Raw genomic sequence first — 51,393 nt, 5'->3', positions numbered from 1 at the left:
CGAACACAGAAGTTAAGCTCCTTAGCGCCGATGGTAGTTGGATTTACGTTCCGCTAGAGTAGGACGTTGCCAGGCAAACAAATCGTATGGATGCGATGAGCCGATATTGAGACCGAAGGGTCTCTTTTTTTATGTCTAAATTTAGCATCAAAGCCGAAGGCAAAAAGAAAGTAAAATAAAAGAAAAAACGGTACAAACTTCGGAGAGAACACGTTAGCGTCTATTTAGCTTTGCGAAGAGAAAGCGATTGAAGCTGATGAATTGAGAAGATGAATTGAGAAAAAGAGAGCAGCGAGTTTAGTTGAGCTAAATGAGCCAATGAAAGACGAAAATGAAGAGAGATGCGACCGCTTACCTCAAAGCAAAGGAAGCTCCATAGCGCCGATGGTAGCAGATTACGTTCCGCTAGAATGATAGATTCAATTGAAGAGGTTAAGCATTACTTTGTTGCTTAACCTTCTTTTTTGTTTTAAATAAATTAACTCCACATTAAATCATGCTAATGAAAAAACCAATGATTTGATTTCCTATTTTTAAAATGTAAAAAGCCTCAATAAATCTATATTTGAAAAAGAACTATCACATTTATATCCCTCTTATATATAAAAATACCCAAAGCTAAAGGTGAAAATGTTGAATATCAAAGAACAATTGAAGACAAAATGAACGATAATGCAAGATATACATTTTAACAGTTTATTAACTATTTAAAGTTATAGTATAATATTTTTAAATAAATATAAATTTATATTGAAATCTTTTTATACAAATAGTATCCTATTGAATGACGATGCAAAGAAATAGAGAAGGTCATCTCCGAAAACAATTAAGGAGTAGAGAACTGTTATGGAAAGAAATAACAAGAAGGGATGGAATTTTCTATCAAATACACAAAACAAGTATTCTATTAGAAAATTCTCTGTAGGCATTTCATCAATTTTAATAGGATCTTTCATTATTTTTGGAGTCGATAATGAAGCACATGCCGCAGAACCAAATGATGCACAAAATATTTCTACAAATAATGACAAAAGTCATAATGAAACACAAATCACTCCAGACCAATCTGCGAATAAGCAAGAAGATACAAATTTGAAATCATCTTCTCAAGCAGAACCTATAGAGGAAAAGAGCGTTAATAGTGCTAAAGACGAAACGTCAACTCCTCAGGAAAATAATAGTGAGAGTAACTCACAAAATAATGCTGAAACTACACAACCTAAAGTTTCAGATTCAGCACCTACTACAAGCACTAGAAATAGTAAGGATGACCAACCATCAGACAATGCAACGTCTAACCAAGTTGACGCAGGTCAACCAACTAGTGAAGATAGTGCTTTAAAACCAAGAAGACGTGTTAGACGAGACGTTGATGATAGCAATGTTCAAGTAGTAGGCAAGCTAGCGTTTAGTGGTACTGATGATACTGAAAAATATTATACATTACCTCCAGATATTACAAATAACCGCCGTGAAATGAATCATAAATTTTCATTTACAAGTTCAGGACCCAGTATTTTCAATAACGGGAAATTAATTTACGAAGTACCAAGACGTTTTATTATTGCACCACCTGCATTTTCTAAATCAGAATATGTAACTAAGAAAACAGACTTATCAGACGATACTACATGGCGCTACCAATTTGATTTAAGACCTATAGCGGGAGCCGCTGCTGGAGAAATCGATATTTCACAAATTGTGGGTGGTATGATTTGGTCGGGGCCAGGTGATGGAGACGTTATCACTTCTACTATGAAAATATATCAAGGTGATACGTTACTTGATACACAAGAAACTCATGCCACATTTGAAAACGTGAAGTGTGGTCTTTATGCAGATCGTGGGCAAGCTAAACCGACATCGATATGGCAAATTCCAGGTAATAAAAAAACAACGGCTAATTCAGAACCGACAATTGGAGTTCTCGAGGCAGATGGTACAGTTTCTGATATATCGGATAGCTATGACTATAAAGTGCCATTTCCAAGTGATCATAATTTTTTAGAAAATGATAATAGGACTACTACCTCAAGAGATTACAGCCGATATACAGATTTTACTTATAGTATCCTAAATATTCCTAGTTGGCTTGAACTAGATCCTAACCCTTACATTACAAATAATAGATTATGGACTCAAGATGAAACTGGAATTCATTTACACTTAAGTGAAGGTCAAGATTTAACTAACACAGCGTATGAACCGTCTTTAAAATTAAAAAAATCTGCACTCACTCCTGAGATTTTACAAAAATTTAAAGACGACGGATTTATTGTCGCCAACCTAATATGGCAAACGGTAGGGCGTTTACCGAATGGGCAAGATTACGTACAAAGTTTACCAGCAGATGAAGGTATTAAATTTAAAATGATAGATAAGCATGGTAAACCTACTGGCCATGTAGCGCTTCGATCATTACGTATTCTTGATCCTTCACGATTATTTTCTAAAGCAGATCATCAACACGAAACATTTAGAGTATTAAAATATTTGACTGATCGAAACCAATCTAACAGCTATGCCCCAACGTATATGCATTCTATTCAAATTCCTAAAGGGCAAGATGGAGATTATTTTACAAAATTTGAGTTCAATCCTAGTTATATAAAATACTTCCAAGGCAAATGGGATAAATATGCAGGTAATAGTATTACTTTAAAAGAACCGTTTATTCTGTATGGAGTTAATAGTGATGGTTCGACAACAAAATTAGCTGAATGGAAAGAAATAAATAAAACGAATAAAGCATATGAGTTTGGTGATAAACGCTATAATCATTTAGTGCTTCAAACGCCTATTATACGTGACACTGTTACGCCAGAAGGTGCAACGGAAACAGATATTTTTGAATGGGGTACAGAAGTTACTTATGCAGTAGATGAGAAAAGATGGCAAGATGCTGCGAAAGATGATAACGTATCACAAATGCAAAATACGCTCATTCTAGATCAAGTTCCGGAAAATACGGTTGAGGCAGCAAGTGCTGTACCGACACGTGGTTTAACTGATGAATTGTCTAGTTCAAAAACTTCTTATATCCATACTAAAGACTTATTTACGCATACACTGGCTAAACCTGTATTTAAAAATACAAATGGTTTCCAAGGCAATATATTAAATTACAATGATAAAGCTAATGTAATAGTGAAAGCTAATGATAGTGATTACTTAAAGTATTTAAGTACAGACGTGACAGATTATAGACCAGACATAGATAATAATCGCTTAGATAATATAAAAAATGTGTATTTATCACTTAACGCTCCAGATGGGACTGTGCTAGGTAATGTGAGAATATGGACTAATAAAGAATTAATACGCAATGCGAATGGTGCTGACTTCTATTATTTTGAAAATTCATCTACGCTTCAAGATAGACCTGTAGTTGATCCTATCAAAGTTATTCCTAATTACAAAAATAGTGGTCGTACTCTATATCTTTACAAAGTCCGGATGGCTATGATTGGAATAAAACGCCTAAAGACAAACGTAAACTTTTCTTTATAGAAGACACGCCTGAAATGACATTTGATATCTTTAATAGAGGTACTTTACCAAGTGGTTCTTATTCTATTCGTTACGCTACAATTTGGGATAAAGACTCTGAATTGGTACGTCCTATTCTAGACCAAACGCTAAGTCGCAACCACATTGATTTATCGGAAGTTATTACTGATGATTTAAGCCCATTAACGAATGACAACAGAGTATCAGTTATCAACGTGCCATTTAACATTTCACTTGCAAAAGAATTTGCGTCTTCATTAACAATTGGTAAAGATGCGACAGACAGTTTTGACAAGTCACGGACAGATGTCGGTTTGGGAGAAAGCGTCAACTTACAAACGACTACAATTAACTTCACCAATAGTGTCGGTATATTAAAAGAAATTATTGTAACCATTCCTAAAGATAATGTTCAAACTACATTAACTGAAACAGTACCTAATACAGATAAATATCACGTCGTTTATACAACAGATAGTGATGTGACAAATGGCACATATACCACCACACCGACTGATTTATCTAAAGTCACTGCTATTAAATATATTTTTGACACGCCACTTATAGTCAACAAAGACCAAATATTTAAAACTAATGTCAAAGTCACTGTACCAGAGGATGCCCCAATTTTAACAAAAGCACATTCACAAATCTTTACGCTAGGTATGGATAATGTATGGCTAGCAGGCAACAAGGTTACATTAGAAACAGAAGATAACCGTGGCGTTTTATTGGTAAGATACACAGATGAAGCAGATAAATATATTCGAAAAAACACAACGTCTAAAGGTACCAAAAATACAGAATATAATGTAGATGTCCCACCAGTGATTAATAACCAGGGTCATCACTACAAATTCTTAAAAGTGGATGATCATTTAGATCCAATAAAAGGTCATTATGAGAAACGACAAACTAAAGTGGTTCATCTCATTTATAAAGAAGTGTTTGAAGGAAGTGTCTTTGCCGACTTTAAAACAACAACTGGCGAGGTATTAAGTCCACAAATTACAGTTCTAGACCATCAACTTGAAGGTACACATTATACGACAACAGCACCTACTTTTGCCGATAAAGTGGTTTATGAGAATAATAAAAACGGTCATATTAAGAAAACAATCCATTACCGTTTAGTAGCAATACCGAAAAATCAAAACGGTGAAGTCATTGGAAATCAAGATATCATGGTGCATTATGTTTATGAACCTGTAACAACATATGAACTCGTTCCAAACAATCCACCACAAGTAGATAAACCGCAATTAAAAGTGACACGTTATATTGATAGACATGGTAGAGATATTATTAAACCGAAAAAAGGTAAACATAAACCTTATCCTAATATTCCAGGCGGTTGGACATATACAGGTATTGTTGAAGCACATGATGGTATTACTACTTACATTTATGAAAAAGTTAAACATCATCCAACACCTAAATGTAAAAAAGTGACTCCACCAGTTAAACACCATGAAGCACCACCTATGAAACAACATGTTAAGGTGAGCTCACCTATCAAAAAAGAACATGTATCAAAAGAGAAACCATATAGTACTCATCATACAGTGGAATTACCAGAAACAGGTAAGTCTGAAGGTAACACACCACTATTTGCGAGTCTCTTATTAGCATTAGGCACAATCTTTATGTTTAGAAAAAAAGATCGAACATCTAAAACAAAATAATTAAATGATTTTAGAGGGTTAAGACAATAAAGTATAAAGTGTCTTAGCCTTCTATCTATAAAATAGGCCAGAAATTTGGAAACTTAAAAGGAAGAATTATATTATATTGCGTTAAATAACTTTAATAATATAGATAAAAGAGAGAATTCATAGGCATATATTTTGATATAATATCAACTAAACTAAGTTATAATATAATATTTTTAATTAAATATAAAATTATATTGAAAAATTAGCATACAAATAGCATTCTATTGAAGACGATGCAAAAAAATAGACAAGGTCATCTCTGAATAAATTAAGGAGTAAAAACAGCTATGAGAAATAACAACAAAAAGGGAGTTGATTTTTTGTCGAATAAACAAAATAAATATTCGATTAGAAAATTTTCTGTAGGCATTTCATCGATTTTAATCGGGTCATTTATTATTTTTGGGGTAAATAATGAAGCGCATGCTGCCAAACAAGAAAACAATTCAACTATTTCTACAAATAATGATACTAATCATCAAGCTTCTCAAGATGTTTCAAACAACACAACAGATAACCAAGAAGATACTAATGTAAAACCATCTTCTCAAGATGCTCAAGTAACGCCAAAAGAGAACAATGATACAACTACAGATAAAAAAGAGAACGGCACTTCTCAAGAAGCAAATAAGGATACTACTGCACAAACGAATGCTGAAAGTAACCAACCTAAAGAAACAGATGCTACGGCTACTACGAGTCAAAATAACGATAATAGCGAACAACCTACAGAAAATCCAACATCTAATCAAGTTGACGCACATCAACCAACAAGTGAAACAAGTTCTACAACACCCAAACGACGTGTAAGAAGAGATGTTGATGACGATGATGACGATGCGAACGTCGAAGTTACAAGTAGGCTAGTATTTAGTGATACACATACCAATAATAAACATTTTAATTTAACATCAGATGTAAACAATCACCGTCGTGTAATGAGCACTACATATTCATTTGCGAGTTCAGGGCATAATAGTTTAGATAATGGGAAACTTGTCTATGAAGCGCCAAAGAGATTTATTGTAGAACCACCAGCATTTTCTAAATCGGAATATGTAATTAAAAAAACAGATTTATCCGATGCAGACACATGGCGCTATCAGTTTGATCTTAGACCTATAGCAGGTGCAGCGGCTGGTGAAATAGAAATTTCACAAGTTATTGGTGGAATGATCTGGAGTGGCCCTAGTGATGGCGATACAGTCACTACATCTATGAAAGTATATGAAGGCGATAATTTGCTTGATTCTCAAGAAACTCAAGCTACATTCGATAACGTCAAAGGGGGACTGTATGCCGATTATGGCCAAACGAAACCAACGTCGATATGGCAAGTTCCAGGTACTCCTAAAAAAGCAGCGAGTGCTGAACCAACTATCGGTATTATCTCGAAAGATGGCACGGTCTCCGATAAATCTGATAACTATCGCTATAATGTGCCATTGCCAAGTGATAACTGGTTCTTAGAAAATCGTGACGACGCGACTACATCAAAAGATTATGGACGTTACACTGACTTCACGTATAGCGTGTTAAATATACCAAGTTGGCTTGAGTTAGATCCAGAGGCTTCTGGTAATCAATATTGGACGCAAGATGATAAAGGTATCCATATGCATTTAACTGATGGGCAAAAATTACCTTTTGTAGCTTATAAACCGTCATTAAGATTAAAAAAATCTGCACTTACATCTGAAGATATACAAAAATTTAAAAAAGATGGATATATCAACGTCAATTTATTATGGCAAACGGTCGGACGCTTACCAAACGGTCAAGATTATGTCCAAAGTTTACCTGCTGATGAAGGCATTAAATTTAAAATGATTAGCGAAGCGGGTTCGGAAGCTGGTGATGTATACTTCCAAGCACTTAGACATCATGACCCTTCACGCTTATTATCAAAAGCTGATCATTTACACGAAACATTTAGAGTTATTAAATCTATTAATAACCGAGATCAATCTAATAAGTACGCTTCAACTTATATGCATTCTATTCAACTTCCGAAAGGACAAGAAGGAGATTATTTTACAACATTTAGCTTAATGCCTTTTGGAGTAAAATATTTTAATGGTTCGTCAGTAAAAACATCTGAAAATGATACCTATGAGTTTAAAACACCATTTGTACTCTATGGGGTAAATAGTGACGGTTCGACAACTAAACTTAATGAATGGACAACGTTAAATAAAGACAATTCCACGTATAAAATTAATAATAGTCATTATGATCATTTAGTTCTTCAAACACCCGTGCTTCGTGACACGATTTCAACAGCTGATGAAGCACAAAAAGATGTGTTTGAATGGATGGCAGATGTTACGTATGCAGTTGATGAAAAAAGATGGCAAGATGCGGCTAAAGATGATAGCGTTACACAAATGCAGAATAGTATCATTATCGATCAAGTAAAACAAAATACGGTTGAAGCAGCAAGTGCTGTGCCAACACGTGGATTATCTGGCAGTTTATTCCATCGAAACTATTCTTATATTCATACAAAAGAAGCGTTTCCGCATAAATTGGCGACACCTGTGTTAAAAAATACAAATGGATTTACAGGAAATACATTAAATTACAATGATAAGGCCAATATAATAATTAAAGCCGACACAAAAGACTATTTAAGATATCTAAGTAAAGATGTGCTAGATGATACTTCAGACATTGATAATACTAAATTAGATGATATAAAAAATGTTTATTTAACACTTAGTGCGCCAGATGGAACTGCACTTGGAAATGTTCGTGCGTGGACGAATAATGAACTCATCCGTACTTCTTTCTGGTGGGATGATGCTTCATTGGAAAATACATCGAAATCTGTGCTTAAAGATAGACCAGTGATAGACCCAATTAAGGTAATCCCAAATTATAAAAACAGTGGTAGAACATTATATGTTTATAAAGCACCTGAGGGGTATAACTGGAATCAAACTAGTAAAACGACGGGCGCGTATCGCAGTTCGTTAACACAGAATACTCCAGAAATTACATTCGACATCTATAGTAGAGGGACATTACCAATTGGTTCTTACTCAATTCGTTATGCGGCAATTTGGGATAAGGATTCCGAGCTTGTACGTCCTAGTGACGACCAAACATTAAGTAGTAATCATCTACTGTTATCGGATGTTATTACTGATGATTTAAGTGCGAGTACAAATGAAAAACGAGTTTCAGTTATTGATGTACCATTCAAAATTGCACTTGCCAAAGAATTTGCGTCTTCGTTAACGATTGGTAAAGATGCGACTAATAGTTTTGATAAATCACGTGTAGACATCAATCTAGGAGAAACTGTCAACTTACAAACTACGACAATCAACTACACTGATAGCCCTGGTATCTTAAAAGAAATCATTGTCACTATTCCTAAGGACCATGTTCAAACGACATTAGCTGAAAAGATTCCTGATACAAGTAAATATCGTGTGGTTTATACAACAGATAGCGATGTGAAGAATGGTACATATACCTCAAATCCAACTGACCTATCTAAAGTCACTGCAGTTAAATATGTATTTGATACACCACTTGTAGTGAACAAAGGAGAATCTTTTAGTACTAACGTAAAAGTAACTGTGCCAAAAGATGCGCCAATTTTAACAAAAGCACATTCACAAATCTTTACTCTTGGTACGGATGATCTTTGGTTAGCTGGTAATAAGGTAACACTTGAAACAGAAGACAACCGAGGCGATTTAGAAGTTAGATATACGGATGAAGAAGGAAACACTATCCAAAATAACACAACTTCTAAAGGTGTAAAAAATACTGAATATAACGTTGATATACCACAAATTATTAATAACAATAGTCGTCACTATAAATTTGTAAAAGTAGACGATGAACTCGACCCAATTAAAGGTCATTATGAGAAAAAACAAACAAAAGTTGTTCACTTAATTTATAAAGAAATTTTTGAAGGAAGTGTATATGCGGACTTTAAAACTACTGATGGTGAAGTGATAAGTCCACAAGTGACAATTTTAGACCATCAAGTGGAAGGTACGCACTATACAACAACTGCACCAACGATTGAAGATAAAGTCACTTATGAAGATAATGAAAACGGTCGTGTTAAAAAGATGGTTCATTATCATTTAACAGCAGTACCAGAAAATCAAAGTGGTGAAGTAGTTGGCAATCAAGATATTACAGTGCATTATGTGTATGAACCAATTACAACTTATGAACAAGTCCCAGATAATCCGCCACAATATGATTTACCAGAATTAAAAGTGACACGTTATGTCGATACAGATGGTAATGAGGTCCAAGACGCAGAAGAAGGTACACAACAGCCACCAGATGTTATTGGAGATAAATGGCAATATACATCACAAATGACTGAAGAAGATGGCATCACAACGTATGTATATGAAAAAATCAAAACAGAAGTGCCAAACGAAGCGCCACAATACGACTTACCAGAACTAAAAGTGACACGTTATGTTGATACTGAGGGTAATGAAGTTCAAGATGCGGTAGAAGGCACACAACAGCCACCAGATGTTATTGGAGACAAATGGCAATATACATCACAAATGACTGAAGAAGATGGCATCACAACATATGTGTATGAAAAAATTAAAACAGAACTACCAAATGAAGCACCACAATACGACTTACCAGAATTAAAAGTGACACGCTATGTCGATACAGATGGTAATGAATTGAAAGCTCCAGAAGAAGGATTACAAACACCACCAAGCGTTATTGGAGATAAATGGCAATATACGTCACAAATGACTGAAGAAGACGGTATTACAACATATGTGTATGACAGAATTCAAACAGGCGTACCAAATGAAGCACCACACTATGACTTACCACAATTACAAGTTACGTGTTATGTAGATAAGCACGGTAACCCAATTATGAGTGCAAGAAAAGGTAAGCAAAATCCATATGCTGATATTCCAAGTGGATGGAGATACACTGGTATTGTTAAGGAACAAGATGGTATTACAACAACTTATGTATATGAAAAGGTTAAAGAACAACCGATTCCTACGCCTAAATGTAAAAAAGTGGTTGCTCCAATTAAACCTGATGAAAAATTATGCCCACCACAAAATATTAAGGTGACTGTACCAGTGGAAAAAGAACATCCACATAAAGCACCACAACATAGTACATCTCATAAAGTGGGATTACCAGAAACAGGTAAAACAGAAGGTAATACATCAATCTTTGCGAGTCTACTATTAGCTCTAGGTACACTGTTCATGTTTAGAAAAAAAGATAGAGACACTAAAACAAAATAACTAAATTACTTTAGAATCACATTCTAAAGTGACTAAACTCTCTCCAAAGTAAAAATTAAAACTTTTGGAGGGAGTTTTTTAGTTTAAAATTCATTAGTAATTATACTTTAAATACTTTTACCAATATTTTTGAGACTGTGATATATATTCATGAAACCTAAAATGATAGCATTAACATAGTAAATTATTTTATTTATTATAGTTATTGGAAGATCTAATTTGATATTGGAGGATTTTATTATTGGAAGTTTTAATGTTACTTATAAGTACTATTATACTTACGATAGTTATGATATTGGACTTTTTTGGGTTAGTTGATATAGATGTTCCGATATTACACATTTCAATTTATTGGATTTCAAGTATTTTAGCATTATCAATTTCTTTAATAATAAGAAACTTTTATAGAAATAAGTATAAGAAAGAATTAATGGATAGCGAAGATAGTCCCGTTTTAAAAGAAAATGAACTTTTTTATCAATCACCTATTTATATAGTTGATGATATTCATATTAAAATTCACGGTATGAATGATACAAGTTGGCAACCTTATTTTAATAATTCAGTGCAAAAGTGGCTGAGTATTCTTAATTTTATGTCAGCATTTGGGATAAGTGTTATATCTCCTAAACATAAAGTAATTGTTAAGAGAGTTAAATTATGGTCCTTACGTCCTCATTACCATGTTTATGTTGAGGGATATAAAGTTGGAGACTTTAAGATGCGAAGGATTATAAATGGAGGGATTAAGCAACAAACTCCTTATATTTTTCTAGATTATAAGAATCATTATTATTTTAATAATCCTTACTTTTCAACTAAAACCACTATACAAGAAGGTAGTAATGATATATTACTCGCACATCGCTCTCTTTTTGATTTAGGTAAAAATTTAATAACTCAACGTAGAGGTGAAAAACATTATATAACTGTTCTTGATAACTATGATTATCCACAAGAATTGTGGTTAGCATTATATATTCAAGTAATGTTAAATAAACAAAAGGAATAGTGGCATATAAATAATCAGTACAGTTAGAATATACATAACCAACGTATATTTAATTCCAAAACCACAAGAAAGTGTGACTAACTTGAAGTATTCTCATCTTCCTATTACGATACAACTAAATAAATTAATAGATAAGCATGCGATTTCTTTACATGTGCCAGGGCATAAAAACATGACGATAGGGCATCTCAAACAATTAAAAAGAGAAATGGATATGACTGAAATTACGGGTTTAGATGATTTGCATCACCCTGAATCAATCATTTTGGATAGTATGACAGAGATTGATAAACACCCAGATTATGATGCTTATTTTCTTGTAAATGGGACGACTTCAGGCATTTTAGCGGTCATTCAGGCGTTTTCAAATAGAGACGGCAACTATTTATTAAGTAGAAATGTGCATAAATCCGTGTTTCATGGAGTAGATTTGACACGTCAAAATGCAGAATTAATGCCTATGATTAAAAGTCAGACAAGCCAACATTATCTTCAACCAGATTTTGAACATATATCTTATAACGAACAGAAACTAGCCGTGATAACTTACCCTAACTATTACGGTGAATGTTTCGATATCAACAATAGCGTGCAGTCTTTACATCAACACCATATTCCTGTGCTTGTAGATGAAGCACATGGTGCGCATTTTGGGTTGCCTCATTTTCCAAAATCAGCGTTAGAAGCGGGTGCAGATTATGTCGTGCAGTCTTATCATAAAACGTTGCCAGCACTCACAATGGGGTCAGTCTTATTTATTCATAAAGACGCGCCTCTCAAAGAAGAAGTCGTGCGTTATTTAGCGTATTTCCAAACCTCAAGTCCATCCTATTTGGTAATGGCAAGCATTGAATTAGCCTATCAATTTTACAAAGGTTATGAGAGCAGTACATTTTTTGAAAAAAGGGCACGATTCATCGATGTCTTAACTCAAACGGGATTTGAGGTTAAACACGTAGATGATCCATTAAAATTATTAATTCGTTACCCAGGTTATTCGGGATATGAAGTACAAACATGGTTTGAAGCGTGTGAGATTTATACAGAATTAGTAGATACACATCAAACTTTGTTGATATTGCCACTTTGGCATGAAGGTGATAGCTATCCTTTTCAAGAATTATTACATAAGATAGCAACAATGAAGTTACCTCTCAAAAAAGACAAAGCATTAAAATCGTTACCTTTAGTATTAGAAGAAGGATTCTATTCTTCAGAATCGCTTGAACACACGAAATGGATTGATATAGAATTAGCTGAAAATAAAATCTTAGCTAAACATTTAATTCCTTATCCGCCAGGGATACCTGTTTTCTTAAAAGGAGAGAAAATCTCACGAAATATGATAAAATTAATGCAATATTATCTTGAAGGTGAAGGCAGAGTTGAAGGTCTAAACCATAACAAAATATTAGTTAAGGATGAATAGAATGTCAGCATTTATAACATTTGAAGGCCCAGAAGGTTCTGGTAAAACGACGGTTTTACGTAAGGTATTTGAACAGTTAAGTCATGACTATGAAGTGATTGCGACTAGAGAACCTGGAGGCGTACGTACTGGTGAAGCAATTCGGGAAATTGTATTAGAAGGCGATAACATGGATATTCGCACAGAAGCGATGTTGTTTGCGGCTTCACGACGAGAACACTTGGTAGAGAAGATATTACCTGCATTAGACGAGAATAAAATAGTCTTATGTGATAGATATATTGATAGTTCTCTTGCATATCAAGGCTTTGCACGGGGTATAGGTATTTCAGAAGTGAAACAGTTAAATGAATTTGCGATTAATGGTCGATATCCTGATTTAACAATATATTTGGATATTACTGCGGAAGTAGGTCGAGACAGAATTTTAAAAAATCAACGAGATCAGAATCGACTTGATAAAGAAGATTTAGCTTTCCATGAAAAAGTAATCGAAGGATATCAACATATCATTCAAGAAACACCTAATCGTTTTTCGGTAGTGGATGCAACACGAAATGTTGATGAAGTAGTGACTGAAACTTATAAGATAATCTTAAATTTTTTTAAAAAATTATGATATAATATCAAGAAGAGGTGTTTTAAGATGAAAATGATTATAGCGATCGTTCAAGATCAAGATAGTCAAGAACTTTCAGACCAACTCGTAAAAAATAACTTTAGAGCTACAAAATTAGCAACTACTGGTGGATTCTTAAGAGCTGGTAATACAACATTCCTATGTGGTGTTGATGATGACTGGGTTGATGACATTTTAACAGTAATTGATAATACTTGTGGTAATAGAGAACAACTCGTTTCTCCAATGACACCAATGGGCGGTAGTGCAGATTCATACATACCTTACCCAGTTGAAGTTGAAGTGGGTGGCGCTACGGTATTCGTAATGCCAGTTGATTCATTCCACCGCTTTTAATCTTTAAAATGATGAGTAATGTAGAAATTAGAAAACAAAGACACCTTAGATAACGATGCAATATTCGAGGTTGGGACATTAAAAGTTTGTGCTCTAAGACACCGACACACGGTAGTCTAAAGCAGGTTTTTGTAGGATACATAATGATTCAACAAAATTTGAAATACAATTTTGTTTAGCGTTAGATTCTACTTAAATCCGAAAGCTTTTGTCCTGGCCTTTTTTTATATAAGAAGATGAATAAGGAGTATGCAAACATGGATGAACAACAAAAATTGGCTAACGCTTATCATTCAAATAAGCTATCGCATGCGTATTTATTTGAGGGTGATGATGCACAATCAATGCAACATGTAGCGATGGAATTTGCAAAACTTATTCTTTGTAATGGGGACCAACAATGTGAATTAAAAGTAGATAACTATAATCAACCAGATTTTATCTATGTAGCTTCTGAAGAAAATACCATCAAGAAAGAACAAATCGAACAACTTGTACACCGTATGAATCAGCTACCTATAGAAGGGACACACAAGGTCTATATTATTGAAGACTTTGAAAAGTTGACTGTGCAAGGTGAAAATAGTATTTTAAAATTTTTAGAAGAGCCTCCTGAGAACACCATCGCGATTTTAATGTCTACGAAACCAGAACAAATATTAGATACCATACATTCACGTTGTCAGCACGTTTATTTTAAACCAAGTGATAAACAACATTTTATAGATAGATTAGTAGAGCAAGATATAAATAGGGCTGTCGCTGAAATGTTGAGCACATATACAACGCAGTTAGACACAGCTAAAGATTTAAACGAAGAACACGATTTAGTCACGCTTAGGAAGTCTATCGTACATTGGTGTGAACTATTATTAACCAATAAACCTATGGCGCTTATAGCGATTATTGATTTGTTAAAGAACGCCAAAAATCGTAAATTACAGTCGCTTACGTTAGCAGCGGTTAATGCTTTTTTCGAAGATATTATGCATGCTAAGGTAGGTACTGAGAACGACTATATTTATCCGGACTTAAAAGCAGAAGTTGAAAAGTACGCAAGCCAATTAACATTTAATCAAATTATATTAATGTATGATCAAATTACGGAAGCGCATAAAAAGTTAATGCAAAATGTTAACCCAACGCTCGTATTTGAACAAATTGTAATCAAAGGTGTGAGATAAAATGCCAATTATCGTAGGTGTACAATTTCAAAAGGCAGGGAAATTGGAATATTACGCGCCTAATGATTTAGACGTCGATACTGACGACTGGGTAGTGGTCGAGTCTAAACGAGGCATTGAAATTGGGAAAGTAAAATTTTCACCAAAGAGTGTGGAAAATGGAGATGTGACACTACCTTTAAAAGAAGTGATACGTGTTGCAACTGAACAAGATATTGAAAGATATCATCAAAATGAAGAAGACGCTAGTAACGCATTAGCATTATGTAAAGAATTAGTGAAAGAACAACAACTAGATATGCGCTTAGTCAATTGTGAATATACACTAGATAAGTCTAAAGTTATCTTTAATTTTACAGCAGACGATCGTATCGATTTCCGTAAACTAGTAAAGAATTTAGCACAGAATTTAAAAACACGTATCGAACTTAGACAGATTGGTGTACGTGATGAAGCCAAACTACTAGGTGGTATTGGACCTTGTGGACGTTCACTGTGTTGTGCTACGTTTTTAGGTGATTTTGAACCTGTATCTATAAAAATGGCTAAAGATCAAAACTTATCATTAAATCCTACGAAGATTTCAGGTGCTTGTGGACGCTTGATGTGTTGTTTAAAATATGAAAATGATTTATACGAAGAAGCTAGAGCACAATTGCCAGATGTAGGCGATAAAGTAGATACCCCTGAAGGTAAAGGCCAAGTAGTTGGTTTGAATATATTAGATATTTCTATGCAAGTTAAGGTCGAAGGTTTAGAGCAACCTATGGAATATAAAATGGAAGAATTAGAAGCTTTAAATTAAGGAGGGTTTAGTACTCTTGAACCGTAATGACTTATTTGAAAAAGTTATACAACTTGAAAGCAATGTAAAGCAATTAAATCAAGATATGAGCGAACTCAAATCGTTGGCCATCCAACTTATTGAAGAGAATGTTACATTACAAGTTGAAAATGATAATTTAAAAACATTAATGGCTAAAAGTGAACAAGATGTTGAAGTAGCCAAAGTTTCTAATACTGTTAACGATGATAAGAAAAAGACTGACAATGCTAATGACACGAAACGATCAATTAAAAACGTTAAAAAACCTTTACCAAGTAAAGATAATTTAGCGGTACTTTATAGTGAAGGTTTCCATATTTGTAATGGCGAATTATTTGGGAAACACCGCTATGGCGAAGATTGTCTATTATGTATGAATGTGCTAAATAGCTAAGGATTCTTTTTATCGTAAAATATTACAATCACGGTTTACCAATAACATAAAAGGTAGAAACTGATAATATATAGTTTGATAACAAGGGATGGATTTCAACACGCATGATTACTAGTTTGTGTTGTAAAGACATCCCTTTTTTAGGAGTAAAAAGATGTTAAAAAATAATGAACGCTTTGACTACTTAATTAAAGAAAATTTAAAAATTATTCAAAATGATGATGTGTTTTCATTCTCTACAGACGCTTTATTATTAGGCCATTTTACAGAAGTCAGAAAGAACGACAAAATTTTAGATTTATGTGCTGGAAACGGGGTTATTTCCCTCTTATTATCTGCAAAAGGTCAACAAGCAATTGAGAGTATCGAAATTCAAGAGCAACTTGTGGACATGGCAAGACGTAGTTATGAATATAATCATCTCACTGACCGATTACATATGCATCACATGGATTTAAAAGAGGTGTATCGAACGTTTAAACCGTCCCAATATACATTAGTTACGTGCAATCCGCCTTATTTTAAAACAAATCAACTCAACCAACATCAAAAGGAAGCGCATAAAATTGCACGACATGAGGTCATGTGCTCGCTAGAAGATTGCATGTTAGCTGCTCGTCATTTATTAAAACAAGGTGGCCGGCTCATGATGGTTCATCGCGCGGATAGATTGATGGATGTCTTAACAGAGATGCGACGTGCGAACATCGAACCTAAGCGTGTGATTATGATTTATAGTAAAATAAATAAATCAGCTGTAACGGTAGTGGTTGAGGGGCGTAAAAATGGGAAACAAGGTTTAGACATTGCCCCGCCATTCTATATTTACAACAGTGACGGACAATATAGTGATGAGATGAGAGATGTGTATTATGGATAAACACTATGTGTATATAGTAAAATGTAGCGATAATAGTTTATATACTGGTTACGCTAAAGATGTAGAAGCTCGAGTGGCGAAACATAATGCTGGAAAAGGCGCTAAATATACTAAAATAAGACGTCCGGTAGTGTTAGTTTATCAAGAATTATATACTTCTAAGTCTGAGGCATTGCGCAGAGAATATGAAATTAAAACGTTCACTAGACAACGAAAATTAAAAATGATTGAGGAGAATTGAGATGGCGACACTATATTTAGTTGGCACGCCTATAGGTAATTTAGGCGATATCACCTTTAGAGCAATCGAAACGTTGAAAAATGTAGATTTTATAGCATGTGAAGATACGCGAGTAACGAAAAAGTTGTGCCATCACTATGATATACAGACCCTTTTGAAATCGTATCATGAACATAATAAAGCGCAACAGACTGACTATTTAATTAGCTTGCTAACTGAAGGACATGACGTAGCGCTAGTTTCAGATGCTGGATTGCCTTTAATCAGTGACCCTGGCTATGAACTCGTAGTGGAAGCACATCAATATGATATTCAGGTTGAAACAGTACCGGGACCTAATGCTGGTTTAACAGCATTAATGGCAAGTGGGTTACCTTCATATACGTATACATTTTTAGGCTTTTTACCACGAAAAGATAAAGATAAAGTAGATGTTTTGCAGGAAAGAATGTATCAAGATAGCACTTTGATTATCTATGAATCACCGTTTAGAGTGGTTGAAACGTTAAAAGCGATTATCAAAGTAGATTCCAACAGACGCATAGCTATTGGACGTGAATTGACTAAGAAATTTGAACAAATCGTTATGCGTGAGGCGACCACGCTATTGGATGCTTTGCAAGATGGCGATATACCTCAAAAGGGTGAATTTGTTATCCTTATTGAAGGCGCACAACCATTGGAAACTGAACAATGGTTTGAAAGCTTATCAATTATTGAACATGTGAATCATTATATTTCGGAACAAGACTTAAAGCCTAAAAAAGCGATTAAGTTAGTAGCCGAAGAGCGTCATATGAAGACGGGCGAGGTTTATGATATTTATCACGAAGTTAATTAATCTTATTTTTGAAAATGAAGACCCCTGGTTAAATCATTTTCAAAAAATAAAATGACAAGATAAGACGACTCCCATAAGACAATAAAATTATGGTAATGTAAATAAGATACGATACTAAACTTTCTATATAAGTTATAATTAAAAAGTAACGTAAAAATATGAGATTAAGTCATTATATTTGGCTTAAAAAATGTTAAACAATACTAAAATGAATTATTATTTGATGGAAACGAAGAGGAGGACCAGTGATGGTGAAAGAAACATTTTATATTACAACCCCTATTTACTATCCAAGTGGTAACTTACACATTGGCCACGCATATTCAACGGTTGCAGGTGACGTGATTGCACGTTATAAACGCATGCAAGGATATGATGTTCGTTACTTAACAGGTACGGATGAACATGGTCAAAAAATTCAGGAAAAAGCGCAAAAAGCAGGTAAAACTGAATTACAATACTTAGACGAAATGATTAGTGGCATTAAAAGCCTTTGGAATAAACTTGAAATCTCGAATGATGACTTTATTAGAACAACTGAAGAGCGCCACAAACAAGTTGTTGAAAAAGTCTTCGAACGTTTATTAAAACAAGGCGACATCTATCTAGGTGAATATGAAGGTTGGTATTCAGTGCCGGATGAAACATATTACACTGAATCTCAATTAGTAGATCCTGTATATGAAAATGGCAAAATCGTAGGTGGTAAAAGTCCAGATTCGGGCCACGAAGTTGAGTTAGTTAAAGAAGAAAGTTATTTCTTTAATATCAATAAATATACAGACAGATTATTAGAATTCTATGATGCTAATCCTGACTTCATTCAACCGCCATCAAGAAAAAATGAAATGATTAACAACTTCATTAAACCAGGTTTAGAAGATTTAGCAGTATCACGTACGTCATTCGACTGGGGTGTCCGTGTACCATCTAATCCTAAACACGTGGTATATGTATGGATTGATGCATTAGTCAACTACATTTCAGCACTTGACTATTTATCAGATGATGATGAATTATTCCAAAAATATTGGCCAGCCGATGTACATTTAATGGCTAAAGAAATCGTACGTTTCCATTCTATTATTTGGCCAATCTTATTAATGGCTTTAGACTTACCACTTCCTAAAAAAGTGTTTGCGCACGGTTGGATTTTAATGAAAGACGGCAAAATGAGTAAATCTAAAGGTAACGTCGTAGATCCTAACGTATTAATTGACCGTTATGGCTTAGATGCGACACGTTACTACTTAATGCGTGAATTACCATTTGGTTCAGATGGTGTATTTACACCCGAAGCTTTCGTAGAGCGTACAAATTATGATTTAGCGAACGATTTAGGTAACTTAGTTAATCGTACAATCTCTATGATTAATAAATACTTCCACGGTGAATTACCGGCTTATGAAGGGCCAAAACACGAATTAGATGAAGACATGGAAGCTCTTGCGCTTGAAACAGTGAAAAGCTTCAACGACAGTATGGAAAGTTTCCAATTCTCTGTAGCACTTTCTACAGTATGGAAATTTATTAGTCGTACGAACAAATATATCGATGAAACAACACCATGGGTATTAGCTAAAGATGAAAGTCAAAAAGAGATGCTTGGTAATGTGATGGCACACTTAGTTGAAAATATTCGCTTTGCGACAGTATTATTGCGCCCATTCTTAACACATGCGCCAAGAGAAATTTTCAATCAATTAAATATTAATGAGACAGAGTTATTTGAATTAGCAAGTCTTGAACACTATGGTGCGCTTAAAGAACCTGTAATGGTCACTGAAAAACCAACACCAATCTTCCCAAGATTAGATACAGAAGCGGAAATTGCTTATATTAAAGAATCTATGCAATCGCCTAAATCTGAAGAAGTTGAAGAAGAAGTGCCAAGTAAACCTCAAATCGATATTAAAGACTTTGATAAAGTAGAAATCAAAGCTGCAACGATTACTGACGCTGAAAATGTTAAAAAATCGGACAAATTATTAAAAATCCAAGTCGATTTAGGCACTGAACAACGTCAGATCGTTTCTGGTATCGCTAAATTTTACCGTCCGGAAGACATTATTGGTAAAAAAGTAGCAGTGGTTAGTAACTTGAAACCAGCTAAACTTATGGGTCAAAAATCAGAAGGTATGATTTTATCTGCTGAGAAAGATGGCGTTTTAACATTAGTTAGCTTGCCAAACGCTATTGCAAATGGTGCAATTATTAAATAATTCACAAATTGAACGATAGGAGAGATAAAATGTTAATCGATACACACGTTCACTTAAACGATGAACAATATGATGAGGATTTAAATGAAGTCATTACACGCGCTAGAGAAGCAGGCGTGGACCGTATGTTTGTAGTAGGATTTGATACACCTACAATTGAACGTACAATGGAATTAATCGATAAGTACGACTTTGTTTACGGTATCATCGGTTGGCACCCAGTTGATGCAATTGATTTTACTGAAGAACGCTTAGAGTGGATAGAGCAACTAGCGAAACATCCTAAAATTATTGGCATCGGTGAAATGGGTCTAGATTATCATTGGGATAAATCACCTGCCGATGTTCAAAAAGAAGTATTTAGAAAACAAATTGCCTTAGCTAAAAAAGTGAACTTACCAATTGTGATTCATAATCGTGAAGCGACACAAGATTGTATTGATATCTTGATGGAAGAACATGCGGAAGAAGTCGGCGGTATTATGCATAGCTTTAGTGCTTCTCCAGAAATCGCTGACGTTGTGATTAATAAATTGAATTTCTATGTGTCTTTAGGCGGACCTGTGACATTTAAAAATGCAAAACAACCTAAAGAAGTGGCTAAGCATGTGCCAATGGATAGATTGTTAGTAGAAACAGATGCGCCATATCTATCTCCTCACCCATATAGAGGAAAGCGTAATGAGCCTGAGAGAGTAACATTAGTTGCGCAACAAATCGCTGAATTACGTGATATGACATATGAAGAAGTTTGCCAACAAACAACTGAAAATGCTGAAAGATTATTTAAATTAAATCAATAATAGTGATGTGAGAAAGATGTTGAATAGGACTGTCGTAGTCTCGTTTTATAATAAATGGCGACATGACTTCATCTTTCTCATTTTTTCTATTTGTAGATAGTCTAAATATAATCATTCAATAGGATATTTGTCTTCATTTTCCCAAAAAGTGTGCATAATATGAGATAAAGGAAAGGTGATGGTACGGCAATATGAAGATTAATGAGTTTATCGTGGTAGAAGGCAGGGATGATACAGAGCGTGTTAAATCTGCCGTGGAATGCGACACGATTGAAACAAATGGGAGCGCCATAAATAAAGAAACATTAGCTGTGATACAAAATGCGCAAGAAACAAGAGGCGTTATCGTATTAACAGATCCTGATTTCCCGGGTGATAAGATTCGTAATACGATTACTGAACACGTTGCCGGCGTGAAACATGCTTACATTGATCGTGAAAAAGCAAAAAATAGACGTGGTAAGATAGGGATTGAACACGCGCATCCAAGTGATATTAGAGAAGCACTCATGCATGTGAGTTCTCCGTTCGAAGAAGCTGAAGAATCGATAGATAAAAATGTATTGATAGATTTAGGCTTAATTATAGGAAAAGATGCACGTTGTAAAAGAGAAATATTAGGTCAGAAATTACACATTGGACATTCAAATGGGAAACAATTACTGAAGAAGCTAAACGCATTTGGTTATACTGAAGCGGATGTACGTGAAGCTTTATCAATGGATAAGGAGAGTGACGCATAGGTGGAAAGAAAAGATATTGCTACGCCTTCGCGAACGCGAGAGTTATTAAATCAATTTGGTTTTAATTTTAAGAAAAGTTTAGGTCAAAACTTCTTAATCGATGTGAATATTATTCATAAGATTATCGATGCAAGTCAAATTGACAAATCTACAGGTGTGATTGAAGTAGGGCCGGGCATGGGCTCTTTAACTGAACAATTGGCTAAACGCGCTAAAAAAGTTATGTCATTTGAGATTGATCAACGCTTAATTCCTGTACTAAGAGAAACGCTCGCACCTTACGATAACGTGACAATTATTAATGAAGATATTTTAAAAGCGGATATAGCAAAGGCGGTAGAAACTCATTTAAGTGATTGTGATCATATCATGGTGGTAGCTAACTTGCCATATTATATTACAACGCCAATATTGCTTAACTTAATGCAACAAGATATTCCAATTGATGGCTATGTAGTGATGATGCAAAAAGAAGTGGGAGAACGCCTCAATGCACAAGTAGGAACAAAAGCCTACGGGTCATTATCTATCGTAACGCAATACTATACAGAGACGAGTAAAGTACTCACCGTACCTAAATCAGTATTTATGCCACCACCGAATGTTGACTCTATTGTAGTTAAATTGATGCAACGAGACACATCGTTAGTCGAAGTGGATAATGAAGATGCATTCTTCAAGCTTGCTAAAGCAGCATTTGCGCAAAGACGTAAAACCATCAATAATAACTATCAAAATTTCTTTAAAGACGGTAAAAGTCATAAAGAAAGTATATTAAAGTGGTTGGAACAAGCTGAGATAGATCCAAAAAGACGTGGAGAAACACTTTCAATACAAGATTTTGCACGATTGTATGCAGAAAAGAAAAATTTCCCAGAATTAGAAATTTAAATTGTTGACAAAGTGCTATTATCTTGATAAAATTTAAATTTTATTTGACGAAACACCTCGAAATATGGTATTATGTAACTTGTAGCGAGGTGGAGCAATATGCCAAAATCAATTTTGGACATCAAAAATTCTATTGATTGTCACTTAGGAAATCGTATTGTACTAAAAGCCAACGGTGGTCGTAAAAAAACGATTGAACGTTGTGGTGTGTTAAAAGAAACATATCCTTCAGTTTTTGTTGTTGAATTAGACCAAGATAAGCATAATTTTGAAAGAGTTTCGTATACATATACGGATGTTCTTACAGAGAACGTACAAGTTTCATTTGAAGAAGATAATCATCAAGAAGTAGTTGCACACTAATTTGAACATATAAACATAGAGTTGCTTAGTGTAATTCGTACTCTATAATAAAAAATGTGGGTGTTGGGCTTATATAAGTTCAACACTCTTTTTTGATATAATGAAAATTTCTATTAAAGCGTTTTTTTACAAATTATTTTACATAATATTTATTTTGACATCTTAATTTTTATCGTAAAACGGATATTAGTACAAATTAAAATGTCTTTCATTAAGATTTTACATAAATTTGTGTTGTATCTATCAAATATTATAATTCTTTATGTTAAAATCATTTTATTACTATTGATGAAGAGAGGGCGGAAAAATGATATATGAAACGGCACCTGCCAAAATAAATTTGACGCTCGATACACTTTTCAAAAGAGATGATGGATATCATGAAATTGCCATGGTAATGACTACAGTTGATTTGAATGATAGATTGTCTTTTCAAAAGAGAAAAGATAAAAAGATTGTGGTAGAGATTGAACATAATTATGTGCCGGATGATCATAAAAATCTAGCTTATCGTGCTGCAAAATTGATGATGGACACCTACAACTTAGAGCAGGGTGTCACTATAACGATTGATAAAGATATACCAGTATCTGCAGGATTAGCTGGAGGATCTGCTGATGCGGCGGCAAGTATGCGTGGTATCAACCAGTTATTTAATCTGAATCGACCACTTAAAGAGTTAAGTGACTTGGGAATACAGATTGGTACAGATATTCCGTTTTGTATTTATAATAAAACTGCAATTTGCGAAGGTAGAGGCGAAAAGATTACTTTTTTAAACAAACCGCCTTCTGCATGGGTAATATTAGCAAAGCCTGATTTAGGAATTTCTTCTCCTGATGTTTTTAGAGCTTTAAATCTGAATGAGGTACATCATGTAGATACACGTATGTGTGAAGAGGCGATTACTACCGGGGATTATCAAATGTTATGTCAAAGCTTATCAAACCGTCTAGAACCAGTATCGATGGCTATGCATCCCGAAATTAAAAAGATAAAAAATAATATGTTGCAATGTGGCGCTGATGGGGCATTAATGAGTGGAAGTGGCCCTACGGTATACGGCCTTGCGCAAAAAGAGAGCCAAGCAAAGAAGATTTATAACGCTGTTAATGGATGTTGTAACGAAGTGTATTTAGTTAGACTATTAGGATAGAAGGGTTGAACAATATATGAGGTATAAAAGAAGTGAACGTATCGTCTTTATGACGCAATATTTAATGAATAATCCCAATCAGTTAGTGCCTTTAACTTTTTTTGTAAATAAATTCAAACAAGCTAAGTCTTCGATCAGTGAAGACGTACAAATCATTAAGAATACGTTCCAAAAAGAAAAATTAGGAACGGTTATTACGACTGCCGGTGCAAGTGGCGGGGTCACTTACAAACCAATGATGAGTAAAGAAGAAGCTACCGAAATCACCGAAGAAATTATTTCACTACTTCAAGAAAAAGAACGCCTACTACCAGGTGGTTATTTATTCTTATCTGACTTAGTGGGTAATCCTTCACTTTTAAATAAAGTTGGTAAATTAATAGCGAGTATTTACATGGAAGAAGAGCTCGATGCCGTCGTAACAATTGCTACAAAAGGTATATCGCTTGCCAACGCGGTGGCTAACGTATTAAATTTACCTGTAGTGGTAATTAGAAAAGACAATAAAGTTACTGAGGGTTCTACCGTATCTATTAATTATGTTTCAGGATCATCACGCAAAATCGAAACAATGGTACTTTCTAAGCGAACTTTAGCTGAAAATTCTAACGTTCTTGTAGTGGACGACTTTATGAGAGCTGGAGGCTCAATTAACGGGGTTATGAATCTGATGAATGAGTTTAAGGCTCATGTAAAAGGGGTATCAGTACTTGTAGAATCAAAAGAAGTTAAACAACGATTGATTGAGGATTATACTTCTTTAGTAAAGCTATCTGATGTTGACGAATATAATCAAGAATTTAAAGTAGAACCTGGTAATAGTTTGTCTAAATTTTCTTAAAGGAGTTTTTACATCATGAAAACAATAAATACAAATAAAGCGCCAGAAGCTTTAGGACCATATTCACACGCTATGGTTGTGAACAATTTAGTCTTCACGTCTGGACAAATACCATTAGATACTGAAGGGAACATTGTTAGCGAAGACGTGAAAGAACAAACGAAACAAGTACTAGAAAATTTATCAGTAGTACTTGAAGAAGCTGGTTCAGACTTAAACTCAGTTGTAAAGGCAACTATTTTCATCTCTGACATGGATGAATTTCAACAAATTAATGAGGTTTATGGTAGCTACTTTAGTGAACATCAACCGGCACGTAGTTGTGTGCAAGTAGCACGATTACCTAAAGACGTTAAAGTTGAAATTGAAGTTGTAGGTAAAGTTAAAGGATTATAATTTCCTTAATTAATAAATTGTCAAGCTTCTAACTAAACAAAGATATATACTAGGGGGGCTCACTGCATGAAAGTGACAGATGTAAGACTTAGAAAGATACAAACAGATGGTAGAATGAAAGCGCTTGTTTCAATTACACTTGATGAAGCTTTTGTAATTCATGATTTACGTGTAATTGAAGGCAACTCAGGTCTTTTTGTTGCTATGCCAAGTAAACGTACACCAGATGGTGAATTCCGTGATATCGCGCATCCAATTAACTCTGAAATGAGACAAGAAATTCAAGATGCGGTTATGAAAGTATATGATGAAACAGATGAAGTTATCCCTGATAAAAATGCTTCTTCAGAAGAATCAGGCGAAGCTTAATTAAACTAATAGATAAAGCCACAGGTTCAGCACTTAGATATGTTGAACCTGTTTTTTTATTAAAGAGAATGGGTATGAAACGTTTAGACTAGAGGAGACTGAGACATTAATAATTTGTGTTTTGGGAAACTGATGAACGGTGTTACGCCTATTTTACTGGTAGAAATTTTTAATGACTGAAAAGTTTCTATGTTTGGCTATATTAATATACATAATAAAACTAATTTTTATAATTTAATGACGCTTAATTTACAAAATTTTTTAAATCTTGAAACTAGAACTTGAGTTAAATTATAATAAATAGGAAGTGTAAAATTTATTGGAGGGTTACCATTCATGCAAAGAAATGCGGTAATATTAGCGGCTGGAAAAGATACTAGAATGAAATCAAAGAAATATAAAGTACTACATGAGGTTGCTGGTAAAACAATGATTGAACATGTGTTAACGAACGTTAAGAATGCAGGGGTTAATCAAACTGTGACGATAGTAGGTCATGGTGCAGAAGACGTTAAAAACACATTAGGCGATCAATCATTATATAGTTATCAAGAAGAGCAACTAGGGACTGCACACGCTGTAAAAATGGCACAAGAGCATTTAGAGAATGAAGAAGGAACAACATTAGTTGTATGTGGAGATACACCTTTAATTACTGCTAGCACGTTACAACAATTAATTGAACATCATGAGGCTACACAAGCACAAGCAACGGTATTATCAGCCACTGCACAGATTCCTTTCGGTTACGGACGCATTGTCCGTGATGACAATCAACAACTTAAACGCATCGTGGAAGAAAAAGATGCGACAGAGGAAGAAAAATCAATCACAGAAATTAGTTCTGGTATTTTTGCGTTTGATAATAAAGTGTTATTCAACAAATTAGCACAAGTTAAAAATGACAATGTGCAAGGTGAATATTACTTGCCGGATGTGATTTCCTTAATTTTAGAAGATAAAGGAAAAGCTGAGATTCACCATACTGATGATTTCGATGAAGTGATGGGTGTTAATGATCGCGTAATGTTAAGTAATGCAGAAAAGGCTTTACAACAACGTTTGAATATTCAACATATGAGAAATGGTGTAACTATTATAGACCCAACTACAACGTTTATTGGGCCGGATGTAGAAATCGGTATGGATACAATCGTAGAACCAGGTGTACGCATTAATGGTCAAACAACTATTGGTGAAAACACGGTTATCGGTCAATATTCGGAAATTAATAATAGTCGTATAGGTTCTGGAGTTGATATCAAACAATCTGTTATCAATGACTCGGTCGTTGGCGACAAGACGAAAGTTGGTCCTTTTGCACAGTTAAGACCAGGTTCAAATTTAGGTGCAGAAGTTAAAGTCGGTAACTTTGTCGAAGTGAAGAAAGCCGACCTTAAAGACGGCGCTAAAGTATCGCATTTAAGCTATATTGGTGATGCTGAAATCGGTGAACGTACAAATATCGGTTGTGGTTCAATTACAGTTAACTACGATGGCGTTAATAAATTTAAAACTGTCGTTGGTAAAGATACATTTATCGGATGTAATACGAACTTAGTAGCACCTGTAACAGTAGGCGATGGCGTTCTCATTGCAGCGGGTTCTACAATTACAGATAATGTTCCAAATGATAGTTTAGCACTAGCGCGTGCGCGACAAGTTACCAAAGAAGACTATAATAAAAAATAAATAAGTTAAAATTTTAGAATGAAATTAAGTATCTCTTTTTTTAATTTTTTGTCGAACATAGTAAAAGCTACTGATTTTTTATATAATGAAAGTGTCTAAGTTAAAAATTGGAGGACTATAAATGTTAAATAATGAATATAAAAATTCATCGTTAAAGATCTTTTCTTTAAAAGGAAATGAGCCATTAGCACAAGAAGTTGCTGATCGTGTTGGGATTGAATTAGGTAAGTGTTCTGTAAAACGCTTTAGTGACGGGGAAATTCAAATCAATATTGAAGAAAGTATTCGTGGATGTGACGTCTTCATTATCCAACCAACGTCAAATCCGGTTAATTTACACCTTATGGAATTATTAATTATGATTGATGCATGTAAACGTGCATCTGCAGCGAATATTAATATTGTAGTTCCTTATTATGGATATGCACGTCAAGATAGAAAAGCACGTAGCCGTGAACCTATCACAGCGAAATTAGTAGCTAACTTAATTGAAACAGCTGGCGCTAATCGTATGATTGCTTTAGATTTACACGCACCACAAATTCAAGGTTTCTTTGATATTCCGATTGACCATTTAATGGGTGTACCTATCATTGGGCAACATTTTGAAAATGACCCTAACATTGATCCTGAAGAAATCGTTGTCGTATCACCTGACCATGGTGGTGTAACACGTGCACGTAAACTTGCAGACATATTGAAAACTCCGATTGCAATTATTGATAAACGTCGTCCTAAACCAAACGTAGCAGAAGTTATGAATATCGTAGGTGAAATTGAAGGACGTACAGCTATTATCATTGATGATATTATTGATACAGCAGGTACGATTACATTAGCTGCCCAAGCTCTTAAAGATAAAGGCGCTAAAGATGTTTACGCTTGTTGTACGCACCCAGTATTATCTGGTCCTGCAAAAGAACGTATCGAAAATTCAGCAATAAAAGAATTAATCGTTACAAACTCAATTATGCTTGATGATAGCCGTAAACCATCTAATACTAAAGAACTTTCTGTAGCAGGATTATTAGCGCAAGCTATTATCCGTGTATATGAAAGAGAATCAGTAAGTGTATTATTTGACTAAAGTTTACAAATGGGTTTGACTTAAGTTATTTAACCATGTATAATACATTCGTTCGTGGTTTTACGAACTAATAAACACTTGCAAGCAACTGTCTCAGTTGATGGGTAAGTGAAGGGAAGTCCTAATATGCATGTTCATAGGAGAACACATATTACGACTTAAAAATGAAAGGTGGAAATACGAATGGCTTCATTAAAGTCAATCATCCGTCAAGGTAAACAAACTCGTTCTGACCTTAAAAAATTACGTAACACAGGTAAAGTACCTGCAGTAGTTTATGGTTACGGTACTAAAAATACTTCAGTTAAAGTTGATGAAGTTGAATTCATCAAAGTGATTCGTGAAGTTGGACGTAATGGTGTAATTGATTTAGGCGTAGGTTCAAAATCAATTAAAGTAATGGTATCTGATTACCAATTCGACCCATTAAAAAACCAAATCACTCATATTGACTTCTTAGCAATCAACATGACTGAAGAACGTACTGTTGAAGTACCAGTTCACTTAACTGGTGAAGCTGTCGGCGCTAAAGAAGGCGGCGTAGTTGAACAACCATTATTCGACTTACAAGTTACAGCAACTCCAGAAAATATCCCAGAAGCAATCGAAGTAGACATTTCTGCATTAGACATTAATGACAGCTACTCAGTTGCAGATATTAAAGTATCTGGTGACTTCACTATCGAAAACGATCCTGAAGAATCTGTAGTAACAGTAGTTCCTCCAACTGATGAACCTACTGAAGAAGAAGTAGAAGCTATGGAAGGTGAATCAGCTACTGAAGAACCAGAAGTAGTTGGTGAAGACAAAGAAGAAGATAGTGAAGAAGACGGCAAAGAAGAAAACAAAGACGAAGAATAATTCGTGGTTTAAGACTTTAACGTCATAACTATACTTCAGACTATTTATAGTCCAAGCACTGTGCTTATCCTAATAAGCATAGTGCTTTTTGTGTTATTATAGGGAATGTTATAGAATAAGATAATGATTAAACGATATCACTAACTACAGTTTTGTAGATGAACATATAAAATGAAATTCAATGGAGGTACAACGCATGAAATGTATTGTGGGTCTTGGAAATATAGGTAAACGTTTCGAATTAACAAGACACAATATCGGCTTTGAAGTGGTTGATTACATCTTGAAAAACAATCATTTCTCGCTAGATAAACAAAAGTTCAAAGGCGCCTACACAATTGAACGTCTTAATGGAGAAAAAGTCTTATTTATAGAGCCTATGACGATGATGAATCTCTCAGGTGAAGCCGTAGCGCCTCTTATGGACTATTATAATGTTGAAGTAGATGAGTTAATCGTCTTATATGATGATTTAGATCTATCTCAAGGAAATATTCGTTTACGCCAGAAAGGTAGTGCTGGCGGACATAACGGAATGAAATCGATTATTAAACATCTTGGTACAGATCAATTTAAACGTATTCGTATTGGTGTAGGGAGACCAACGAATGGTATGTCAGTTCCTGATTATGTATTACAGAAATTTTCTAAAGAAGAAATGATGACAATGGAGAAAGTGATTGAACATTCAGCGCAAGCCGTTGAAGCATTTATCGAAAGTTCACGCTTTGATCATGTTATGAATGAATATAATGGAGAAGTCAATTGAGATCGATTATTTCAGATTATATTCAGAATGACAAACGTTTCCAGGAACTTGACGAGGTCTTTGGGCAAGAGAATATTCTCGTTACAGGCCTTTCTCCCTCAGCCAAAGCTACAATTATTGCTGAAAAGTATTTAAAAGACGAAAAACAAATGCTGTTGATTACTAATAATTTATATCAAGCTGATAAATTAGAAACAGACATTTTACAATATGTAGATCATTCAGAAGTTTATAAATATCCAGTGCAAGATATTATGACTGAAGAATTTTCAACACAAAGCCCTCAACTTATGAGTGAACGTGTTAGAACACTGACTGCCTTAGCTCATAATGAGAAAGGGTTATTTATCGTTCCATTAAATGGTTTGAAGAAATGGCTCACACCGGTGGACATGTGGAAAGAGCATCAAACGACTTTAAAAGTGGGCGATGATATTGATATTGATGACTTTTTAAATAAATTAGTGAATATGGGATATCGACGTGAAAGTGTCGTCTCCCATATCGGAGAGTTCTCTCTACGTGGAGGGATTATCGATATCTATCCACTTATTGGGCAACCTGTCCGCATCGAGTTGTTTGATACCGAAGTCGATTCAATCCGTGATTTCGATGTTGAAACACAACGTTCTAATGAGAATGTTGAAGAAATAGAGATTACTACGGCGAGTGATTACGTTATTACAGATGGAGTCATTCAACATCTTCAAACCGAATTGCAAGCAGCCTATGAACATACACGTCCGAAGATTGATAAATCTGTACGTAATGATTTGAAAGAAACATATGAAAGCTTCAAATTGTTTGAATCTACATTCTTTGATCATCAATTACTACGACGTCTGGTGTCATTTATGTATGAGCAGCCTTCTACATTGATAGATTATTTCCAAAAGGATGCCATCATTGTAGCTGACGAATATAACCGTATTAAAGAAACGGAGAAAACATTAACGACCGAAGTGGATGACTTTATCCAGAATTTAATAGAGAGTGGGAACGGTTTTATAGGGCAATCATTTATGCAGTATGATGGCTTTGAAACGTTGTTGAATGATTATCCGGTAACCTATTTCACGTTATTTACATCATCTATGCCGGTCCAACTCCAGCATATTATTAAATTTTCATGTAAACCTGTTCAACAGTTCTACGGTCAATACGATATTATGCGTTCAGAATTTCAACGTTTCGTACATAATGACTATACAATTGTCGTCTTAGTTGAAACGGAAACGAAGGTTGACCGTATCCAATCTATGCTAAATGAAATGCATATTCCAACCGTAACAAATGTTCATAGCGACATTGAAACTGGCCAAGCTATCGTAGTAGAAGGCAGTTTATCTGAAGGCTTTGAACTACCGTATATGCAGTTGGTAGTAATTACGGAGCGAGAGCTTTTCAAAACGAAACAGAAGAAACAACGTAAGCGTACGAAGACGATGTCGAACGCTGAAAAAATCAAATCTTATCAAGATCTTAATGTAGGTGACTATATTGTTCACGTACATCATGGTGTTGGACGTTACTTAGGCGTGGAAACATTAGAAGTTGGCGATGTCCATCGAGACTATATTAAGTTGCAATATAAAGGGACAGACCAGCTCTTCGTGCCTGTCGATCAAATGGATCAAGTTCAAAAATATGTGGCTTCAGAAGATAAATCACCACGGTTAAATAAATTGGGCGGTACCGAATGGAAGAAGACGAAAGCGAAAGTTCAACAAAGTGTTGAAGATATTGCCGATGAACTTATTGCACTATATAAAGAACGCGAGATGTCAGTAGGGTATCAATATGGCGAAGATACAGCTGAACAAAGTGCGTTTGAAATGGATTTCCCATACGAGTTAACGCCTGACCAAGCGAAGTCTATTGAAGAGATTAAAGGTGATATGGAACGTGAACGTCCAATGGATCGCTTATTATGTGGTGATGTGGGTTACGGTAAGACAGAAGTTGCGGTACGTGCTGCGTTTAAAGCAGTGATGGAAGGAAAACAAGTCGCCTTCTTAGTACCAACAACGATTTTAGCCCAACAACATTACGAAACATTAATTGAACGTATGCAAGATTTCCCAGTACAAATTGAATTGGTTAGCCGCTTCCGTTCCACTAAAGAGATTAAAGAAACGAAAGAAGGCTTAAAATCTGGGTATGTAGATATCGTCGTGGGTACGCATAAACTACTAAGTAAAGACATTCAATATAAAGATTTAGGCTTACTTATTGTCGATGAAGAACAACGATTTGGTGTACGCCACAAAGAGCGTATTAAAACGATGAAAACGAATGTCGACGTGTTAACATTAACAGCAACACCAATTCCAAGAACATTGCACATGAGTATGTTGGGCGTCCGCGATTTATCCGTCATTGAAACACCGCCAGAGAATCGTTTCCCAGTCCAAACCTATGTGCTAGAACAAAACAGTAATTTTATCAAAGAAGCATTAGAACGTGAATTATCACGTGACGGCCAGGTATTCTATCTTTATAACAGAGTGCAATCGATTTATGAGAAACGTGAACAATTACAGATGCTGATGCCGGATGCAAATATTACAGTCGTTCACGGTCAAATGACTGAACGTGACCTGGAAGAAACGATGTTGAGCTTTATCAATGGTGAATACGATATCTTAGTGACAACGACAATTATCGAAACAGGTGTCGACGTACCGAATGCGAATACGCTAATTATTGAAGAAGCCGATCGTTTTGGCCTTAGCCAGTTGTATCAATTGCGAGGCCGTGTTGGACGTTCAAGTCGAATTGGCTATGCTTATTTCTTACATTCAACGCATAAAGTATTAACCGAGACGGCAGAAGAGCGTCTCCAAGCGATTAAAGAATTTACCGAATTAGGCTCAGGATTTAAAATTGCAATGCGCGATTTAAACATTCGAGGTGCTGGTAACTTATTAGGTAAGCAACAACATGGCTTTATCGATTCTGTCGGCTTTGACCTCTATTCACAAATGTTAGAAGAAGCGGTTAATGAAAAACGCGGTATTAAAGAAGAGGAGCCGGATGCACCTGAAGTTGAAATGGAATTGCATCTTGACGCCTATTTACCGGCAGAATATATTCAAAATGAACAAGCTAAAATTGAAATATATAAAAAGCTTCGTAAAGTCGAAACGCAAGAACAATTAATGGATATCAAAGATGAGTTAATTGACCGCTTCAATGATTATCCGATCGAAGTAGAACGCTTGTTAGAAATGGTTGAAATTAAAATTCATGCTTTACACGCAGGTGTGACGTTAATTAAAGATAAAGGCAAACAACTTGAAGTCTTCTTATCTGCTAAAGGCACTGAACAAATGAATGGTGAAGAATTATTCAAACAGACGCAGCCATTAGGACGCGCTATGAAACTAGGCGTAAAAGAAGGTAAAATGCAAATCACGCTAACTAAATCTAAACAGTGGCTCGAGAATTTAAAATTCTTAGTTAAATGTCTTGAAGGAAGTATGGTTATTGAAAATGAACTCTAAGCAATCGCTTAAACCTGAGAATGTGCAAACTGACACATCATCGCAGTCATCGACATTCAATGGGGTAGTCATTTTGACGGTAGCATTGATTATAGTAAAGGTGTTAAGTGCCATTTATCGCGTACCTTACCAGAATGTACTTGGAGATACTGGTCTATATGCGTATCAACAAATTTATCCGATTGTCGCATTAGGCATGATACTCTCCATGAATGCTATACCTAGTGCAGTTACTCAAACACTAGGCAACAATGGTGAGGCGTCAGCATTTTCCAAAGTGCTAATCTGGTTTCAAGTTATAGGAGCGATTATCTTTGGGATTACCCTTATCTTGGCACATCCATTGGCTACATTAATGGGGGATCCGCGTCTCGCACCTATGCTTAGAATGGCAAGTTTAAGCTACCTTTTCATTGGTGTACTCGGTGTGTTCCGTGGCTTTTATCAAAGTCGACAACGTATGAACCTGCCAGCTATTTCTCAGGTAATAGAACAATTTATTCGCGTTAGTTTTATTATTGTAGCCATTGGATTATTTATGGTAAGAGATTGGACCGTTTATCAAGCTGGTACCATCGCTATCTTGGCATCGTTGCTCGGATTTTTAGGTTCTAGTATCTTTTTAATATTTACAAGACCTTTCCCTTTGAAAATGCAGTCCCAAATTAACGCCATTCCTTGGCAACGCTTATTTATGGCCACGCTTATCTTTGCGTTGAGTCAATTACTAGTCATTCTATGGCAATTTATTGATAGCTTCACGGTAGTCCATACCTTACAAGCATACGGTTTACATTTTAAAGAAGCGATTACACAAAAAGGGATTTATGATCGAGGAGCTTCGTTTATTCAAATGGGGCTTATTGTAACGACAACATTTAGCTTTGTCCTCATTCCATTGTTAACAGAAGCTATCGCGCAACATAATCATGTAAAAATGAACCGTTACGCCAATGCCTCATTGAAAATTACAATATTAATCAGTGCAGCGGCAGGTATCGGATTAATCAATTTATTACCTATGATGAATCACATCTTCTTTAAAACGAATAGTCTAAGTGCCACACTAGACTTTTACATGTTAACCGTAATTTGTGTCTCGCTGATTATGATGGATATTGCGCTATTACAAGTACTTAACCGTATTCAACCTATTTTGATTGGTGTTGTCATCGGCTTAGTATCTAAAGGATTATTCAATGTAATCTTCACCCATCATATTGGTATCTTAGGCGCAAGTGTAAGTACAGTACTGTCACTCACACTCTTTGGGATAATCTTACATTATGAGGTGACGAAGCATTATCGATTTACTCGAATGCGAAGATTCATTTTGAAAATGATTACTGCACTTGGCATCATGACCCTTATCATTCAAACGGTCATGCACATATTGCCATCTGTCGGCCGTTTAGGTGGGCTTGTTGAATTATTGATTGTAGCCATGATAGGTGTTGCCGTATTATTAATAGCAGTAGTATATATGAACATTTTAGAATATAAAGAATTAAAACATTTACCGTTTGGTGATAAGTTGTATCATATGAAGAAAGGAAGACGTTAATGGGACATACAATTACAGTTGTTGGCTTGGGAAACTATGATCTTGAAGACTTGCCGTTAGGAATTTATCGTTTCTTAACGCAACAACCACACGCTTATGCACGTACACTCGACCACCCAGTGATTAAAAGCTTACAAGACGAACTTCATTTCGAAAGTTTCGACCACATTTATGAAGCTAACGAAGCATTTGATGATGTCTACCAACAAATTGTAGACACATTAATTGAGAAAGCTCAGACAGAGGATGTGGTGTATGCAGTTCCTGGCCATCCCCGCGTAGCTGAAACGACGACAGCTAAGTTGCTTGAATATAACGCAACACACGACGATATAGACGTTAAAGTTCTAGGCGGTAAAAGCTTTATCGATGACGTCTTTGCGGCTATTGGCGAAGACCCTAACGATGGTTTCACCTTATTGGATGGTACTGCACTAGCTGAAAATACCTTGAACATACGTACACATACATTAATTACACAAGTATATAGCGCTATGGTGGCAGCAGACATCAAAATTACGTTAATGGAACGTTATCCTGATGACTTTTTAGTGTCGATTGTAACCGGTGCGCACAGTACAGGGGCTTCTGTACTTAGAGTGCCATTGTATGAACTCGATCATCATGAAGAGGCATTTAATAATTTAACAAGTGTCTTTGTACCTAAAGTGACTGACGAGGAAGCGATGTATCAAGACTTCGACTTTGCCGTTCAAATTATTGATCGATTAGTTGATGATGAAAAAGGTTGTCCTTGGGATCGTATACAAACACATGATTCATTAAAACGTTATTTAATCGAAGAAAGCTTTGAATTATTTGAAGCGATTGATAATGAAGACGATTGGCATATGATAGAGGAACTTGGTGACATCTTGTTACAAGTGCTCTTACATGCAAGTATTGGTAAAAAAGAAGGCTACATTGATATTAAAGAAATCATCGAAAGTTTAACTGCTAAGATGATTCGTCGTCATCCACACATTTTCGGAGAAGAAAACGCAGAGTCAGTTGAAGATTTAAATGAAATATGGAAGATAGCCAAAAGTAAAGAAGGTAAAACGCCTCGCATGAAATTTGAGAAAGTATTTGCAGACCATTTCATGTCATTGTATGATAAAACCAAAAATAAGGATTTTGACGAAGAAACCCTTAGAAATTATTTGCAACAAGGGGAGAGAAATTCATGAGATTAGATAAATATTTAAAAGTATCACGACTTGTTAAACGTCGTACGCTAGCTAAAGAAATCAGCGATCAAGGTCGTATCACAGTTAACGGCAATGTCGCTAAAGCTGGCACAGATGTTAAAGTTGAAGACGAATTAGTCATTCGTTTCGGCCAAAAGCTTGTCACAGTAAAAGTAACTGGTTTAAGTGAACATGCATCGAAAGAGAATGCTAAAGGAATGTATGATTTGATAAAAGAAGAGCGCATTAATAATAATCAAGTTGATGACGAATAGATTGAAGGAAGTGACAAGCTATGAGTAAAAAGGTAGAAGAAATCGGTAACCAGTATACCTCTGAGAGAAATCGTAAAAGAAAGCGTCAACAGAAAAAAATGAAAATTGTACGACGCAGAGTCACTGTCTTTGGAGGTCTATTGTTAGCGATTATAGTCATTCTATCCATCATGCTTGTCTTCCAAAAACACAGCAATGATCAAATGGCGGTTGAACGTAAACAAAAAGAAGAACAATTTCAAAAGAAACAAGATGAAGAAATTGCTTTAAAAGAAGAACTGAATAATTTAAACGATAAAGATTATATAGAAAAAGTCGCTAGAGATGATTATTATTTAAGTAATAAAGGTGAGGTTATTTTCAAATTACCTGATAAAGATGATAAGTCTTCCAAATCTAAATCTTCCGATGATAATTCAAAATAATCGAGCTTAATTATTGTTGTCTCGGACGGGTTTAAAATAATCGTTTTATAGCATTGTGAAAAAGTTAAAACAGGAATATAATAAGGTTAAAATCGAAACAAAATCGGGAGGATTCATTTAGAATATGTCAATCGAAGTAGGAAACAAGCTAAAAGGTAAAGTTACAGGTATCAAAAAATTTGGTGCATTTGTAGAGTTACCTGAAGGAAAAAGTGGCTTAGTTCATATCAGTGAAGTGGCTGATAACTATGTTGAGAATGTTGAAGATCACTTATCAGTTGGAGATGAAGTTGAAGTTAAAGTGTTATCTATCGCAGACGACGGTAAAATTAGCCTTTCAATTAAAAAAGCGAAAGACCGTCCTCGTAGACCACATCATAAAACTAGTCAAAATAAACCACCACAACCAAAAGGTGAAGATTTTGAAAAGAAATTAAGTAATTTCCTAAAAGATAGTGAAGATAAATTAACTTCTATCAAGCGTCAAACTGAATCTCGACGCGGCGGTAAGGGTTCTAGACGTTAATTAATATATTCTTGTGATAATAACTAGGTAAGCTATCGAGATTGAGATATAGGGAAATCGGGCTCTAGGAAGCCGATAAACGGTGTCCCAATCTCTACATCCTAGATAATTTAATAAGATAACGATTGTTGCACTAGAAGAAAGCCATAAGATATTATATGAGCTTAGTTACTTTGTGCGGGGTGGGACATAGAATTCAATGTTGAATTTTAGTTCCACTCCTTTTTTCATGAGATAATAAGAGTGAGCCAAGGAATGATAGTACATTAAGATAAGAAGGTGAATGACGTGAAAGTGAATACGCCACTTTGGAAAGAAACAGATCATATTGTCCTCGCAGTTTCAACAGGCGTAGACAGTATGTGTCTATTACATCGTTTACTATTTGAATTACGCCACACCTATAAAAAACTTACATGCTTACATGTTAACCACGGTTTACGACAAGCATCGCAACAAGAAGAACAATTTATCAAAGATTACTGTGCACAACATAGCATCTCTTGTTATATTAAACATTTAGACCTTTCAAACTTAGTCGCACAAGGTAAAAGTATTCAAGCAGACGCTCGACATAAGCGCTATGAGTGGTTCGATACTATGATGCATGACTTAGAAGCGGATGTTTTAGTCACAGCTCATCATTTAAATGATCAACTTGAGACAATTTTTTATCGTGTGTTTACTGGACGCTCAACACGGAATTCATTAGGTATAGCCGATACTTCTTGGCGTCATCATTATAAAATATGTCGGCCATTATTAGATACATTTAAAGATGATATTCGTGCTTACCAACAACGCCATCAGGTGCCATATTACGAAGACCATTCAAACCATGATAATAAATACACACGTAATGATATTCGTAATCGTATCTTGCCTATGATTGATAGCAATGTAGATCTCGATAGTACACAACTGTTAAAATTAAAACATTGGCATGATACTCAACTACGTCTTACTCACCAACGTGTAGAGTGCTTTATGAATGCTAATATACATAAAGACAGTCTAGAATATTTTCAATGTAAGAGAGATGAATTTAATGCCCTTGATGAAATAGCTAAAATGGTGTTATTAGATAAACTAATTGAACATATACATCTAGATAAAACCTTTTCAGAAAAGAATTATCGAGAATGGTTTGAACAAATCTCAAGTCAAACAGCACAATTTGAAATAACTCTTTCTGAAAAATGGATAATTCAAATTGCTTATGATAAATTTATACTAATGGCAAAAAATAAGGAACCTATATTAGACGAGCAAATCATTACGCACGCAGATACATATCGATTTGGACATTATCGTATTACGATTTCTTCAGATTTGGCTATGCAACATTTCCCTTTAACGATTCGAACACGTCATAATGGTGATAAATTTAAATTAAATGGTCAAAATGGCCATAAAAAAGTAAGTCGGCTACTGATAGATTATAAAATTGATAATGACGACCGTGCCCAAATGCCATTAGTTGAAGATCAACAACACAATATTATTGCCATAGGTGATTTATATATTGCTGAGGCATACGATAAATATATCGAGATTAAGAAATTGGAGATGAATGAGAAATGAAGAACGATTTAAAAGAAATTTTGTTAACCGAAGAAGATATTCAAAATATCTGTAAAGACTTGGGTGAACAATTAACTAAGGACTATAAAGACAAACCACTTGTATGTGTAGGAATTTTAAAAGGATCTGTAATGTTTATGGCAGATTTGATTAAACGTATCGATACACACTTAGCAATCGACTTTATGGATGTTTCAAGCTATCACGGTGGTACTGAATCTACAGGTGAAGTTCAAATTTTGAAAGATTTAAGTTCTTCTATTGAAAATAAAGACGTCCTAATCATTGAAGATATCTTAGAAACTGGTACAACTTTAAAATCAATTACCGAACTTTTACAGTCACGTAAAGTAAATTCACTAGAAATTGTAACTTTATTAGACAAACCAAACCGTCGTAAAGCAGATATCGAAGCTAAATATGTTGGTAAGAAAATTCCTGACGAATTCGTTGTGGGCTATGGTTTAGACTATGCTGAACATTACCGTAACTTACCTTACATTGGCACATTAAAAGCAGAAATTTATAGCAAATAAATTAATGAATTTCGATTTTAAAGATATTAAATAGGGTTTAAGATATAATAACTATACTTAAATATCAATTTGGTGTAGACTCATTTTATATTCTTAAATTCCTATTCAAAATATAGAATATTTTTATCTGATACATGCTTACATTTTTCAGATAGAAGTAGTTTCAAACGATTGATATTATGGGGAATTTGAAAAGTGATACAAAAGTTGAAATGCTAGCCTTTAAAAGAAGTATTGTGTTACAATTTTTGTTAGCTTTATTATAGAAATAGGAGGAAATGACGCATGCAGAAAGCTTTTCGCAATGTGCTAGTTATCGCAATTATTGGCGTTATTATATTCGGCGTATTTTCTTACATAAATGGGAATGGTAATACTCCGAAACAACTTTCCTATTCACAATTTGTAGAGAAATTGGATAAAGGAGACTTGAAAACCTTAGAAATCCAACCTGAACAAAATGTGTACTTGGTAAGTGGTAAAACTAAAAATGATGAAGATTACTCTTCAACTATTTTATACAACAACGAAAAAGACTTACAACAAATTACAAATGAAGTCAAAAGCCAAAAGGGATTAGATTTTACAGTTAAAGAAGAAGAAAAACAAAGTGTCTTTGTAAGCATGTTAACTACACTTATTCCTGTATTAATTATCGCTTTATTATTTATATTCTTCCTTAGCCAAGCACAAGGTGGCGGCGGTGGCGGTCGTATGATGAACTTTGGTAAATCCAAAGCTAAAATGTACGATAACCAAAAACGTCGTGTACGTTTCTCTGATGTTGCTGGCGCAGACGAAGAAAAACAAGAGTTAATTGAAATTGTAGATTTCTTAAAAGATAATAAGAAATTCAAACAAATGGGATCAAGAATACCTAAAGGGGTATTACTTGTAGGCCCTCCAGGTACTGGTAAAACATTATTAGCACGTGCCGTAGCGGGAGAAGCTGGCGCACCTTTCTTCTCAATCAGTGGTTCTGATTTCGTTGAGATGTTTGTGGGTGTTGGTGCAAGCCGTGTACGTGACTTATTCGAAAACGCTAAGAAAAACGCACCATGTATCATCTTTATCGATGAAATTGATGCGGTTGGTCGTCAACGTGGCGCCGGTGTTGGTGGCGGTCACGATGAACGTGAACAAACGCTTAACCAATTACTAGTTGAAATGGATGGTTTCGGTGAAAACGAAGGTATCATCATGATTGCTGCAACTAACCGTCCTGATATTCTAGACCCAGCGTTATTACGTCCAGGTCGTTTCGACAGACAAATTCAAGTGGGTCGTCCAGATGTTAAAGGCCGTGAAGCTATTCTTCATGTACATGCTAAGAACAAGCCACTTGATGAAACGGTAGACTTAAAAGCAATCTCACAAAGAACACCAGGTTTCTCTGGTGCCGACTTAGAGAACTTATTAAATGAAGCTTCATTAATTGCTGCGCGTGAAGGTAAAAACAAAATTGACATGCGTGACATTGAAGAAGCAACGGACCGTGTTATCGCTGGACCAGCTAAAAAATCACGTGTTATTTCTGAAAAAGAACGCAATATCGTAGCACACCACGAAGCAGGACATACGGTTATCGGTATGGTGCTTGATGAAGCAGAAGTGGTACACAAGGTTACTATCGTGCCACGTGGTCAAGCTGGCGGTTACGCAATGATGTTACCTAAACAAGATCGTTACTTAATGACTGAACCAGAATTATTAGATAAGATTTGTGGTCTCTTAGGTGGACGTGTATCTGAAGATATTAACTTCCACGAAGTATCTACAGGTGCATCTAATGATTTTGAAAGAGCGACGCAAATTGCCCGTTCTATGGTAACTGAATATGGTATGAGTAAAAAACTCGGACCATTACAATTCTCAAGTAGTAGCGGCGGACAAGTGTTCTTAGGTAAAGATATGCAAGGCGAACCTAACTACTCAGGTCAAATCGCTTATGAAATTGATAAAGAAGTACAACGTATTATTAAAGAACAATATGAACGTTGTAAACAAATCTTATTAGAACATGAAAAAGAACTTAAACTTATCGCTAAAACATTATTAACTGAAGAAACATTAGTAGCAGAACAAATTCGCTCATTATTCTACGACGGTACTTTACCAGAAGTGGATTACGATTCTGCACGTGTTGTTAAAAAAGATGACGATTCAGATTTTAATCATGGAAAATATGGTAAATCTTACGATGACATCCGTGAAGAACAACGTGATGACGATAACGAAGATGACCACGGTCATTGTCATGATAATAGTGATGACACTCGTAGAGATCAACAAAGAGATGGTAGAGATAACCATGCTGGACATGATCGTTTACGTGACGATTCACACGATAGAAATCATAGAGATTCAGATGGCCAAGATGAAACAGGTTATGAGCAATCTCCTAATATCGACAAACCATTTAATCCAAACAATCCAGACAACAGATAATTGATAAAGTTTATAGTTTAAACTCAATCTCCTTCACTAAGTTTAATCCCCTTAGTAGAAGGAGATTTTTTGTTTTTTCAATAGATTTAATAATTGTAGTCGTCTAATTTTAATTTTACGTTATAATAGTTATGTAAAGCGCACAATAATATATTAATGTTCAATTTATAATCAGCAATATGAATTATTTTATATTATGTAACTTACATCGACCGTCTCATTAAATGTTGAAACTATAAGGAGGAGGAATTTTGAGAAAAGTACTTACAACGCTAATGATGTTATTAATATGTTCATTAGTTATGTCACCTGTTGTTCAAGCACAACAATCACCAGTCGATATTGCTAAACAACAGAATAAATACATAGATGAAAAATATAACCCTAAAGGCATGGTAGTAACAGCCGATAATGGGCAAATAGTATATGAATATCATAAAAATAAAAAAGTTGATCCTGCATCAACAACTAAATTAATGACTATGTTTTTAATATATGATGATATTAAATCCGGTAAAATTAAAATGGACGATAATGTTAAAATTACGTCTAGATACGCTGCAATGTCACAATTACCCAATCTAACTACATTTCCGCTTCAACAGGGACAAACGTTCACTATTAATCAATTGTTAAAACAAGCAGCACTTGAATCGAGTAATGCAGCTACATTAGTGTTAGCAGAACATATCGACGGGGATTCATCTAAATTTACGGATCGCATGAACGATAAAGCTAAAAAGTTAGGAATGAAAGATACATATTTCACTAATCCAAGTGGTGCTAATAACAATCTTATTAAACCTTTTGACCTTAAAAGTTATAAAGATGAGACTGTTTCACGCACTACAGCATATGATATGGCATTGCTTGCTAACCAAATACTAAAGGTACATCCTGAACTCTTAGACATTACAAAACTTACAAGTGATACGCAAAAGAACATTGAATTACATAATACTAATACTTCATTACCTAATGAGGTAGATGGGATGAAAGATGTTGATGGTTTGAAGACTGGTACAAGTACGCAAGGATATAATCTTGTGTTAACTGCCAAACGTCATCATTTAAGGATTAATACAGATATCTTTAATATTCAGCCTTATCCTGATGACACCGCGAAACATGCGCGTCAACAATTAGCGAATATACTAACAGAACAAGCATTTGAAAAATATGAATATCGAAAAGTGATGACAAAAGGTAAACATGAAATTGGCGATAAAAAAATGATTGTTGAAAAAGATTTATATGATTTAGTGCCTAAAGATAAAAGTAAATACAAATTGAAAATTTCAGAAGATCAACGCTTATATGTTGATTACAATCGTGATTTTATAAAAGGACATCATGCGCCTAGTGTAAAAGTTGAAAACTATGAAAGTCCTCTTAAAGTATTTTTTCATATCTGCCTAGCAATTTTCGGGCTAATTTTATTCGCCTTCTTAGTAATGTTTGGTATTAAAATATATATTAAGAACAATTAGATACATGGATTTTTAAAAGTTATTTAATTTATAGAAGAACATTGAAATCATTGAAATTGTTATTGGTTTCGGTGTTCTTTTTAGTTTAAAATAGGCTTAATGTACTCATTTACATACCAAAGCAAGTTACTTCATATTCTTATTAAACCAGTGTAGAATAAATATCCTTAAAGATAAGACATTACTCAGTCCACATTTTAAAAATAAATAATATAAAATTAGATGTAATAAAGGAGATAAACACAATGACACATGATTATATTGTGAAATCATTAGCTTTTGATGGAGAAATTCGTGCGTACGCGACGATCACTACAGAATCGGTACAAGAAGCACAAACACGTCATTATACATGGCCGACTGCTTCAGCTGCGATGGGTAGAACGATGACTGCTACACTCTTAATGGGTGCGATGTTAAAAGGTGACCAAAAATTGACTGTCACAGTAGATGGTAAAGGACCTATCGGACGTATTATCGCGGATGCAGATGCTCAAGGTAATGTGCGTGCGTATGTAGATAAACCTCAAACTCACTTCCCGTTAAACGAACAAGGTAAATTAGATGTAAGACGTGCAGTAGGTACAGACGGTTCAATTCAAGTCGTTAAAGATGTCGGCATGAAGGATTACTTCTCTGGTGCTAGTCCGATTGTCTCAGGAGAATTAGGTGAAGATTTCACATACTACTTTGCGACAAGTGAACAAACACCTTCTTCAGTGGGATTAGGCGTGCTAGTTAACCCTGATAACTCTATAAAAGCTGCCGGCGGATTTATCATTCAAGTTATGCCTGGCGCTAAAGATGAAACAGTAACTAAATTGGAAAATGCCATTAATAATATGAAACCTGTATCTAAACTAATTGAAGAAGGTTTAACACCAGAAGGTCTGTTAAATGAAATTCTAGGTACAGAGAATGTGCAAATGTTAGAAACAGTAGATGCACAATTTGAATGTAACTGTAGTCATGAGAAATTCCTTAATGCCATTAAAGGTTTAGGAGAAGCTGAAGTTCAAGATATGATTAAAGAAGATCACGGTGCCGAAGCGGTATGTCATTTCTGTGGTAATAAATATAACTACTCTGAAGGCGAATTAGAAGAATTATTGACTACAATGAAAGCTTAAAAATAGGGGGAGTTGGGCTCTCAACCTCCTAGCCTATTGATTTAAGGCGGTAAACAAGTGTTTATCGTCTCTTTTTTAGGGGAAAATTAACGACGTAAACGTAAAAAGTAACTTTTTATAGCTTAACGAAAGAATTAGCTTTGTCTTTTTAGAAAATTCTGATAGAATATAAGTATATCCGATAAAACAACTAAGTTTTAAATTAGAATGATAAAGGAGCGTTTTTCAATGGCACAAAAACCAGTAGATAATATTACGCAAATTATTGGTAATACACCAGTCGTAAAATTAAGAAACGTAGTAGACGAAGATGCAGCAGATGTTTATGTAAAATTAGAATATCAAAATCCAGGTGGCTCAGTTAAAGACCGTATCGCCTTAGCGATGATTGAAAAAGCTGAAAAAGAAGGCAAAATTAAACCTGGCGATACAATCGTTGAACCAACAAGTGGTAACACAGGTATTGGTTTAGCTTTCGTATGTGCTGCTAAAGGTTATAAAGCAGTATTTACAATGCCTGACACAATGAGTTCTGAACGTCGTAATTTATTAAAAGCATACGGTGCAGAATTAGTCTTAACACCAGGTTCAGAAGCTATGAAAGGTGCTATTAAAAAAGCCAAAGAATTAAAAGAAGAACACGGCTATTTCGAACCACAACAATTCGAAAACCCAGCTAATCCTGAAGTACACGCATTAACAACTGGTCCAGAATTAGTTGAACAATTTGAAGGTAAACAAATTGACGCATTCTTAGCAGGTGTAGGTACGGGTGGTACATTATCTGGTGCAGGTAAAGTCTTAAAAGACAAATATCCTAACATTGAAATCGTTGCGATTGAACCAGAAGCATCTCCAGTATTAAGTGGTGGAGACCCAGGTCCTCATAAATTACAAGGTTTAGGTGCAGGTTTCGTACCTGATACATTAAACACTGAAATTTATGATAGCATCATTAAAGTTGGCAACGAAACAGCAATGGAAACATCTCGTCGTGTAGCTAAAGAAGAAGGTATCTTAGGAGGTATCTCTTCAGGTGCTGCTATCTACGCAGCTATCCAAAAAGCAAAAGAATTAGGTAAAGGTAAAACAGTTGTAACTGTACTACCAAGTAACGGTGAACGTTACCTATCTACACCTTTATATTCATTCGAAGATTAATTGAATATTATATCGTTTTAGGCTGGGGCATTTATTTAAAATGTCTCAGCTTTTCTTTTTTGAAAAGGTAGTAACCTTATATGTAATATTGCATGGGACATGCGTAAGTACAGATACTGAAATCATTGCCGATAGAATGGTATCATTAAATATAAGTAAAGGTTAGGACACAATAGTGCTTTGGAGAAAAAGTTAATACGTTTCTAAAGTATAAATTATCGAAGACCTAGGTCTATTCATTTTCAAATTTAGCAAAGGGTGACAAAAATGACTAAAACAAAAATTATGGGTATCTTAAACGTGACGCCAGATTCATTCTCTGACGGAGGCAAATACAATTCAGTTGAAAAAGCCGTGGTTCGCGCAAAAGAAATGATTGAAGAAGGCGTGGATATTATTGATGTAGGAGGCGTATCTACAAGACCTGGCTACACAGAAATTTCAATAGAAGAGGAATTAGAGCGTGTTGTACCTGTAGTTAAAGAATTAGCTCAATTTAACGTTCAAATTTCTGTAGATACATATCGAAGTGAAGTGGCGGAAGCATGCTTAAAACTTGGCGCAACAATGATTAATGACCAATGGGCTGGGTTATATGATCCTAAAATTTTAGAAAAAGTAGCTGAATATAACGCAGAGATTGTGCTCATGCATAATGGCGACGGACATCGAGAACAACCTGTTGTCGAAGAAATGTTGTTATCATTAATGACCCAAGCAAATAAAGCGGAAATGGCTGGTATTCCTCAGCATAAAGTATGGTTAGATCCAGGTATTGGTTTCGCCAAAAGTCGTGAAGAAGAAAATGAAGTTATGGCACGCTTAGACGAACTTGTAGCCACAGAGTATCCCATCTTATTAGCGACAAGCCGTAAACGTTTTATTAAAGAAATGATTGGGACAGAAACAAAGGCGCATGAACGCGATGAAGCAACAGCAGCGACAACGGCCTATGGTATAATGAAAGGCGTTAAAGCTGTACGCGTCCATAATGTGCAATTAAACGCACGTTTAGGTCAAAGTATGGACTTCTTAAAGGAGAATGAAGATGAACGACACAATCTTTCTTAATGGAATGCAATTTTATGCATATCACGGAGCTTTACCTGCAGAGAATGATATCGGTCAAATCTTTAAAGTAGATGTGACGTTGAAAGTTGATTTAGCAGAAGCGGGTGAATCCGACGAGGTTACTGATACAGTACATTATGGAGAGGTGTTCGAAGATGTTAAAGAAATCATGGAAGGACCACCATGTAATTTAATAGAACATCTAGCTGAACGTATTGCAAAACGTATAAATTCACACTATAATCGTGTAATGGAAACGAAAGTCAGAATCACTAAAGAAACCCCACCCATACCAGGATATTATGACGGTGTAGGAATAGAGATAGTGAGGGAGAATCGTTAAATGGTACAAGCGTATTTAGGTTTGGGGAGTAATATTGGTGAAAGAGAACAACAATTGCAAGAAGCTATCAATATGTTAAATAACACTGACGGCATTGAAGTTGTAAATGTATCTCCAATATATGAAACCGCTCCTGTAGGTTATACGGAGCAACCCAATTTTTTAAACTTATGTATAGAGATCGCCACAAAATTGACGCCACAAGCACTCCTTAAAAGTTGCTTTGAAGTAGAACAACGATTACATCGTGTGAGAGAAATTCGTTGGGGCCCGAGAACGCTAGATGTTGATATCTTACTTTACGGAGATGACATAATAGAAGAAGAAAATCTTGTGGTCCCGCACCCACGTATGAGCGAGCGTGCCTTTGTATTAATACCGCTTAATGATATTGCATCAGATAAGATTGAACCTCGTTCACAAAAACCAATAAGTGATTTGGTAATGGCAGATGAGACAGTTAAGAAATATAAAGGTTAAAAGCTTTAATTATGTGGAACATTGAAGTAATGAAATGATTTAAGAATGCTTCATTTACTTTATTGATGTTAAAGGCGACAAGAAGTACATATAACGCTAAACCAAATTAATACTGAATAAAAATGATAGATATCTTGCAAAAATTCCAAAAAACTATATGGAACTATTAGCAGAAAAACAAGAAGCTTAAAGGAGAGAAAGTTATGTCAGAAGAAATGAATGACCAAATGCAGGTCCGCCGTCAAAAACTACAAGAATTAATCGATTTAGGAATTGACCCATTTGGTAAACGCTTTGAACGTTCAGCTACTGCTAGTGAATTAAAAACACAATGGGATGAATTCTCTAAAGAAGAACTACATGACAAAGAAGAAGAAAGTCATGTCTCAATTGCTGGTCGTTTAATGACGAAACGTGGTAAAGGTAAAGCTGGTTTCGCACACGTACAAGATTTAACAGGTCAAATCCAAATTTATGTACGTAAAGATCAAATTGGAGAAGAAGATTTTGATAATCTTTGGAAAAGTGCTGACCTAGGAGATATCGTAGGTATTCAAGGTGTAATGTTCAAAACAAATACTGGTGAATTATCAGTCAAAGCCAAAACATTCACTTTATTATCTAAAGCTTTAAGACCACTACCAGACAAGTTCCATGGTTTACAGGATATTGAACAAAGATATCGTCAACGTTACTTAGATTTAATCACTAACCAAGATAGTACACGTACATTTATTAACCGCAGTAAAATTATTCAAGAAATGCGTAATTTCTTAAATAAAAAAGGCTTTTTAGAAGTAGAAACACCAATGATGCACCAAATCGCAGGTGGTGCTGCGGCACGTCCATTCGTTACGCATCATAATGCTTTAGACGCGACATTGTATATGCGTATTGCGATTGAACTACACTTAAAACGTTTAATCGTCGGTGGACTTGAAAAAGTTTACGAAATTGGCCGTGTATTCCGTAATGAAGGTGTATCTACACGTCATAATCCTGAGTTTACTATGATTGAGTTATATGAAGCATATGCGGATTATCACGACATTATGGATTTAACTGAATCTATGGTTAGACACATTGCTCAAGAAGTATTCGGCTCAGCAAAAGTTCAATATAATGGTGAAGAGATTGATTTAGAATCTGCATGGACACGTTTACACATTGTAGATGCTGTTAAAGAAGCAACTGGTGTGGACTTCTATCAAGTTCAAACTGACGAAGAAGCTAAAGCATTGGCTAAAGAGCATGGTATTGAAATTACTGACAATATGAAATATGGTCATATCTTAAATGAATTCTTTGAACAAAAAGTTGAAGAAACGTTAATTCAACCTACATTCATTTACGGTCACCCTATCGAAATTTCACCGCTAGCTAAGAAAAATCCGGAAGATCCAAGATTCACAGATCGTTTCGAACTCTTTATAGTAGGTAGAGAACATGCCAATGCATTTACAGAGTTAAATGATCCAATCGACCAACGTCAACGTTTCGAAGCACAACTTGTTGAAAAAGAACAAGGCAATGACGAAGCGCATGAAATGGATGAGGATTACATCGAAGCATTAGAATATGGTATGCCTCCAACAGGTGGACTAGGTATCGGTATTGACCGACTAGTAATGTTATTAACAGATTCACCTTCTATTAGAGACGTATTATTATTCCCTTATATGAGACAAAAATAAATACAGATGATTTGAGAACGCTAACTGCTAATGTGGTTAGCGTTTTTTTATATTTTTAAAAGTAATAAAAGATAGGTAGACTTCAAATGAAATTAAATAAGGAGAGGGATTGATCTTAAAGATTGTAAATCACAGTAGCATATGTAACGTCTTTTGATTTATTGGACTCGGGCACAATACTTTATAGTCTAAGCTATGACTTTTAGGGCGTAATAGTATGTAAAACGAAAGAATAAAGTGATAGTAGTGCATTTATGATTACATAAGTAAAAAAGAGGGGAACTTTTCCAGGAAAGTTAAGTAAAAAAAGAGTAGTCAGAGCGCTAACGATGTGCTAATATATTATGAGTGTTCGAAAAACACAGTGTTAGTTAAAACTTTTATTAATAAAAGTTGAAAAACTAATTGACATGAACTTTTAGATATTGTAAGATATAAAAGTCGTCAAAAACGAAAGTTAATTTTGTAAACAACTTGTAAACGAAAGTTTAAGAAAGTGTAAAATTAACTATTGAAAATTAAAACAAACAACATTATAATTGATTGAGTAAGTTATTGTCTGGTGACAATGGCAAGGAGGTCACACCTGTTCCCATGCCGAACACAGAAGTTAAGCTCCTTAGCGCCGATGGTAGTTGGATTTACGTTCCGCTAGAGTAGGACGTTGCCAGGCTTATAAATTGGAGAATTAGCTCAGCTGGGAGAGCATCTGCCTTACAAGCAGAGGGTCGGCGGTTCGAACCCGTCATTCTCCACCATTCAATTATATTGCCGGCCTAGCTCAATTGGTAGAGCAACTGACTTGTAATCAGTAGGTTGGGGGTTCAAGTCCTCTGGCCGGCACCATCTTTGAGCCATTAGCTCAGTTGGTAGAGCATCTGACTTTTAATCAGAGGGTCAGAGGTTCGAATCCTCTATGGCTCATACGATTATTTTATAATCGTTAACGCGGAAGTAGTTCAGTGGTAGAACACCACCTTGCCAAGGTGGGGGTCGCGGGTTCGAATCCCGTCTTCCGCTCCATTATTTTGCCGGGGTGGCGGAACTGGCAGACGCACAGGACTTAAAATCCTGCGGTGAGAGATCACCGTACCGGTTCGATTCCGGTCCTCGGCACCATTTTAAATATAGCGCCCGTAGCTCAATTGGATAGAGCGTTTGACTACGGATCAAGAGGTTATGGGTTCGACTCCTATCGGGCGCGCCATTTAAAATTACTTAAATAACTACATACGGGAAGTAGCTCAGCTTGGTAGAGCACTTGGTTTGGGACCAAGGGGTCGCAGGTTCGAATCCTGTCTTCCCGACTTCTTAAAATATTATGGGGGCTTAGCTCAGCTGGGAGAGCGCCTGCTTTGCACGCAGGAGGTCAGCGGTTCGATCCCGCTAGTCTCCACCATTTAAAGATTTTAGAATGAACATTGAAAACTGAATGACAATATGTCAACGTTAATTCCAATAAGTAACTTAAATGTTACAAACATTATTTA

Annotated in this window: 42 protein-coding genes, 8 tRNA genes and 1 rRNA gene; all 51 read left to right on the top strand. The window is 35.2% G+C overall.

Annotated elements, in window-relative coordinates; genetic code table 11:
• Positions 1 to 846 precede the first annotated feature (846 nt).
• The 51 genes from FH144_RS11215 to FH144_RS10965 all read left to right on the top strand — a co-directional run bounded on the left by FH144_RS11215 (position 847) and on the right by FH144_RS10965 (position 51,302).
• Complete coding sequence (locus FH144_RS11215) at positions 847 to 3,510, top strand: YSIRK-type signal peptide-containing protein (RefSeq protein WP_242315934.1); 2,664 nt, start codon at positions 847 to 849, stop codon at positions 3,508 to 3,510.
• A gap of 14 nt (positions 3,511 to 3,524) precedes the next feature.
• The gene (locus FH144_RS11210) at positions 3,525 to 5,195 is read left to right on the top strand and encodes a MucBP domain-containing protein (protein ID WP_242315925.1); all 1,671 of its coding nucleotides are present in this window, start codon (positions 3,525 to 3,527) and stop codon (positions 5,193 to 5,195) included.
• A gap of 350 nt (positions 5,196 to 5,545) precedes the next feature.
• A complete protein-coding gene (locus FH144_RS11205; RefSeq protein ID WP_277953185.1) occupies positions 5,546 to 10,504 on the top strand; it encodes a MucBP domain-containing protein in 4,959 nt (1,652 codons plus the stop codon).
• Positions 10,505 to 10,745: 241 nt separating this feature from the next.
• Complete coding sequence (locus FH144_RS11200; RefSeq protein WP_242315913.1) at positions 10,746 to 11,516, top strand: hypothetical protein; 771 nt, start codon at positions 10,746 to 10,748, stop codon at positions 11,514 to 11,516.
• Between the two features lie 82 nt (positions 11,517 to 11,598).
• Positions 11,599 to 12,945: an aminotransferase class V-fold PLP-dependent enzyme gene (locus tag FH144_RS11195; RefSeq protein ID WP_242315911.1), complete on the top strand. Its 1,347-nt coding sequence runs from the start codon at positions 11,599 to 11,601 to the stop codon at positions 12,943 to 12,945.
• 1 nt (position 12,946) lies between these two features.
• The gene (gene tmk / locus FH144_RS11190; RefSeq protein WP_242315910.1) at positions 12,947 to 13,564 is read left to right on the top strand and encodes a dTMP kinase; all 618 of its coding nucleotides are present in this window, start codon (positions 12,947 to 12,949) and stop codon (positions 13,562 to 13,564) included.
• Positions 13,565 to 13,591: 27 nt separating this feature from the next.
• The gene (locus FH144_RS11185) at positions 13,592 to 13,921 is read left to right on the top strand and encodes a cyclic-di-AMP receptor (protein WP_242315908.1); all 330 of its coding nucleotides are present in this window, start codon (positions 13,592 to 13,594) and stop codon (positions 13,919 to 13,921) included.
• A gap of 257 nt (positions 13,922 to 14,178) precedes the next feature.
• The gene (locus FH144_RS11180) at positions 14,179 to 15,105 is read left to right on the top strand and encodes a DNA polymerase III subunit delta' C-terminal domain-containing protein (RefSeq protein WP_242315906.1); all 927 of its coding nucleotides are present in this window, start codon (positions 14,179 to 14,181) and stop codon (positions 15,103 to 15,105) included.
• Between the two features lies 1 nt (position 15,106).
• On the top strand, positions 15,107 to 15,910 hold the full coding sequence (locus tag FH144_RS11175) for a PSP1 domain-containing protein (protein ID WP_242315904.1): 804 nt from the start codon (positions 15,107 to 15,109) through the stop codon (positions 15,908 to 15,910).
• A 16-nt stretch (positions 15,911 to 15,926) separates the two neighbouring features.
• On the top strand, positions 15,927 to 16,325 hold the full coding sequence (gene yabA / locus FH144_RS11170) for a DNA replication initiation control protein YabA (RefSeq protein WP_242315902.1): 399 nt from the start codon (positions 15,927 to 15,929) through the stop codon (positions 16,323 to 16,325).
• Positions 16,326 to 16,479: 154 nt separating this feature from the next.
• Positions 16,480 to 17,205, top strand: coding sequence for a tRNA1(Val) (adenine(37)-N6)-methyltransferase (locus FH144_RS11165; protein WP_198612487.1), 726 nt, complete (start codon positions 16,480 to 16,482; stop codon positions 17,203 to 17,205).
• Complete coding sequence (locus FH144_RS11160; RefSeq protein ID WP_107508177.1) at positions 17,198 to 17,446, top strand: GIY-YIG nuclease family protein; 249 nt, start codon at positions 17,198 to 17,200, stop codon at positions 17,444 to 17,446. The genes FH144_RS11165 and FH144_RS11160 overlap by 8 nt, the downstream gene beginning before the upstream one ends.
• Position 17,447: 1 nt before the next feature.
• Entirely contained in the window at positions 17,448 to 18,287 is an 840-nt protein-coding gene (gene rsmI / locus FH144_RS11155; RefSeq protein ID WP_242315900.1) for a 16S rRNA (cytidine(1402)-2'-O)-methyltransferase, read from the top strand.
• Between the two features lie 248 nt (positions 18,288 to 18,535).
• Positions 18,536 to 20,509, top strand: coding sequence for a methionine--tRNA ligase (gene metG / locus FH144_RS11150; RefSeq protein ID WP_242315891.1), 1,974 nt, complete (start codon positions 18,536 to 18,538; stop codon positions 20,507 to 20,509).
• Between the two features lie 29 nt (positions 20,510 to 20,538).
• Entirely contained in the window at positions 20,539 to 21,312 is a 774-nt protein-coding gene (locus FH144_RS11145; RefSeq protein WP_107508162.1) for a TatD family hydrolase, read from the top strand.
• Between the two features lie 191 nt (positions 21,313 to 21,503).
• Positions 21,504 to 22,055 (top strand): ribonuclease M5, encoded by a 552-nt coding sequence (gene rnmV / locus FH144_RS11140; protein ID WP_242315889.1) that lies wholly within the window; start codon positions 21,504 to 21,506, stop codon positions 22,053 to 22,055.
• Complete coding sequence (rsmA, locus tag FH144_RS11135; protein WP_242315887.1) at positions 22,056 to 22,946, top strand: 16S rRNA (adenine(1518)-N(6)/adenine(1519)-N(6))-dimethyltransferase RsmA; 891 nt, start codon at positions 22,056 to 22,058, stop codon at positions 22,944 to 22,946. It begins immediately after the preceding gene.
• A 99-nt stretch (positions 22,947 to 23,045) separates the two neighbouring features.
• On the top strand, positions 23,046 to 23,309 hold the full coding sequence (veg, locus tag FH144_RS11130) for a biofilm formation stimulator Veg (RefSeq protein ID WP_011276767.1): 264 nt from the start codon (positions 23,046 to 23,048) through the stop codon (positions 23,307 to 23,309).
• 307 nt (positions 23,310 to 23,616) lie between these two features.
• A complete protein-coding gene (ispE, locus tag FH144_RS11125; protein WP_107508159.1) occupies positions 23,617 to 24,465 on the top strand; it encodes a 4-(cytidine 5'-diphospho)-2-C-methyl-D-erythritol kinase in 849 nt (282 codons plus the stop codon).
• A 16-nt stretch (positions 24,466 to 24,481) separates the two neighbouring features.
• Positions 24,482 to 25,306, top strand: coding sequence for a pur operon repressor (gene purR, locus FH144_RS11120; RefSeq protein ID WP_107508158.1), 825 nt, complete (start codon positions 24,482 to 24,484; stop codon positions 25,304 to 25,306).
• A gap of 15 nt (positions 25,307 to 25,321) precedes the next feature.
• A complete protein-coding gene (locus tag FH144_RS11115; protein ID WP_103165610.1) occupies positions 25,322 to 25,702 on the top strand; it encodes a RidA family protein in 381 nt (126 codons plus the stop codon).
• A gap of 66 nt (positions 25,703 to 25,768) precedes the next feature.
• Positions 25,769 to 26,071, top strand: coding sequence for a septation regulator SpoVG (gene spoVG, locus FH144_RS11110; protein ID WP_103165611.1), 303 nt, complete (start codon positions 25,769 to 25,771; stop codon positions 26,069 to 26,071).
• 336 nt (positions 26,072 to 26,407) lie between these two features.
• On the top strand, positions 26,408 to 27,763 hold the full coding sequence (gene glmU, locus FH144_RS11105; RefSeq protein ID WP_242315885.1) for a bifunctional UDP-N-acetylglucosamine diphosphorylase/glucosamine-1-phosphate N-acetyltransferase GlmU: 1,356 nt from the start codon (positions 26,408 to 26,410) through the stop codon (positions 27,761 to 27,763).
• Between the two features lie 121 nt (positions 27,764 to 27,884).
• The gene (locus FH144_RS11100) at positions 27,885 to 28,850 is read left to right on the top strand and encodes a ribose-phosphate diphosphokinase (RefSeq protein ID WP_103165613.1); all 966 of its coding nucleotides are present in this window, start codon (positions 27,885 to 27,887) and stop codon (positions 28,848 to 28,850) included.
• A gap of 183 nt (positions 28,851 to 29,033) precedes the next feature.
• A complete protein-coding gene (locus FH144_RS11095) occupies positions 29,034 to 29,711 on the top strand; it encodes a 50S ribosomal protein L25/general stress protein Ctc (protein ID WP_242315884.1) in 678 nt (225 codons plus the stop codon).
• Positions 29,712 to 29,907: 196 nt separating this feature from the next.
• Positions 29,908 to 30,480, top strand: coding sequence for an aminoacyl-tRNA hydrolase (gene pth / locus FH144_RS11090; protein WP_242315882.1), 573 nt, complete (start codon positions 29,908 to 29,910; stop codon positions 30,478 to 30,480).
• On the top strand, positions 30,477 to 33,986 hold the full coding sequence (mfd, locus tag FH144_RS11085; RefSeq protein WP_242315880.1) for a transcription-repair coupling factor: 3,510 nt from the start codon (positions 30,477 to 30,479) through the stop codon (positions 33,984 to 33,986). The genes pth and mfd overlap by 4 nt, the downstream gene beginning before the upstream one ends.
• Positions 33,976 to 35,550 (top strand): putative polysaccharide biosynthesis protein, encoded by a 1,575-nt coding sequence (locus FH144_RS11080; protein WP_242315936.1) that lies wholly within the window; start codon positions 33,976 to 33,978, stop codon positions 35,548 to 35,550. The genes mfd and FH144_RS11080 overlap by 11 nt, the downstream gene beginning before the upstream one ends.
• The gene (locus FH144_RS11075) at positions 35,550 to 36,740 is read left to right on the top strand and encodes a MazG nucleotide pyrophosphohydrolase domain-containing protein (protein ID WP_242315878.1); all 1,191 of its coding nucleotides are present in this window, start codon (positions 35,550 to 35,552) and stop codon (positions 36,738 to 36,740) included. The genes FH144_RS11080 and FH144_RS11075 overlap by 1 nt, the downstream gene beginning before the upstream one ends.
• Positions 36,737 to 37,015: an RNA-binding S4 domain-containing protein gene (locus FH144_RS11070; RefSeq protein WP_107508152.1), complete on the top strand. Its 279-nt coding sequence runs from the start codon at positions 36,737 to 36,739 to the stop codon at positions 37,013 to 37,015. The genes FH144_RS11075 and FH144_RS11070 overlap by 4 nt, the downstream gene beginning before the upstream one ends.
• 20 nt (positions 37,016 to 37,035) lie before the next feature.
• Positions 37,036 to 37,440: a cell division protein DivIC gene (gene divIC, locus FH144_RS11065; protein ID WP_103165619.1), complete on the top strand. Its 405-nt coding sequence runs from the start codon at positions 37,036 to 37,038 to the stop codon at positions 37,438 to 37,440.
• Positions 37,441 to 37,564: 124 nt separating this feature from the next.
• Positions 37,565 to 37,966 (top strand): S1 domain-containing RNA-binding protein, encoded by a 402-nt coding sequence (locus FH144_RS11060; protein ID WP_107505805.1) that lies wholly within the window; start codon positions 37,565 to 37,567, stop codon positions 37,964 to 37,966.
• Between the two features lie 288 nt (positions 37,967 to 38,254).
• Positions 38,255 to 39,550: a tRNA lysidine(34) synthetase TilS gene (gene tilS / locus FH144_RS11055; RefSeq protein ID WP_242315876.1), complete on the top strand. Its 1,296-nt coding sequence runs from the start codon at positions 38,255 to 38,257 to the stop codon at positions 39,548 to 39,550.
• Entirely contained in the window at positions 39,547 to 40,086 is a 540-nt protein-coding gene (hpt, locus tag FH144_RS11050; protein WP_242315874.1) for a hypoxanthine phosphoribosyltransferase, read from the top strand. The genes tilS and hpt overlap by 4 nt, the downstream gene beginning before the upstream one ends.
• 285 nt (positions 40,087 to 40,371) lie before the next feature.
• Positions 40,372 to 42,534 (top strand): ATP-dependent zinc metalloprotease FtsH, encoded by a 2,163-nt coding sequence (gene ftsH / locus FH144_RS11045; protein ID WP_242315872.1) that lies wholly within the window; start codon positions 40,372 to 40,374, stop codon positions 42,532 to 42,534.
• 251 nt (positions 42,535 to 42,785) lie between these two features.
• Entirely contained in the window at positions 42,786 to 44,024 is a 1,239-nt protein-coding gene (gene pbp4 / locus FH144_RS11040) for a penicillin-binding protein PBP4 (protein ID WP_242315870.1), read from the top strand.
• A 245-nt stretch (positions 44,025 to 44,269) separates the two neighbouring features.
• Positions 44,270 to 45,154: an Hsp33 family molecular chaperone HslO gene (gene hslO / locus FH144_RS11035; RefSeq protein ID WP_107508148.1), complete on the top strand. Its 885-nt coding sequence runs from the start codon at positions 44,270 to 44,272 to the stop codon at positions 45,152 to 45,154.
• 228 nt (positions 45,155 to 45,382) lie between these two features.
• Positions 45,383 to 46,315 carry a cysteine synthase A gene (gene cysK / locus FH144_RS11030; protein WP_103165624.1) on the top strand — a complete coding sequence of 311 codons (933 nt, stop codon included), beginning with the start codon at positions 45,383 to 45,385 and terminating at the stop codon, positions 46,313 to 46,315.
• A 267-nt stretch (positions 46,316 to 46,582) separates the two neighbouring features.
• Positions 46,583 to 47,386, top strand: coding sequence for a dihydropteroate synthase (gene folP / locus FH144_RS11025; protein WP_242315868.1), 804 nt, complete (start codon positions 46,583 to 46,585; stop codon positions 47,384 to 47,386).
• Entirely contained in the window at positions 47,364 to 47,729 is a 366-nt protein-coding gene (folB, locus tag FH144_RS11020; protein ID WP_242315866.1) for a dihydroneopterin aldolase, read from the top strand. Before folP ends, folB begins: the two co-directional genes overlap by 23 nt.
• On the top strand, positions 47,730 to 48,209 hold the full coding sequence (folK, locus tag FH144_RS11015; protein ID WP_242315864.1) for a 2-amino-4-hydroxy-6-hydroxymethyldihydropteridine diphosphokinase: 480 nt from the start codon (positions 47,730 to 47,732) through the stop codon (positions 48,207 to 48,209).
• 203 nt (positions 48,210 to 48,412) lie between these two features.
• Positions 48,413 to 49,903 carry a lysine--tRNA ligase gene (lysS, locus tag FH144_RS11010; RefSeq protein WP_242315862.1) on the top strand — a complete coding sequence of 497 codons (1,491 nt, stop codon included), beginning with the start codon at positions 48,413 to 48,415 and terminating at the stop codon, positions 49,901 to 49,903.
• Positions 49,904 to 50,461: 558 nt separating this feature from the next.
• A 5S ribosomal RNA gene (rrf, locus tag FH144_RS11005) occupies positions 50,462 to 50,576 on the top strand.
• Positions 50,577 to 50,585: 9 nt separating this feature from the next.
• Positions 50,586 to 50,661 (top strand) — tRNA-Val (locus tag FH144_RS11000).
• A gap of 12 nt (positions 50,662 to 50,673) precedes the next feature.
• Positions 50,674 to 50,749, top strand: a tRNA-Thr gene (locus tag FH144_RS10995).
• Between the two features lie 5 nt (positions 50,750 to 50,754).
• Positions 50,755 to 50,827: transfer RNA gene (locus FH144_RS10990), tRNA-Lys, on the top strand.
• 24 nt (positions 50,828 to 50,851) lie between these two features.
• Positions 50,852 to 50,926, top strand: a tRNA-Gly gene (locus FH144_RS10985).
• Positions 50,927 to 50,933: 7 nt separating this feature from the next.
• Positions 50,934 to 51,022 (top strand) — tRNA-Leu (locus FH144_RS10980).
• Between the two features lie 11 nt (positions 51,023 to 51,033).
• Positions 51,034 to 51,110: transfer RNA gene (locus tag FH144_RS10975), tRNA-Arg, on the top strand.
• A 26-nt stretch (positions 51,111 to 51,136) separates the two neighbouring features.
• Positions 51,137 to 51,210: transfer RNA gene (locus tag FH144_RS10970), tRNA-Pro, on the top strand.
• Between the two features lie 16 nt (positions 51,211 to 51,226).
• A tRNA-Ala gene (locus FH144_RS10965) sits at positions 51,227 to 51,302 on the top strand.
• Positions 51,303 to 51,393 lie beyond the last annotated feature (91 nt).

The organism is Staphylococcus sp. acrmy, assembly GCF_022690565.1.
GTDB lineage: Bacteria > Bacillota > Bacilli > Staphylococcales > Staphylococcaceae > Staphylococcus > Staphylococcus caledonicus.
This window is presented reverse-complemented; position numbering and strand designations above follow the sequence as displayed.

Coding starts and splice junctions, on each gene's coding strand:
- FH144_RS11215 (WP_242315934.1), top strand. CDS start 847: ATGGAAAGAAATAACAAGAAGGGATGGAATTTTCTATCAAATACACAA.
- FH144_RS11210 (WP_242315925.1), top strand. CDS start 3,525: ATGACATTTGATATCTTTAATAGAGGTACTTTACCAAGTGGTTCTTAT.
- tmk (WP_242315910.1), top strand. CDS start 12,947: ATGTCAGCATTTATAACATTTGAAGGCCCAGAAGGTTCTGGTAAAACG.
- FH144_RS11185 (WP_242315908.1), top strand. CDS start 13,592: ATGAAAATGATTATAGCGATCGTTCAAGATCAAGATAGTCAAGAACTT.
- FH144_RS11180 (WP_242315906.1), top strand. CDS start 14,179: ATGGATGAACAACAAAAATTGGCTAACGCTTATCATTCAAATAAGCTA.
- FH144_RS11175 (WP_242315904.1), top strand. CDS start 15,107: ATGCCAATTATCGTAGGTGTACAATTTCAAAAGGCAGGGAAATTGGAA.
- FH144_RS11165 (WP_198612487.1), top strand. CDS start 16,480: ATGTTAAAAAATAATGAACGCTTTGACTACTTAATTAAAGAAAATTTA.
- FH144_RS11160 (WP_107508177.1), top strand. CDS start 17,198: ATGGATAAACACTATGTGTATATAGTAAAATGTAGCGATAATAGTTTA.
- rsmI (WP_242315900.1), top strand. CDS start 17,448: ATGGCGACACTATATTTAGTTGGCACGCCTATAGGTAATTTAGGCGAT.
- metG (WP_242315891.1), top strand. CDS start 18,536: ATGGTGAAAGAAACATTTTATATTACAACCCCTATTTACTATCCAAGT.
- FH144_RS11145 (WP_107508162.1), top strand. CDS start 20,539: ATGTTAATCGATACACACGTTCACTTAAACGATGAACAATATGATGAG.
- rnmV (WP_242315889.1), top strand. CDS start 21,504: ATGAAGATTAATGAGTTTATCGTGGTAGAAGGCAGGGATGATACAGAG.
- veg (WP_011276767.1), top strand. CDS start 23,046: ATGCCAAAATCAATTTTGGACATCAAAAATTCTATTGATTGTCACTTA.
- ispE (WP_107508159.1), top strand. CDS start 23,617: ATGATATATGAAACGGCACCTGCCAAAATAAATTTGACGCTCGATACA.
- purR (WP_107508158.1), top strand. CDS start 24,482: ATGAGGTATAAAAGAAGTGAACGTATCGTCTTTATGACGCAATATTTA.
- FH144_RS11115 (WP_103165610.1), top strand. CDS start 25,322: ATGAAAACAATAAATACAAATAAAGCGCCAGAAGCTTTAGGACCATAT.
- spoVG (WP_103165611.1), top strand. CDS start 25,769: ATGAAAGTGACAGATGTAAGACTTAGAAAGATACAAACAGATGGTAGA.
- glmU (WP_242315885.1), top strand. CDS start 26,408: ATGCAAAGAAATGCGGTAATATTAGCGGCTGGAAAAGATACTAGAATG.
- FH144_RS11100 (WP_103165613.1), top strand. CDS start 27,885: ATGTTAAATAATGAATATAAAAATTCATCGTTAAAGATCTTTTCTTTA.
- FH144_RS11095 (WP_242315884.1), top strand. CDS start 29,034: ATGGCTTCATTAAAGTCAATCATCCGTCAAGGTAAACAAACTCGTTCT.
- pth (WP_242315882.1), top strand. CDS start 29,908: ATGAAATGTATTGTGGGTCTTGGAAATATAGGTAAACGTTTCGAATTA.
- FH144_RS11080 (WP_242315936.1), top strand. CDS start 33,976: ATGAACTCTAAGCAATCGCTTAAACCTGAGAATGTGCAAACTGACACA.
- FH144_RS11075 (WP_242315878.1), top strand. CDS start 35,550: ATGGGACATACAATTACAGTTGTTGGCTTGGGAAACTATGATCTTGAA.
- FH144_RS11070 (WP_107508152.1), top strand. CDS start 36,737: ATGAGATTAGATAAATATTTAAAAGTATCACGACTTGTTAAACGTCGT.
- divIC (WP_103165619.1), top strand. CDS start 37,036: ATGAGTAAAAAGGTAGAAGAAATCGGTAACCAGTATACCTCTGAGAGA.
- FH144_RS11060 (WP_107505805.1), top strand. CDS start 37,565: ATGTCAATCGAAGTAGGAAACAAGCTAAAAGGTAAAGTTACAGGTATC.
- hpt (WP_242315874.1), top strand. CDS start 39,547: ATGAAGAACGATTTAAAAGAAATTTTGTTAACCGAAGAAGATATTCAA.
- ftsH (WP_242315872.1), top strand. CDS start 40,372: ATGCAGAAAGCTTTTCGCAATGTGCTAGTTATCGCAATTATTGGCGTT.
- hslO (WP_107508148.1), top strand. CDS start 44,270: ATGACACATGATTATATTGTGAAATCATTAGCTTTTGATGGAGAAATT.
- cysK (WP_103165624.1), top strand. CDS start 45,383: ATGGCACAAAAACCAGTAGATAATATTACGCAAATTATTGGTAATACA.
- folP (WP_242315868.1), top strand. CDS start 46,583: ATGACTAAAACAAAAATTATGGGTATCTTAAACGTGACGCCAGATTCA.
- folB (WP_242315866.1), top strand. CDS start 47,364: ATGAACGACACAATCTTTCTTAATGGAATGCAATTTTATGCATATCAC.
- folK (WP_242315864.1), top strand. CDS start 47,730: ATGGTACAAGCGTATTTAGGTTTGGGGAGTAATATTGGTGAAAGAGAA.
- lysS (WP_242315862.1), top strand. CDS start 48,413: ATGTCAGAAGAAATGAATGACCAAATGCAGGTCCGCCGTCAAAAACTA.